47 protein-coding genes are annotated in these 44,679 nt (G+C 51.9%); 36 read left to right on the top strand and 11 right to left on the bottom strand.

The genetic code is table 11. The annotated features are described in order from the left end of the window. The 5 genes from QZF50_RS07065 to QZF50_RS07045 all read left to right on the top strand — a co-directional run. Window positions 1–151 (top strand): hypothetical protein (locus QZF50_RS07065; protein ID WP_290388839.1); only part of this gene is annotated, 151 nt, incomplete at its 5' end. Next, complete coding sequence (locus QZF50_RS07060; RefSeq protein ID WP_000842082.1) at window positions 126–674, top strand: fimbrial protein; 549 nt, start codon at window positions 126–128, stop codon at window positions 672–674. The genes QZF50_RS07065 and QZF50_RS07060, both read left to right, overlap by 26 nt. After that, window positions 671–1,141 (top strand): fimbrial protein, encoded by a 471-nt coding sequence (locus QZF50_RS07055; protein ID WP_000822649.1) that lies wholly within the window; start codon window positions 671–673, stop codon window positions 1,139–1,141. The genes QZF50_RS07060 and QZF50_RS07055 overlap by 4 nt, the downstream gene beginning before the upstream one ends. Beyond that, window positions 1,138–1,662 (top strand): fimbrial protein, encoded by a 525-nt coding sequence (locus tag QZF50_RS07050; RefSeq protein ID WP_000730291.1) that lies wholly within the window; start codon window positions 1,138–1,140, stop codon window positions 1,660–1,662. The genes QZF50_RS07055 and QZF50_RS07050 overlap by 4 nt, the downstream gene beginning before the upstream one ends. Then, entirely contained in the window at window positions 1,649–2,521 is an 873-nt protein-coding gene (locus QZF50_RS07045; RefSeq protein ID WP_001356216.1) for a StfH/YfcO family fimbrial adhesin, read from the top strand. The genes QZF50_RS07050 and QZF50_RS07045 overlap by 14 nt, the downstream gene beginning before the upstream one ends. A gap of 121 nt (window positions 2,522–2,642) precedes the next feature. On the opposite strand, the gene smrB is transcribed toward QZF50_RS07045, so the two are convergent. After that, window positions 2,643–3,194, bottom strand: a complete 552-nt coding sequence (gene smrB, locus QZF50_RS07040) for an endonuclease SmrB (protein ID WP_000730806.1) — start codon at window positions 3,192–3,194, stop codon at window positions 2,643–2,645. Between the two features lie 165 nt (window positions 3,195–3,359). Between smrB and prmB the strand changes: the two genes are divergently transcribed. The 6 genes from prmB to QZF50_RS07010 are packed head-to-tail and all read left to right on the top strand — an operon-like array spanning window position 3,360 to window position 7,909. Then, window positions 3,360–4,292: a 50S ribosomal protein L3 N(5)-glutamine methyltransferase gene (gene prmB, locus QZF50_RS07035; RefSeq protein WP_001306448.1), complete on the top strand. Its 933-nt coding sequence runs from the start codon at window positions 3,360–3,362 to the stop codon at window positions 4,290–4,292. Between the two features lie 34 nt (window positions 4,293–4,326). Further along, complete coding sequence (aroC, locus tag QZF50_RS07030) at window positions 4,327–5,412, top strand: chorismate synthase (protein ID WP_290388838.1); 1,086 nt, start codon at window positions 4,327–4,329, stop codon at window positions 5,410–5,412. A gap of 3 nt (window positions 5,413–5,415) precedes the next feature. After that, window positions 5,416–6,240: a penicillin-insensitive murein endopeptidase gene (mepA, locus tag QZF50_RS07025; protein WP_001043813.1), complete on the top strand. Its 825-nt coding sequence runs from the start codon at window positions 5,416–5,418 to the stop codon at window positions 6,238–6,240. Then, window positions 6,240–7,049 carry a sulfite exporter TauE/SafE family protein gene (locus tag QZF50_RS07020; protein WP_000447361.1) on the top strand — a complete coding sequence of 270 codons (810 nt, stop codon included), beginning with the start codon at window positions 6,240–6,242 and terminating at the stop codon, window positions 7,047–7,049. Before mepA ends, QZF50_RS07020 begins: the two co-directional genes overlap by 1 nt. After that, window positions 7,049–7,597: an elongation factor P hydroxylase gene (gene epmC, locus QZF50_RS07015; RefSeq protein WP_001089232.1), complete on the top strand. Its 549-nt coding sequence runs from the start codon at window positions 7,049–7,051 to the stop codon at window positions 7,595–7,597. The genes QZF50_RS07020 and epmC overlap by 1 nt, the downstream gene beginning before the upstream one ends. A 33-nt stretch (window positions 7,598–7,630) precedes the next feature. Continuing rightward, the gene (locus tag QZF50_RS07010) at window positions 7,631–7,909 is read left to right on the top strand and encodes a YfcL family protein (RefSeq protein WP_061892462.1); all 279 of its coding nucleotides are present in this window, start codon (window positions 7,631–7,633) and stop codon (window positions 7,907–7,909) included. Between the two features lie 120 nt (window positions 7,910–8,029). Here QZF50_RS07010 and mnmC read toward each other — a convergent pair whose 3' ends face one another. Further along, window positions 8,030–10,036 carry a bifunctional tRNA (5-methylaminomethyl-2-thiouridine)(34)-methyltransferase MnmD/FAD-dependent 5-carboxymethylaminomethyl-2-thiouridine(34) oxidoreductase MnmC gene (gene mnmC / locus QZF50_RS07005; protein WP_001471931.1) on the bottom strand — a complete coding sequence of 669 codons (2,007 nt, stop codon included), beginning with the start codon at window positions 10,034–10,036 and terminating at the stop codon, window positions 8,030–8,032. A gap of 158 nt (window positions 10,037–10,194) precedes the next feature. On the opposite strand from mnmC, the gene fabB reads away from it, so the two are divergent. After that, window positions 10,195–11,415, top strand: a complete 1,221-nt coding sequence (gene fabB / locus QZF50_RS07000; protein ID WP_000817178.1) for a beta-ketoacyl-ACP synthase I — start codon at window positions 10,195–10,197, stop codon at window positions 11,413–11,415. A 292-nt stretch (window positions 11,416–11,707) separates the two neighbouring features. Further along, window positions 11,708–12,886, top strand: a complete 1,179-nt coding sequence (locus tag QZF50_RS06995) for an MFS transporter (protein WP_000127749.1) — start codon at window positions 11,708–11,710, stop codon at window positions 12,884–12,886. Here the strand turns inward: QZF50_RS06995 and flk are convergent. Beyond that, window positions 12,883–13,878 (bottom strand): flagella biosynthesis regulator Flk, encoded by a 996-nt coding sequence (gene flk, locus QZF50_RS06990; RefSeq protein WP_000615813.1) that lies wholly within the window; start codon window positions 13,876–13,878, stop codon window positions 12,883–12,885. The genes QZF50_RS06995 and flk overlap by 4 nt on opposite strands. Before the next feature lie 98 nt (window positions 13,879–13,976). On the opposite strand from flk, the gene pdxB reads away from it, so the two are divergent. From pdxB to rpnB, 16 genes are all read left to right on the top strand, one after another. Next, window positions 13,977–15,113: a 4-phosphoerythronate dehydrogenase PdxB gene (pdxB, locus tag QZF50_RS06985; RefSeq protein ID WP_000699121.1), complete on the top strand. Its 1,137-nt coding sequence runs from the start codon at window positions 13,977–13,979 to the stop codon at window positions 15,111–15,113. Window positions 15,114–15,178: 65 nt separating this feature from the next. Beyond that, the gene (locus QZF50_RS06980; RefSeq protein WP_061892461.1) at window positions 15,179–16,192 is read left to right on the top strand and encodes an aspartate-semialdehyde dehydrogenase; all 1,014 of its coding nucleotides are present in this window, start codon (window positions 15,179–15,181) and stop codon (window positions 16,190–16,192) included. Continuing rightward, window positions 16,192–17,004, top strand: coding sequence for a tRNA pseudouridine(38-40) synthase TruA (gene truA, locus QZF50_RS06975; RefSeq protein WP_001283581.1), 813 nt, complete (start codon window positions 16,192–16,194; stop codon window positions 17,002–17,004). The genes QZF50_RS06980 and truA overlap by 1 nt, the downstream gene beginning before the upstream one ends. A gap of 82 nt (window positions 17,005–17,086) precedes the next feature. Continuing rightward, window positions 17,087–17,746 (top strand): DedA family protein, encoded by a 660-nt coding sequence (locus QZF50_RS06970; protein WP_000364335.1) that lies wholly within the window; start codon window positions 17,087–17,089, stop codon window positions 17,744–17,746. Between the two features lie 155 nt (window positions 17,747–17,901). Beyond that, window positions 17,902–18,816, top strand: coding sequence for an acetyl-CoA carboxylase, carboxyltransferase subunit beta (accD, locus tag QZF50_RS06965; protein ID WP_000118404.1), 915 nt, complete (start codon window positions 17,902–17,904; stop codon window positions 18,814–18,816). Between the two features lie 69 nt (window positions 18,817–18,885). Next, window positions 18,886–20,154 carry a bifunctional tetrahydrofolate synthase/dihydrofolate synthase gene (gene folC / locus QZF50_RS06960; protein ID WP_000584575.1) on the top strand — a complete coding sequence of 423 codons (1,269 nt, stop codon included), beginning with the start codon at window positions 18,886–18,888 and terminating at the stop codon, window positions 20,152–20,154. Further along, window positions 20,144–20,806, top strand: a complete 663-nt coding sequence (gene dedD, locus QZF50_RS06955; protein ID WP_000157015.1) for a cell division protein DedD — start codon at window positions 20,144–20,146, stop codon at window positions 20,804–20,806. Before folC ends, dedD begins: the two co-directional genes overlap by 11 nt. Window positions 20,807–21,064: 258 nt before the next feature. Next, window positions 21,065–21,553, top strand: coding sequence for a colicin V production protein (cvpA, locus tag QZF50_RS06950; protein WP_000262113.1), 489 nt, complete (start codon window positions 21,065–21,067; stop codon window positions 21,551–21,553). 36 nt (window positions 21,554–21,589) lie between these two features. Next, on the top strand, window positions 21,590–23,107 hold the full coding sequence (purF, locus tag QZF50_RS06945) for an amidophosphoribosyltransferase (RefSeq protein ID WP_000334220.1): 1,518 nt from the start codon (window positions 21,590–21,592) through the stop codon (window positions 23,105–23,107). 94 nt (window positions 23,108–23,201) lie between these two features. Further along, on the top strand, window positions 23,202–23,771 hold the full coding sequence (ubiX, locus tag QZF50_RS06940) for a flavin prenyltransferase UbiX (protein WP_000825689.1): 570 nt from the start codon (window positions 23,202–23,204) through the stop codon (window positions 23,769–23,771). Window positions 23,772–24,036: 265 nt separating this feature from the next. Next, window positions 24,037–24,819 (top strand): lysine/arginine/ornithine ABC transporter substrate-binding protein ArgT, encoded by a 783-nt coding sequence (gene argT / locus QZF50_RS06935; RefSeq protein ID WP_000748261.1) that lies wholly within the window; start codon window positions 24,037–24,039, stop codon window positions 24,817–24,819. 220 nt (window positions 24,820–25,039) lie between these two features. Continuing rightward, window positions 25,040–25,822: a histidine ABC transporter substrate-binding protein HisJ gene (gene hisJ / locus QZF50_RS06930; RefSeq protein WP_000737621.1), complete on the top strand. Its 783-nt coding sequence runs from the start codon at window positions 25,040–25,042 to the stop codon at window positions 25,820–25,822. Window positions 25,823–25,911: 89 nt separating this feature from the next. Further along, window positions 25,912–26,598: a histidine ABC transporter permease HisQ gene (gene hisQ, locus QZF50_RS06925; protein WP_000965518.1), complete on the top strand. Its 687-nt coding sequence runs from the start codon at window positions 25,912–25,914 to the stop codon at window positions 26,596–26,598. Continuing rightward, entirely contained in the window at window positions 26,595–27,311 is a 717-nt protein-coding gene (locus tag QZF50_RS06920) for an ABC transporter permease (RefSeq protein ID WP_000569958.1), read from the top strand. The genes hisQ and QZF50_RS06920 overlap by 4 nt, the downstream gene beginning before the upstream one ends. Before the next feature lie 7 nt (window positions 27,312–27,318). Continuing rightward, window positions 27,319–28,092: a histidine ABC transporter ATP-binding protein HisP gene (gene hisP / locus QZF50_RS06915; RefSeq protein ID WP_001293612.1), complete on the top strand. Its 774-nt coding sequence runs from the start codon at window positions 27,319–27,321 to the stop codon at window positions 28,090–28,092. A gap of 196 nt (window positions 28,093–28,288) precedes the next feature. Then, entirely contained in the window at window positions 28,289–29,191 is a 903-nt protein-coding gene (rpnB, locus tag QZF50_RS06910) for a recombination-promoting nuclease RpnB (protein WP_000156113.1), read from the top strand. Window positions 29,192–29,238: 47 nt separating this feature from the next. Here the strand turns inward: rpnB and QZF50_RS06905 are convergent, their stop codons facing one another. From QZF50_RS06905 to yfcG, 3 genes are read right to left on the bottom strand one after another with little or no spacing between them, the layout of a single operon-like run. Next, on the bottom strand, window positions 29,239–30,132 hold the full coding sequence (locus tag QZF50_RS06905) for a TIGR01777 family oxidoreductase (protein ID WP_001028339.1): 894 nt from the start codon (window positions 30,130–30,132) through the stop codon (window positions 29,239–29,241). Window positions 30,133–30,152: 20 nt separating this feature from the next. Continuing rightward, window positions 30,153–30,515 carry a dihydroneopterin triphosphate 2'-epimerase gene (folX, locus tag QZF50_RS06900; protein WP_000068457.1) on the bottom strand — a complete coding sequence of 121 codons (363 nt, stop codon included), beginning with the start codon at window positions 30,513–30,515 and terminating at the stop codon, window positions 30,153–30,155. A 56-nt stretch (window positions 30,516–30,571) separates the two neighbouring features. After that, entirely contained in the window at window positions 30,572–31,219 is a 648-nt protein-coding gene (yfcG, locus tag QZF50_RS06895; RefSeq protein WP_000566471.1) for a GSH-dependent disulfide bond oxidoreductase, read from the bottom strand. Window positions 31,220–31,354: 135 nt separating this feature from the next. Between yfcG and yfcF the strand changes: the two genes are divergently transcribed. The 3 genes from yfcF to yfcD are packed head-to-tail and all read left to right on the top strand — an operon-like array spanning window position 31,355 to window position 33,206. Continuing rightward, window positions 31,355–31,999 carry a glutathione transferase gene (yfcF, locus tag QZF50_RS06890; RefSeq protein WP_000042442.1) on the top strand — a complete coding sequence of 215 codons (645 nt, stop codon included), beginning with the start codon at window positions 31,355–31,357 and terminating at the stop codon, window positions 31,997–31,999. A gap of 55 nt (window positions 32,000–32,054) precedes the next feature. Next, on the top strand, window positions 32,055–32,606 hold the full coding sequence (gene yfcE / locus QZF50_RS06885; RefSeq protein WP_000772452.1) for a phosphodiesterase: 552 nt from the start codon (window positions 32,055–32,057) through the stop codon (window positions 32,604–32,606). Between the two features lie 57 nt (window positions 32,607–32,663). Then, entirely contained in the window at window positions 32,664–33,206 is a 543-nt protein-coding gene (gene yfcD, locus QZF50_RS06880; protein WP_000437935.1) for an NUDIX hydrolase YfcD, read from the top strand. A gap of 32 nt (window positions 33,207–33,238) precedes the next feature. On the opposite strand, the gene yfcC is transcribed toward yfcD, so the two are convergent. The 3 genes from yfcC to ackA form a co-directional block, all read right to left on the bottom strand. After that, window positions 33,239–34,759, bottom strand: a complete 1,521-nt coding sequence (yfcC, locus tag QZF50_RS06875) for a putative basic amino acid antiporter YfcC (RefSeq protein ID WP_001274493.1) — start codon at window positions 34,757–34,759, stop codon at window positions 33,239–33,241. A 189-nt stretch (window positions 34,760–34,948) separates the two neighbouring features. Then, complete coding sequence (pta, locus tag QZF50_RS06870) at window positions 34,949–37,093, bottom strand: phosphate acetyltransferase (RefSeq protein ID WP_000086722.1); 2,145 nt, start codon at window positions 37,091–37,093, stop codon at window positions 34,949–34,951. Window positions 37,094–37,167: 74 nt separating this feature from the next. Then, complete coding sequence (gene ackA, locus QZF50_RS06865) at window positions 37,168–38,370, bottom strand: acetate kinase (protein ID WP_000095707.1); 1,203 nt, start codon at window positions 38,368–38,370, stop codon at window positions 37,168–37,170. Between the two features lie 337 nt (window positions 38,371–38,707). Here ackA and yfbV point away from each other — a divergent pair, with 337 nt between their 5' ends. The 4 genes from yfbV (at window position 38,708) to QZF50_RS06845 (ending at window position 42,320) form a co-directional block, all read left to right on the top strand. Continuing rightward, window positions 38,708–39,163 carry a terminus macrodomain insulation protein YfbV gene (yfbV, locus tag QZF50_RS06860; protein ID WP_000106627.1) on the top strand — a complete coding sequence of 152 codons (456 nt, stop codon included), beginning with the start codon at window positions 38,708–38,710 and terminating at the stop codon, window positions 39,161–39,163. Between the two features lie 82 nt (window positions 39,164–39,245). Further along, window positions 39,246–39,740 carry a YfbU family protein gene (locus QZF50_RS06855; protein WP_000426124.1) on the top strand — a complete coding sequence of 165 codons (495 nt, stop codon included), beginning with the start codon at window positions 39,246–39,248 and terminating at the stop codon, window positions 39,738–39,740. 10 nt (window positions 39,741–39,750) lie between these two features. Next, window positions 39,751–40,401, top strand: a complete 651-nt coding sequence (gene hxpA / locus QZF50_RS06850) for a hexitol phosphatase HxpA (RefSeq protein WP_001203389.1) — start codon at window positions 39,751–39,753, stop codon at window positions 40,399–40,401. Between the two features lie 86 nt (window positions 40,402–40,487). Then, on the top strand, window positions 40,488–42,320 hold the full coding sequence (locus QZF50_RS06845; RefSeq protein ID WP_001012899.1) for an SLC13 family permease: 1,833 nt from the start codon (window positions 40,488–40,490) through the stop codon (window positions 42,318–42,320). A gap of 58 nt (window positions 42,321–42,378) precedes the next feature. On the opposite strand, the gene yfbR is transcribed toward QZF50_RS06845, so the two are convergent. Then, a complete protein-coding gene (gene yfbR / locus QZF50_RS06840; protein ID WP_000813860.1) occupies window positions 42,379–42,978 on the bottom strand; it encodes a 5'-deoxynucleotidase in 600 nt (199 codons plus the stop codon). An 83-nt stretch (window positions 42,979–43,061) separates the two neighbouring features. Beyond that, the gene (alaA, locus tag QZF50_RS06835; protein WP_000074527.1) at window positions 43,062–44,279 is read right to left on the bottom strand and encodes an alanine transaminase AlaA; all 1,218 of its coding nucleotides are present in this window, start codon (window positions 44,277–44,279) and stop codon (window positions 43,062–43,064) included. Between the last annotated feature and the right edge of the window lie 400 nt (window positions 44,280–44,679).

Below are 44,679 nucleotides of genomic sequence, written 5' to 3'. Positions count from 1 at the left end.
GTCGCCGAAAACCTCTGCACCGCTGAATGTGAAGATGGGTAGTGTGCCGGTACTGACCTATGTCAACGACTATGGCGCTCGGATGCCGCTCTTTTTCACTTGCAACGGTAACAGTTGCCAGGTCGATGAAGAGCAGAGCCGCAAAGGCTGAGGCCGGGAGAGCCAGTATGAAAGGATCTTGTTCTGTCTGGGCGGTAACTGGGTTACTGATATGTTGTGTTGGTAGCGGCTTTGCAGTTGCAGCGAGTAAGTCAGTAAGTATGAATTTACGGGTGCTTGTCGATGCCCCTCCTCCTTGTACGGTAAATGGTGCGGCAGTTGAGTTTGGTAATGTATTCATTAATAAGATCAATGGGGTTGATTATAAACGTCCCATTGACTACTCGCTTGTTTGTAACAATCTGGCAATGGATGACCTGCGTCTACAGATGCAGGCGACAACGGTCGTGATTAACGGTGAAACAGTTATCAGCACGGGGATTCCTGGGTTTGGTATTCGGGTTCAGAAAAGTAGTGATCACACAATACTCGACTTAACCTCTGGCTCATGGTTGCCATTTAATTTTTCCTCGGGAGTTCCCGTTCTGGAAGCTGTGCCGGTGAAACAGAGTGGTACAACGTTAGCGGCAGCTGAATTTAACGCCAGTGCCACAATTGTGGTGGATTACCAATGAAACGGATCTCGCTTATTTTGCTGTGGGGCTTTTGCTCGATGGCACTCTCAAACGTCTCTTTTCACGGTTATTTAGTGCAGCCACCTAACTGCACGATTAGCAACGCTCAAACCATTGAAATAACTTTTCAGGATGTGCTTATTGATGACATTAATGGCAGCAATTATGAGCAAACCGTGCCGTATTCCATTACCTGCGATACGGCGGTTCGCGACCCATTAATGGAAATGACCTTGAGCTGGAGTGGCACACCAAGCGATTTTGATAATGCTGCAGTAAGCAGCAATATCACTGGTTTAGGCATTCAGCTCAAACAGGCAGGGCAGAGTTTTACGATCAATACGCCACTTGTGGTGAATGAAACCGATTTACCGGTGTTAACGGCTGTGCCAGTAAAAAAGAGTGGTGTCGTTCTGCCAGAGGCGGACTTTGAGGCCTGGGCCACGTTACAGGTAGATTACCAATGAAGAAAAAGCGTACGTTGTTTTTTATTAGTAGCCTGATGTTGCTGGGCAGTGGAACCACAATAGCAGGAGATAATTTGCACTTTACCGGCAATTTAATCAGTAAATCGTGTACGCCAGTGATTAATGGTAGCCAGTTGGCAGAAGTACATTTTCCTGCCATTGCCGCCAGCGATTTAATGAACCTTGGGCAGTCAGAGCGAGTGCCATTGGTGTTTCAATTGAAAGATTGTCATAGTTCTACATTGTTTAATGTCAAAGTAACGTTGACAGGAACAGAAGATAGTGCTCTACCCGGCTTTCTGGCCTTTGACTCCTCGTCATCAGCATCCGGCGCTGGGATTGGTATTGAAACTGCGGCAGGCACATCGGTGCCAATCAACAATACAACAGGCGTCACGCTCCCGCTGAATCAGGGAAATAACAGCCTAAATTTTAATACCTGGTTACAGGCAAAGAGCGGGCGAGATGTAACGTCCGGAGACTTTAGTGCCACAGTGACGGCAACCTTTGAGTATTTCTGAAATGAAAAAATGGACCATAATTTTCGCGAGCCTAATGCTGCTCGTTCTGAGTGTTGTCGGCGCATCTAAGAGTTATGCTGGAGATAAACTTATGAGTGCGAGTTTTGACAGTGTGAGAGTTTATTATGCCATGGACAAGGTAACCGGTGCTGTAGCGAGCAGTGTTTTCAATGTTACGGTGATAACGCCAAAGGAGGTTGCATATGGGAAATATGATTCTTTTGCGTATAAAGGCGATACGTTGCGGGTTATTTCCTGGTCTGGGTCGGGTTCAGCTCCAACTTTGGTACTGACTGACTTTGATACAATTAATAACTCAAATTGCCCTGGCATAGATACGAAAATTTTTCGTTGTGCATATATGACGTTTAAAATTACCGTTGCATCTGATGATTATGGTTGCCCTTGGATCGCATCCTTTTATTCCTATACAGATTTACCCGGATTTGGAAGCTATACGGCCCCTACAGTGCATAACACAATATGCCCAACGATACCGGTCGCTTCATACGATATCTCCTGGAGTGAAAATTATGTCAGCCATAATAAGGCGTTACGAATTCAGTCCACGGGGTCAACAGTGACCACCACGCTTTCGACCTACTTGATGGAAGGCGGCAGACTCTGTGATGGCAGTAATTTTTCTGATAATGATGGCAGAGGAGCATACTGCCGCGCGGTATCAGAATTGTTAACCTTTACCTCTTACGGTTGTGATAAATCAACGGTAACGGTTACGCCAACTCGTCATCCGGTAACGGATAAAGTACTACACGATATTGTGGTGAATGTGAATACCAGTAGTGGGCAACCGATTGATTCGACGTGTCGTTTTCAGTATGTATTGAATGAACTGTAGTTCGTAGTATTGCTCTGATGCGTCTTATCAGGCCTACGAAGTGAATTGCAATTTATTGAATTATCACATATTTGTAGGCCGGATAAGGCGTTTAGGCTGCTCCGGCATTTGCTGCCAGCATTCAGGGCAACTCCGGCGGCAACCACTCTTCCACTTCAATCAACACCAACAAAGCCGCATCACCGCCGTACTCTTTCGGTGCCTGGTGAAATGCCATCACATGCGGATGTTGTGCCAGCCACAGCGGTGTTTGTTGCTTCAAAATATGCTTCCCGTGCCCATGCATCACGCAGGCACAAAACACATGTTCGCGGCGACAGGCGGCAATCAACGCGCCCAGTTCCTGCTTGGCCTGCAGCTGCGTCAGACCGTGTAAATCCAAAAACAATTCCGGTGAATAATCGCCGCGGCGCAGTTTCTTCGCCTCAAAATGGCTGACATCCGGGCGAACATATTTCACCGGACCTTCGGTATTTAATAACGGCTGAAACTCATCGGAGAAATAATGGCTGGCATCAGCCTGCTCCTGGATCAAGCGTTTCACCGGCACTTCGCTGATTTTTTTACGCTGCGGTCGGTGGACAATCGTGTCCTGCTTAATCTTGCGAGTCCCCGCCATCAACTGGCGAAACAGAGCCTGGTCCTCCTCGCTAAGTGTTGTTTTCTTTTTCATTTATCTGTCTCTATTTCTAATTTTCCTACAGTTTACCCGACTCGTAGCACAATCGATCGTTTTAAACGTATTTTTCCTCACTCACCGCGCGTGAATGCTGATTTATCGTCATCTTCATGGCAAACTAGCCGCCGAAATTATTGCGATCATGCCCTGGAGGAATACGTGGATAAAATTTTCGTTGATGAAGCAGTAAATGAGCTGCAAACCATTCAGGACATGTTGCGCTGGTCGGTAAGCCGCTTCAGCGCGGCAAATATCTGGTACGGTCACGGCACCGATAACCCGTGGGATGAAGCCGTACAGCTGGTGTTACCATCGCTCTACCTGCCGCTGGATATCCCGGAAGATATGCGCACCGCGCGTCTGACCTCCAGCGAAAAACACCGTATTGTTGAACGCGTGATCCGCCGCGTCAACGAGCGCATTCCGGTGGCTTACCTGACCAACAAAGCCTGGTTCTGCGGTCATGAATTTTACGTCGATGAACGCGTGCTGGTGCCGCGCTCACCGATTGGTGAACTGATCAACAATAAATTTGCCGGACTCATCAGCAAGCAACCGCAGCATATTTTAGATATGTGTACCGGTAGCGGCTGCATCGCCATTGCCTGTGCTTATGCCTTCCCGGAAGCGGAAGTCGACGCGGTAGATATCTCTCCCGACGCGCTGGCGGTTGCCGAACAGAACATCGAAGAACACGGTCTGATCCACAACGTCATTCCGATTCGTTCCGATCTGTTCCGCGACTTGCCGAAAGTGCAGTACGACCTGATTGTCACTAACCCGCCGTATGTCGATGCGGAAGATATGTCCGACCTGCCAAACGAATACCGTCACGAGCCGGAACTAGGCCTGGCATCTGGCACCGACGGCCTGAAACTGACGCGTCGCATTCTCGGAAACGCGGCAGATTACCTTGCGGATGATGGCGTGTTGATTTGTGAAGTCGGCAACAGCATGGTACATCTTATGGAACAATATCCGGATGTTCCGTTCACCTGGCTGGAGTTTGATAACGGCGGCGATGGTGTGTTTATGCTCACCAAAGAGCAGCTGCTGGCGGCCCGTGAACATTTCGCGATTTATAAAGATTAAGTAAACACGCAAACACAACAATAACGGAGCCGTGATGGCTGGAAACACAATTGGACAACTCTTTCGCGTAACCACCTTCGGCGAATCGCACGGGCTGGCGCTCGGCTGCATCGTCGATGGTGTTCCGCCAGGCATTCCGCTGACGGAAGCGGCCCTGCAACATGACCTCGAGCGTCGTCGCCCTGGGACATCGCGCTATACCACCCAGCGCCGCGAGCCGGATCAGGTCAAAATTCTCTCCGGTGTTTTTGAAGGCGTTACTACTGGCACCAGCATTGGCTTGTTGATCGAAAATACCGACCAGCGTTCTCAGGATTATAGTGCGATTAAGGACGTTTTCCGTCCAGGCCATGCCGATTACACCTACGAACAAAAATACGGACTGCGCGATTATCGCGGCGGTGGACGTTCTTCCGCCCGCGAAACCGCCATGCGCGTAGCGGCAGGGGCGATTGCCAAAAAATATCTCGCTGAGAAATTTGGTATTGAAATCCGCGGCTGCCTGACCCAGATGGGCGACATTCCGCTGGAAATCAAAGACTGGTCGCAGGTTGAACAAAATCCGTTCTTCTGCCCGGACCCGGATAAAATCGACGCGTTAGATGAACTGATGCGCGCGCTGAAAAAAGAGGGCGACTCCATCGGCGCGAAAGTCACCGTTGTTGCCAGTGGTGTCCCCGCCGGACTTGGCGAGCCGGTCTTTGACCGCCTGGATGCCGACATCGCCCATGCGCTGATGAGCATCAACGCGGTGAAAGGCGTGGAAATTGGCGACGGTTTTGACGTAGTGGCGCTGCGCGGCAGCCAGAACCGCGACGAAATCACCAAAGACGGTTTCCAGAGCAACCATGCGGGCGGCATTCTCGGCGGTATCAGCAGCGGGCAGCAAATCATTGCCCATATGGCGCTGAAACCGACCTCCAGCATTACCGTGCCGGGGCGCACTATTAACCGCTTTGGCGAAGAAGTTGAGATGATCACCAAAGGCCGTCACGATCCCTGTGTCGGGATCCGCGCGGTGCCGATCGCTGAAGCGATGCTGGCGATCGTTTTAATGGATCACCTGCTACGGCAGCGGGCGCAAAATGCCGATGTGAAGACTGATATTCCACGCTGGTAAAAAATGAACAAAACCGCGATTGCGCTGCTGGCTCTGCTTGCCAGTAGCGCTAGCCTGGCAGCGACGCCGTGGCAAAAAATAACCCAACCTGTGCCGGGTAGCGCACAATCGATAGGCAGTTTTTCTAATGGCTGTATTGTCGGCGCTGACACGTTGCCGATACAGTCCGAACATTATCAGGTCATGCGTACCGATCAGCGTCGCTATTTCGGTCACCCGGATCTGGTGATGTTTATCCAGCGTCTGAGTAGCCAGGTGAGCAATCTGGGCATGGGTACGGTGCTGATTGGCGATATGGGGATGCCCGCTGGTGGGCGTTTCAACGGCGGTCATGCCAGCCACCAGACCGGACTGGATGTCGATATCTTTCTGCAACTGCCGAAAACTCGCTGGACCTCCGCGCAGCTCTTGCGCCCGCAAGCACTGGACTTAGTTTCCCGCGACGGTAAACACGTTGTTCCGACGCTGTGGAAGCCAGAAATTTTCAGCTTGATCAAACTCGCCGCCCAGGACAAAGACGTCACACGCATTTTTGTTAATCCGGCGATTAAACAACAACTTTGCCTAGATGCGGGCACCGATCGCGACTGGTTGCGCAAAGTGCGACCCTGGTTCCAGCATCGTGCGCATATGCATGTACGATTACGTTGTCCTGCCGATAGTCTGGAGTGTGAAGATCAACCTTTACCGCCACCAGGCGATGGTTGCGGGGCAGAACTGCAAAGCTGGTTTGAACCTCCAAAACCGGGAACAACAAAGCCTGAGAAGAAGACACCGCCTCCGTTGCCGCCTTCCTGCCAGGCGCTACTGGATGAGCACGTGATCTAATGGAAACGTTTAATAGCCTGTTTATGGTTTCCCCGCTGTTGCTGGGAGTTCTCTTTTTTGTCGCCATGCTGGCGGGATTTATCGACTCGATTGCCGGTGGCGGTGGGTTACTCACCATTCCGGCATTGATGGCAGCGGGGATGTCTCCCGCTAACGCGTTGGCAACCAATAAACTGCAAGCCTGCGGCGGCTCTATTTCCGCCACTATCTATTTTATTCGCCGCAAAGTGGTTAGTTTAAGCGATCAGAAACTCAATATTGCCATGACCTTTGTCGGCTCAATGAGCGGCGCACTGTTGGTACAGTACGTTCAGGCTGATGTCTTACGGCAGATTTTGCCCATTCTGGTGATTTGTATCGGCCTCTATTTCTTGCTGATGCCAAAGCTGGGTGAAGAAGATCGCCAGCGCCGGATGTACGGTTTACCCTTCGCGTTAATTGCCGGTGGCTGCGTCGGTTTTTATGACGGATTCTTTGGCCCGGCTGCCGGATCGTTTTACGCGCTGGCCTTCGTTACGCTGTGCGGATTCAACCTCGCCAAAGCCACGGCTCACGCCAAATTACTCAACGCAACGTCAAACATTGGCGGTCTGCTGCTGTTTATTCTCGGCGGCAAAGTGATTTGGGCGACGGGCTTTGTGATGCTGGTGGGGCAGTTCCTCGGCGCGCGCATGGGTTCACGGCTGGTGTTGAGCAAAGGACAAAAGCTGATCCGCCCGATGATTGTTATCGTCTCGGCGGTGATGAGTGCCAAATTACTTTACGATAGCCACGGACAGGAGATCCTCCACTGGTTGGGGATGAACTAATGAACAGTACACACCACTATGAGCAGTTGATTGAAATTTTTAATAGCTGCTTTGCCGATGAATTTAATACCCGTCTGATTAAAGGCGACGACGAACCGATCTATCTTCCTGCTGATGCGGAAGTACCGTATAACCGAATTGTCTTTGCCCACGGCTTTTATGCCAGCGCAATTCATGAGATTTCGCACTGGTGTATTGCCGGAAAAGCGCGCCGTGAGCTGGTTGATTTCGGCTACTGGTATTGCCCGGACGGACGCGATGCCCAAACGCAAAGCCAGTTTGAAGATGTTGAAGTGAAGCCGCAGGCGTTCGACTGGTTGTTCTGTGTGGCGGCGGGATATCCGTTTAACGTCAGTTGCGACAATCTGGAAGGCGACTTCGAACCGGATCGTGTGGTGTTTCAACGGCGGGTACATGCGCAGGTGATGGATTACCTAGCAAACGGCATTCCTGAACGCCCGGCACGCTTCATTAAAGCACTACAAAATTATTATCACACGCCGGAACTTACGGCGGAACAGTTCCCGTGGCCGGAAGCGCTCAACTAAAGCCAGCGCCACGTTTTACAATGAGGAAAGAAGATGATCGCGGAGTTTGAATCCCGCATTCTGGCATTAATCGACGATATGGTTGACCATGTCAGTGATGATGAGTTGTTTGCCAGTGGGTATTTGCGTGGCCACCTGACATTAGCCATCGCAGAACTGGAAAGTGGTGATGACCACTCCGCTCAGGCGGTGCATACGACCGTTAGCCAGAGTCTGGAAAAAGCCATTGGTGCCGGTGAATTGTCGCCGCGTGACCAGGCGCTGGTGACCGATATGTGGGAAAACCTGTTTCAGCAGGCGTCACAGCAGTAAGTTGCGGCGTCTGGAGCACCATGCCTGATGCGACGCTTTGCGCGTCTTATCAGGCCTACACGTCACACGTAGGTCGGATAAGGCGTTCACGCCGCATCCGGCAAACACTGCGAGAGCAGATTACCCCGCCTTAACCGCTTTACCCTTCAACAATTTCCGCACCCATAACCGATTCGGGTTTAACGCCGCCAGCGTACTGGCATCCATCGGAATCGGTTCGTCGCTCATCTGCGCCGCCAGAATCTCGGCACACAGCGGGGCAGAACACAAACCGCGAGAACCTAAAGCCGCAAACATAAAGAGATCGTCAAAAAACGGCGCGCTTACCGCCTCATCTTTCTGCTCCGCCAACGACGCATATTCCACGAGTGTTGCCTCATAATCGGGAACATTGCCTACCATTGGCAGATGATCGCGGGTGGCACAACGCACACCGCAGCGCGCCTCTTTATCACTGACATCAACCTCTTTTGCCCACTGTGCCTGCGGGAAACAATCAATCAACCGCTGGCGATTCTGCTGCTGATCGTCCTCACTGTACGCCGTATCTTCGCTGCCGCGATGATAACTGGCACCAATACAATGATGTTGATTCGCCGGATTTTGTGGCGTGAGATAACCGTCATAGCACAGCACCTGCTTCAGCTTCGCCAGTTCCGGCGTTGTTGGAATATGGCTGACCTGCCCGGCAACCGAATACACCGGGAGAGTCGACGTTTGGCTGAATCGGCTGATTTGATGCCCGTTCGCCAGTACCACTACGCTGTGTGTTGCTTGCTGATCTCCTGCAAAATTCAACAACCAACAGTCATCCTTACGGGATAAATTCTGTAACTGATATTGATAATAAATCTGCAAACCCTGCTGTTGCGCCAGTTCCAGCACATTACGGGTCAGTTCTGCTGGGCACAGCCAACCACCTTGCGGATAAGTAATGCCGCTGCAATTTGTCGCAACGCCCGTAATTTGTTCAACCGCATTTGCCTCAACGGCTACAGCCAGTTCTGCGGGTAAATCCATTGACAACATCTGTGCGATTTTATGCTGGCTTTTCTCATCCCAGCCTAACTGCGTGACGCCGCACCAGTCATGATCAAATTTAACGGGTAATTGGTCGTAAAACCGACGAGCAAAAGTAAACGCATTAGAGAAAAAGCGGTTTAGCGCCTCATCGTGTTTGCTTAATAACGGATACAGCGCCCCCTGGCGATTGCCGGAAGCACCCAGTGCGGGGGCCTCATCCGCGCAATAAAGCGTTACCTGCCAGCCGCGCCGTAATAGCGCCAGCGACAACAACGCGCTGGCAATACCACCGCCGATAATCGCCGCTTCCCGTTTGCTGCTGCCCGTGCGGTTAAACCACGGCGCGGAGCAGGGGAGCGGTAATGTCTGTTCCATCACCCCGCAAAGCATTTCCCGTTTGCGCCCAAAGCCCTTACGTTTTTGCATCGTGAATCCGGCGTCCTGCAAACCGCGGCGGACAAAACCGGCAGACGTAAATGTCGCCAGCGTGCCGCCCGGACGCGCCAACCTTGCCATGGCGTTAAACAGATTTTGCGTCCACATATCCGGGTTTTTCGCTGGCGCAAAGCCGTCCAGAAACCAGGCATCTACTTTTTGATTTAGCGAATCGTCCAGTTGGCTGGTCAGTTCGTTAATATCGCCAAACCATAAATCCAGCGTCACGCGGCCTTCATCGAGCAATAAACGATGGCAACCGGGCAAGGGCATTGGCCACTGCGCCTGAAGTTGTTCTGCCCACGGAGCCAGTTCCGGCCAGTGTTGATGCGCTAAGGCTAAATCCGCACGGGTGAGGGGAAATTTCTCAAAACTAATGAAATGTAAGCGTTGTAATTGCGCTTGCGGATGCGCTTCGCGAAACTGATCAAATGCCTGCCATAGCGTCAGGAAGTTTAATCCGGTGCCGAAGCCGCTCTCTGCTACCACAAACAGAGGATGTGGATGCTCAGGAAAGCGTACCTCTAATTGGTTGCCTCCCAGAAAAACATAACGCGTCTCTTCCAGCCCGTTATCGTTGGAAAAATAGACATCGTCAAAATCTCGGGAAACAGGTGTACCCTCAGCATTAAATTCGAGGTTGGCAGGTTGTATGGAGTAGTGTTTCACGTAAGTTACTCGTCTTACAGGCGGTGGCTCGATCTTAGCGATGTGTGTAAGGCTGCGCAAATTTCTCTATTAAATGGCTGATCGGACTTGTTCGGCGTACAAGTGTACGCTATTGTGCATTCGAAACTTACTCTATGTGCGACTTACAGAGGTATTGAATGAAACGTGCAGTGATTACTGGCCTGGGCATTGTTTCCAGCATCGGTAATAACCAGCAGGAAGTCCTGGCATCTCTGCGTGAAGGACGTTCAGGGATCACTTTCTCTCAGGAGCTGAAGGATTCCGGCATGCGTAGCCACGTCTGGGGCAACGTAAAACTGGATACCACTGGCCTCATTGACCGCAAAGTTGTGCGCTTTATGAGCGACGCATCCATTTATGCATTCCTTTCTATGGAGCAGGCAATCGCAGATGCGGGCCTTTCTCCGGAAGCTTACCAGAATAACCCGCGCGTTGGCCTGATTGCAGGTTCTGGCGGCGGTTCCCCGCGTTTCCAGGTGTTCGGCGCTGACGCAATGCGCGGCCCGCGCGGCCTGAAAGCGGTTGGCCCGTATGTGGTCACCAAAGCGATGGCATCCGGCGTTTCTGCCTGCCTCGCCACGCCGTTTAAAATTCATGGCGTTAACTACTCCATCAGCTCCGCGTGTGCGACTTCCGCACACTGTATCGGTAACGCAGTAGAGCAGATCCAACTGGGCAAACAGGACATCGTGTTTGCTGGCGGCGGCGAAGAGCTGTGCTGGGAAATGGCCTGCGAATTCGACGCGATGGGTGCGCTGTCTACTAAATACAACGACACCCCGGAAAAAGCCTCCCGTACTTACGACGCTCACCGTGACGGTTTCGTTATCGCTGGCGGCGGCGGTATGGTAGTGGTTGAAGAGCTGGAACACGCGCTGGCGCGTGGTGCTCACATCTATGCTGAAATCGTTGGCTACGGCGCAACCTCTGATGGTGCAGACATGGTTGCTCCGTCTGGCGAAGGCGCAGTACGCTGCATGAAGATGGCGATGCATGGCGTTGATACCCCAATCGATTACCTGAACTCCCACGGTACTTCGACTCCGGTTGGCGACGTGAAAGAGCTGGCAGCTATCCGTGAAGTGTTCGGCGATAAGAGCCCGGCGATTTCTGCAACCAAAGCCATGACCGGTCACTCTCTGGGCGCTGCTGGCGTACAGGAAGCTATCTACTCTCTGCTGATGCTGGAACACGGCTTTATCGCCCCGAGCATCAACATTGAAGAGCTGGACGAGCAGGCTGCGGGTCTGAACATCGTGACCGAAACGACCGATCGCGAACTGACCACCGTTATGTCTAACAGCTTCGGCTTCGGCGGCACCAACGCCACGCTGGTAATGCGCAAGCTGAAAGATTAATTCGCAGTAGGTCGGAGTAGTCGGAGTAGTCGGAGTAGGTCGGATAAGACGCGCCAGCGTCGCATCCGACGTTACGCGCCAATGCGGCCTCCGGCACTAACGCAAAAGGGAACCTGATGGTTCCCTTTTTCACATCATTGACAATCGCCGCCAGTTCCAGGCAAACTTCCCGCTTTGTCGATTTCCTTCTGAAAAGACGTACGCGTTAAATCCTGCCAACGCACCGTAACCCTGAAACCAGAGAGATGAGACGGGGATACTCCTCGCCTTGCGCTGCATTCTGGAGTAATGCATGACTGCTGTAAGCCAAACCGAAACACGATCTTCTGCCAATTTTTCGCTCTTCCGCATCGCTTTTGCGGTTTTTCTCACCTACATGACCGTAGGGCTGCCGTTGCCGGTTATCCCGCTGTTTGTTCATCATGATCTGGGCTATGGCAATACCATGGTCGGGATTGCCGTCGGGATTCAGTTTCTGGCTACGGTGCTGACGCGTGGCTATGCCGGGCGACTGGCCGATCAATATGGTGCAAAACGTTCGGCGCTTCAGGGGATGTTAGCTTGTGGTCTGGCTGGCGGCGCGTTGCTGCTGGCGGCGATTTTGCCTGTCTCCGCACCGTTCAAATTTGCCCTGTTGGTCATCGGGCGTTTGATTCTTGGGTTTGGTGAAAGCCAGTTACTGACAGGCGCTCTGACCTGGGGGTTAGGCATCGTAGGGCCAAAACACTCTGGCAAAGTGATGTCATGGAATGGAATGGCGATTTACGGTGCCCTCGCTGTTGGTGCTCCGCTTGGCCTGTTGATTCATAGCCATTACGGTTTTGCCGCACTGGCGATCACCACAATGGTATTACCCTTACTGGCGTGGGCCTGTAACGGCACAGTGCGCAAAGTACCGGCCCTGGCGGGAGAACGTCCATCGCTGTGGAGCGTTGTCGGGTTTATCTGGAAACCAGGGTTAGGGCTGGCACTACAAGGCGTTGGTTTTGCGGTTATCGGGACTTTCGTTTCGCTCTACTTTGCCAGCAAAGGATGGGCGATGGCGGGCTTTACTCTTACCGCGTTTGGCGGCGCATTTGTCGTGATGCGCGTCATGTTTGGCTGGATGCCGGACCGTTTTGGCGGCGTGAAAGTGGCGATTGTCTCTCTGCTTGTAGAAACGGTGGGCTTGTTGCTGCTCTGGCAAGCCCCAGGTGCGTGGGTCGCATTAGCGGGCGCGGCGTTAACCGGAGCCGGATGTTCGCTTATCTTTCCTGCGCTGGGCGTGGAGGTGGTTAAACGCGTCCCCTCACAAGTTCGCGGCACCGCACTGGGCGGTTACGCCGCGTTTCAGGATATCGCCCTCGGCGTCTCCGGGCCGCTGGCGGGAATGCTGGCGACCACGTTTGGTTACTCTTCGGTATTTCTTGCCGGGGCGATCTCTGCGGTGCTGGGAATTATTGTCACGATACTGTCATTTCGTCGGGGCTAACGAACCAGCCAGACCAGCATCAGGATAATCGCGACTAACAGTATCCACAGCGCGGGACGCGTTGCCATATTTTGCAACGTGTCCATCATCGGTGGAAAAGGATTAAGCAGCGGTTGCATATCACGCGGATCAATCCCTTTAACCCGCCGTTGATAAAGCTGATTAAGAATATCCTCGGCCTGGGCAGAAGAAAGCGATGATTGCGCAGAAAGGCCATATTTTTGCTGGATATATGCCGATAACGCCGCCAGTTCACTGGCATCTAAAGGTTGTTTTAGCGCCATCTGTAGTGATTCCAGCGTCGGCGTATTTTGCTGGCTTAACGTCTGGCGCGCCTGCAACCAGGTCACCAGATGGTTAAACAGTTTCGCTGGAATTAACTCGCCATCTTTCACCCCGGAAAGTTCCAGCATCGATTGCCAGATCTGTTTGCTGGGTTCCCCCGTTGCCGCCGCAAGTTTGGTCACCAGCTGTTTTAGCGCATTGTGCTCCGCCGGTAATAAAGGACGGTCGGTCGCCTCGCGCTGCTGTGGTTGCGGAATAACCATCTTCCCTTCCTGCAACAGGGTGAGAATGGTTTTTAATTGCTCCGGTGAGAGCTGATTCAGCGGCGTCTGACCAAAGTTATGACGGATATAATCCGTGACCGCCTGACGATTATTCCCCAGACGTAAATACTCCCCTAATTGCGCTAAAAGCTGGCGGGCAGAATGGCTTTTTTGCGCGGCCAGCAGACGTTGCGCCAGATTATGCTCAGCGGCAGGGAAGTGACGCGAAAGCAGCGGTGAATCTCCCGACAGACCAATATCGTGCCTGATACCCGCCCACAGTTCTGCTCTTTGCTGTTGCGTCAGTGAGGTCACTTTCGTCATTAAGCTTTCCAGCGAAGTACGTTGCTGACTGGATAAAGGCTGATTGCCCGCGCCAGACGGCAGGTTATCTCCCTGACCTGGTGGTTGCCCAGGAGGAGGGCCGGAAATAGGTTGTATCATTACGTATCCTTATACCTGAAATCTTCGCAAGTATGCCTGGCCGCGAGATTATGGCACACTTGTCCGGTTAACTCTCGTCTCATACAGGTAACACAAACGTGAAAATCCTTGTTGATGAAAATATGCCTTATGCCCGCGACTTATTTAGCCGTTTGGGTGAGGTGACCGCGGTTCCCGGGCGTCCAATCCCCGTCGCTCAACTGGCAGACGCGGATGCGCTGATGGTGCGTTCGGTCACGAAAGTGAATGAATCTTTGCTGGCAGGAAAACCCATTAAATTTGTTGGTACTGCCACAGCGGGGACCGACCATGTCGATGAAGCATGGTTAAAGCAGGCGGGAATTGGTTTTTCCGCGGCACCTGGCTGTAATGCGATTGCGGTGGTGGAATATGTTTTCTCCTCACTACTGATGCTTGCCGAACGCGATGGATTTTCACTGCACGACCGTACGGTGGGGATCGTGGGCGTTGGTAACGTTGGACGTCGATTGCAGGCGCGACTGGAAGCGTTAGGGATTAAAACATTGCTTTGCGATCCGCCTCGCGCTGACCGTGGGGATGAGGGTGATTTCCGCTCGCTGGATGAATTAGTTCAGCATGCGGATATTCTGACTTTCCATACGCCACTCTTCAAAGACGGGCCGTACAAAACGCTGCATCTGGCGGATGAAAAACTGATCCGTAGCCTGAAGCCGGGAGCGATTCTGATTAACGCCTGCCGTGGCGCAGTCGTCGATAATACTGCGTTGCTGACCTGCCTGAATGAAGGCCAGAAGTTAAGCGTAGTGCTGGATGTCTGGGAAGGCGAACCGGAACTTAACGTGGAATTGCTGACAAAAGTGGATATCGGCACGCCGCATATCGCAGGCTATACCCTGGAAGGTAAAGCACGCGGTACTACGCAAGTGTTTGAAGCCTATAGCAAGTTTATTGGGCATGAACAGCACGTTGCGCTGGATACATTACTGCCCGCGCCAGAGTTTGGTCGCATTACGCTGCATGGCCCGCTCGATCAACCGACGCTGAAAAGGCTGGTGCATTTGGTGTATGATGTGCGCCGCGATGACGCACCGCTGCGTAAAGTCGCCGGGATACCGGGTGAGTTCGATAAACTGCGCAAAAACTATCTTGAGCGCCGTGAATGGTCATCTCTGTATGTAATTTGTGATGACGCCAGTGCGGCATCATTGCTGTGTAAACTGGGTTTTAACGCCGTTCATCATCCGGCACGTTAATCTCTTCTTCATGCTCTCTGCTGTAACATTGGCAGGGAGCTTTGCTATTTCTGGAGTAAACCACCATGTCTGAAGGCTGGAACATTGCCGTCCTGGGCGCAACTGGCGCTGTGGGCGAAGCCCTGCTTGAAACGCTGGCTGAACGTCAGTTCCCGGTTGGGGAAATTTATGCACTGGCACGTAACGAAAGCGCAGGCGAACAACTGCGCTTTGGTGGTAAGACAATCACCGTGCAGGATGCCGCTGAATTCGACTGGACGCAGGCGCAGCTGGCATTTTTTGTCGCAGGCAAAGAAGCTACCGCTGCCTGGGTTGAAGAAGCGACCAACTCAGGTTGCCTGGTGATCGACAGCAGCGGACTGTTTGCTCTCGAACCCGACGTACCGCTGGTGGTGCCGGAAGTAAACCCGTTTGTACTGACCGATTACCGCAACCGGAATGTCATCGCCGTACCAGACAGTCTGACCAGCCAGCTGCTGGCGGCACTGAAACCGTTAATCGATCAGGGCGGTTTGTCGCGTATCAGTGTTACCAGCCTGATTTCAGCCTCCGCCCAGGGCAAAAAAGCGGTCGATGCGTTAGCGGGGCAGAGTGCGAAATTGCTCAACGGCATTCCGATTGACGAAGAAGATTTCTTCGGTCGTCAACTGGCGTTCAATATGCTGCCGTTGTTGCCGGATAGCGAAGGTAGCGTGCGTGAAGAACGTCGTATCGTTGACGAAGTACGCAAAATCCTGCAGGACGAAGGGCTGATGATTTCGGCAAGCGTCGTCCAGGCACCGGTATTCTACGGTCATGCCCAGATGGTCAACTTTGAAGCACTGCGTCCGCTGGCGGCAGAAGAAGCGCGTGATGCGTTTGCTCAGGGCGAAGATATTGTGCTCTCTGAAGAGAACGAATTCCCGACTCAGGTAGGGGATGCTTCGGGTACGCCGCATCTTTCTGTTGGCTGCGTGCGTAATGACTACGGTATGCCGGAGCAAGTCCAGTTCTGGCCGGTGGCCGATAACGTTCGCTTTGGCGGCGCGCTGATGGCAGTAAAAATCGCCGAGAAACTGGTGCAGGAGTATCTGTACTAATGTCCGACCAGCAACAACTGCCAGTTTATAAAATTGCGCTGGGCATTGAGTACGACGGCAGTAAGTATTACGGCTGGCAACGGCAGAATGAAGTCCGCAGTGTGCAGGAGAAGCTGGAAAAGGCGCTCTCCCAGGTGGCGAACGAACCCATCACCGTCTTCTGCGCCGGGCGTACTGACGCAGGGGTACACGGTACCGGGCAAGTGGTGCATTTCGAAACAACCGCGCAGCGCAAAGACGCGGCGTGGACCTTGGGCGTAAATGCGAATTTACCTGGTGACATCGCCGTGCGTTGGGTTAAAGCTGTACCTGATGATTTTCATGCCCGATTTAGCGCCACGGCTCGCCGTTATCGCTACATCATCTACAATCATCGGCTGCGCCCGGCGGTACTGAGTAAAGGGGTAACCCATTTTTACGAACCGCTGGACGCTGAACGGATGCATCGGGCTGCGCAATGCTTGCTGGGCGAGAATGATTTCACCTCGTTCCGTGCGGTGCAGTGCCAGTCCCGAACCCCGTGGCGCAACGTTATGCATATTAATGTCACGCGTCACGGTCCTTATGTGGTGGTAGATATTAAAGCGAATGCTTTTGTACATCATATGGTCAGGAATATTGTCGGCAGCCTGATGGAAGTCGGTGCCCACAACCAGCCGGAGAGCTGGATAGCAGAGTTGCTGGCGGCAAAGGACAGAACGCTGGCGGCAGCAACGGCAAAAGCGGAAGGGCTGTATCTGGTCGCGGTGGATTACCCTGACCGGTATGATCTTCCAAAACCGCCAATGGGCCCGCTATTTCTGGCGGACTAACGAGAATAATGCTCGGAACATTTCAGGCTGTAGCCAACGTAGTTACAGCCTGAAAGATGACGAGTACAAGGCATAGGCAAATATGGACCTGATTTATTTCCTCATCGATTTTATCCTGCACATTGACGTGCATCTGGCAGAGCTGGTCGCGGAGTACGGCGTCTGGGTTTATGCCATTTTGTTCTTAATTTTGTTCTGTGAAACCGGTCTGGTGGTAACGCCGTTTTTACCGGGTGATTCATTGCTGTTTGTTGCCGGAGCGTTGGCATCACTGGAAACCAACGATCTCAACGTCCATATGATGGTGGTGCTGATGCTGATCGCCGCGATTGTGGGTGACGCGGTCAATTACACTATCGGGCGGTTGTTCGGTGAAAAGTTGTTCAGTAATCCCAATTCGAAAATTTTCCGTCGCAGTTATCTCGACAAAACCCATCAGTTTTATGAGAAACATGGCGGCAAAACGATTATTCTCGCCCGTTTTGTGCCGATCGTCAGAACGTTCGCCCCGTTTGTTGCGGGAATGGGCCACATGTCGTACCGTCATTTCGCCGCTTATAACGTGATCGGCGCACTGTTGTGGGTACTGCTTTTTACCTACGCAGGCTATTTCTTCGGTACAATCCCGATGGTTCAGGATAACCTTAAGCTGCTGATCGTCGGGATTATTGTGGTTTCTATTTTGCCGGGCGTCATCGAAATAATCCGTCACAAACGCGCTGCGGCACGCGCCGCAAAATAAAAAGTAACTCCGCGGTTCGACCACTTTTTTATCCAAAGTTTCGGGCTGTTATGTTTTAATGTGCAACATTCATGGTCTGTTGGGGGCAAAAATGGCATTATGCGTCCCCAAAGATAAAACTGGCATCGAACCAGGTTCAGACAGAAAGGTCCCTAATGAGCTGGATTGAACGAATTAAAAGCAACATTACTCCCACCCGCAAGGCGAGCATTCCTGAAGGGGTGTGGACTAAGTGTGATAGCTGCGGTCAGGTTTTATACCGCGCTGAGCTGGAACGTAATCTTGAGGTCTGTCCGAAGTGTGACCATCACATGCGTATGACAGCGCGTAATCGCCTGCATAGCCTGTTAGATGAAGGAAGCCTTGTGGAGCTGGGTAGCGAGCTTGAGCCGAAAGATGTGCTGAAGTTTCGTGACTCCAAGAAGTATAAAGACCGTCTGGCATCTGCGCAGAAAGAAACTGGCGAAAAAGATGCGCTGGTGGTGATGAAAGGCACTCTGTATGGAATGCCGGTTGTCGCTGCGGCATTCGAGTTCGCCTTTATGGGCGGTTCAATGGGGTCTGTTGTGGGTGCACGTTTCGTGCGTGCCGTTGAGCAGGCGCTGGAAGATAACTGCCCGCTGATCTGCTTCTCCGCCTCTGGTGGCGCACGTATGCAGGAAGCACTGATGTCGCTGATGCAGATGGCGAAAACCTCTGCGGCACTGGCAAAAATGCAGGAGCGCGGCTTGCCGTACATCTCCGTGCTGACCGACCCGACGATGGGCGGTGTTTCTGCAAGTTTCGCCATGCTGGGCGATCTCAACATCGCTGAACCGAAAGCGTTAATTGGCTTTGCCGGTCCGCGTGTTATCGAACAGACCGTTCGCGAAAAACTGCCGCCAGGATTCCAGCGCAGTGAATTCCTGATCGAGAAAGGCGCCATCGACATGATCGTCCGTCGTCCGGAAATGCGCCTGAAACTGGCGAGCATTCTGGCGAAGTTGATGAATCTGCCAGCGCCGAATCCTGAAGCGCCGCGTGAAGGCGTAGTGGTACCCCCGGTACCGGATCAGGAACCTGAGGCCTGATAACTGATAAGGGCAGGGCCACTGGCTCTGCCCTTTTGCTATTCTCACCGTAACGAATCAGCGGATACCATGATTATCAAACGCACTCCTCAAGCCGCGTCGCCTCTGGCTTCGTGGCTTTCTTATCTGGAAAACCTGCACAGTAAAACTATCGATCTCGGCCTTGAGCGCGTGAGCCAGGTCGCGGCGCGTCTTGGCGTTCTGAAACCAGCGCCATTTGTGTTTACCGTTGCGGGTACGAATGGCAAAGGCACCACCTGCCGTACGCTGGAGTCGATTCTGATGGCGGCAGGGTACAAAGTGGGCGTCTACAGTTCACCGCATCTGGTGCGTTATACCGAGCGCGTACGTGTGCAGGGCCAGGAATTGCCGGAATCGGCCCACACCGCCTCTTTTGCGGAGATTGAATCGGCACGCGGTGATATTTCCCTGACCTATTTCGAGTACGGTACGCTGTCGGCGTTGTGGCTGTTCAAGCAGGCACAACTTGACGTGGTGATTCTGGAAGTAGGGCTGGGCGGTCGTCTGGACGCAACCAATATTGTCGATGCCGATGTCGCGGTAGTAACCAGTATTGCGCTGGATCATACCGACTGGCTGGGTCCAGATCGCGAAAGTATTGGTCGCGAGAAAGCAGGCATCTTCCGCAGCGAAAAACCGGCAATTGTCGGTGAGCCGGAAATGCCTTCTACCATTGCTGATGTGGCACAGGAAAAAGGTGCACTGTTACAACGTCGGGGCGTTGAGTGGAACTATTCCGTCACCGATCATGACTGGGCGTTTAGCGATGCTCACGGCACGCTGGAAAATCTGCCGTTGCCGCTTGTCCCGCAACCGAATGCCGCAACGGCGCTGGCGGCACTGCGTGCCAGCGGGCTGGAAGTCAGTGAAAATGCCATTCGCGACGGGATTGCCAGCGCAATTTTGCCGGGACGTTTCCAGATTGTGAGCGAGTCGCCACGCGTTATTTTTGATGTCGCGCATAATCCACATGCGGCGGAATATCTCACCGGGCGTATGAAAGCGCTACCGAAAAACGGGCGCGTGCTGGCGGTTATCGGTATGCTACATGATAAAGATATTGCCGGAACTCTGGCCTGGTTGAAAAGCGTGGTTGATGACTGGTATTGTGCGCCACTGGAAGGGCCGCGCGGTGCCACGGCAGAACAACTGCTTGAGCATTTGGGTAACGGCAAATCATTTGATAGCGTTGCGCAGGCATGGGATGCCGCAATGGCGGACGCTAAAGCGGAAGACACCGTGCTGGTGTGTGGTTCTTTCCACACTGTCGCACATGTCATGGAAGTGATTGACGCGAGGAGAAGCGGTGGCAAGTAAGTTTCAGAATCGGTTAGTGGGCACGATCGTGCTGGTGGCGCTGGGGGTGATTGTACTTCCAGGGCTGCTGGACGGGCAGAAAAAACATTATCAGGATGAGTTCGCGGCTATCCCGCTGGTGCCGAAAGCGGGCGATCGCGATGAGCCTGATATGATGCCAGCCGCCACCCAGGCGTTGCCGACGCAGCCGCCGGAAGGCGCAGCGGAAGAGGTGCGGGCAGGTGATGCCGCAGCACCGTCGCTCGATCCGACCACTATTGCAGCCAATAACACCGAGTTTGAACCGGAACCTGCACCGGTCGCCCCACCGAAGCCGAAACCGGTGGAGCCGCCTAAACCGAAGGTTGAAGCACCACCTGCGCCGAAGCCAGAACCGAAGCCGGTCGTGGAAGAAAAAGCAGCGCCAACGGGTAAAGCCTATGTTGTGCAACTGGGTGCGCTGAAAAATGCCGATAAAGTGAATGAGATTGTCGGTAAGCTGCGCGGTGCCGGTTATCGGGTTTATACGTCGCCATCCACGCCAGTGCAGGGTAAAATTACCCGTATTCTGGTTGGGCCGGATGCCTCGAAAGATAAGCTGAAAGGTTCGCTGGGTGAGTTGAAGCAACTTTCTGGCTTAAGTGGCGTGGTAATGGGCTATACGCCGAATTAATACAGTCTTGCCTGATGCGACGCTGGCGCGTCTTATCAGGCCTGGGCAGTGTTAGAACCGTAGGTCGGATAAGGCGTTTACGCCGCATCCGACACGCATTGCACGATGCCGCAAAGGCATAAAAAGTCGATGGCGTTGAATATTTTTTCAGCGCCATTTTTATTGATGCGCGGGAAGGAAATCCCTACGCAAACGTTTTCTTTTTCTGTTAGAATGCGCCCCGAACAGGATGACAGGGCGTAAAATCGTGGGACACATATGGTCTGGATTGATTACGCCATAATCGCGGTGATTGCTTTTTCCTCTCTGGTTAGCCTGATCCGCGGCTTTGTTCGTGAAGCGTTATCGCTGGTGACATGGGGTTGTGCTTTCTTTGTTGCCAGTCATTACTACACTTACCTGTCAGTCTGGTTTACGGGCTTTGAAGACGAACTGGTTCGAAATGGAATTGCCATCGCGGTACTGTTTATCGCTACCCTGATCGTTGGTGCTATCGTGAACTTCGTGATAGGCCAGCTGGTGGAGAAAACGGGGTTGTCAGGCACCGATCGGGTGCTGGGCGTCTGTTTCGGTGCGTTGCGCGGTGTGTTGATTGTTGCCGCCATTCTCTTCTTTCTCGACTCCTTTACCGGGGTGTCGAAAAGCGAAGACTGGAGCAAATCACAGCTGATCCCGCAGTTCAGTTTTATCATCAGATGGTTTTTTGATTATCTGCAAAGCTCGTCAAGTTTCTTGCCCAGAGCGTAAGTGCTCTGAGATGTGGCTTAACGAGGAAAAAGACGTATGTGCGGTATTGTCGGTATCGCCGGTGTTATGCCGGTTAACCAGTCGATTTATGATGCCTTAACGGTGCTTCAGCATCGCGGTCAGGATGCCGCCGGCATCATCACCATAGATGCCAATAACTGCTTCCGTTTGCGTAAAGCGAACGGGCTGGTGAGCGATGTATTTGAAGCTCGCCATATGCAGCGTTTGCAGGGCAATATGGGCATTGGTCATGTGCGTTACCCTACGGCTGGCAGCTCCAGCGCCTCTGAAGCGCAGCCGTTTTACGTTAACTCCCCGTATGGCATTACGCTTGCCCACAACGGCAATCTGACCAACGCTCACGAGTTGCGTAAAAAACTGTTTGAAGAAAAACGCCGCCACATCAACACCACTTCCGACTCGGAAATTCTGCTTAATATCTTCGCCAGCGAGCTGGACAATTTCCGCCACTACCCGCTGGAAGCCGACAATATTTTCGCTGCCATTGCTGCCACAAACCGCTTAATCCGCGGCGCATATGCCTGTGTGGCGATGATTATCGGCCACGGTATGGTTGCTTTCCGCGATCCAAACGGGATTCGTCCGCTGGTACTGGGAAAACGTGATATTGACGAGAACCGTACAGAATATATGGTCGCTTCCGAAAGCGTAGCGCTCGATACGCTGGGCTTTGATTTCCTGCGTGACGTCGCGCCTGGCGAAGCGATTTACATTACTGAAGAAGGGCAGTTGTTTACCCGTCAATGTGCTGACAATCCGGTCAGCAATCCGTGCCTGTTTGAGTATGTATACTTTGCTCGCCCGGACTCGTTCATCGACAAAATTTCCGTTTACAGCGCGCGTGTGAATATGGGCACGAAACTGGGCGAGAAAATTGCCCGCGAATGGGAAGATCTGGATATCGACGTGGTGATCCCGATCCCAGAAACCTCGTGTGATATCGCGCTGGAAATTGCTCGTATTCTGGGCAAACCGTACCGCCAGGGCTTCGTTAAAAACCGCTATGTTGGCCGCACCTTTATCATGCCGGGCCAGCAGCTGCGTCGTAAGTCCGTGCGCCGTAAACTGAATGCCAACCGCGCCGAGTTCCGCGATAAAAACGTCCTGCTGGTCGACGACTCCATCGTCCGTGGCACCACTTCTGAGCAGATTATCGAGATGGCACGCGAAGCCGGAGCGAAGAAAGTGTACCTCGCTTCTGCGGCACCGGAAATTCGCTTCCCGAACGTTTATGGTATTGATATGCCGAGCGCCACGGAGCTTATCGCTCACGGTCGCGAAGTTGATGAAATTCGCCAGATCATCGGTGCTGACGGGTTGATTTTCCAGGATCTGAACGATCTGATCGACGCCGTTCGCGCTGAAAATCCGGATATCCAGCAGTTTGAATGCTCGGTGTTCAACGGCGTCTACGTCACCAAAGATGTTGATCAGGGCTACCTCGATTTCCTCGATACGTTACGTAATGATGACGCCAAAGCAGTGCAACGTCAGAACGAAGTGGAAAATCTCGAAATGCATAACGAAGGATGATGCCTTCGCTGAGGGTGCCGGTCTGGCACCCTGACTTGCAACTCCCGCCGAAATCCTGCAAAGTCTGCCTGCAAGTCTGACAGGGCAACTATTTATGAAACGACTCATTGTAGGCATCAGCGGTGCCAGCGGCGCGATTTATGGCGTGCGCTTATTACAGGTTCTGCGCGATGTCGCAGATATCGAAACGCATCTGGTGATGAGCCAGGCGGCGCGCCAGACCTTATCCCTCGAAACGGGTTTTTCCCTGCGCGAAGTGCAGGCATTAGCTGATGTCACGCACGATGCGCGCGATATTGCCGCCAGCATCTCTTCCGGTTCTTTCCAGACGCTGGGGATGGTTATTTTACCCTGTTCAATCAAAACCCTTTCCGGCATTGTCCATAGCTACACCGATGGTTTACTGACCCGTGCGGCAGATGTGGTGCTGAAAGAGCGTCGCCCGTTGGTGCTCTGCGTGCGTGAAACACCATTGCACTTAGGCCATCTGCGTTTAATGACTCAGGCAGCAGAAATCGGTGCGGTGATTATGCCTCCCGTTCCGGCGTTTTATCATCGCCCGCAATCCCTTGATGATGTGATAAATCAGACGGTTAATCGTGTTCTTGACCAGTTTGCGATAACCCTTCCTGAAGATCTCTTTGCCCGCTGGCAGGGCGCATAACTCCGCTGTTGCCCTGTTTCAGGGCAATTTTGCAACCGCGATCAAATCCTCGACATTTTGTTTCTGCCATTCAATCGAAACGCTGCGATTCAACCGCTATACCTGCTATCTTCAACTTCAGGACAATAATGCAACGTCTTATTAACATATTTAACGTTGAATGTTACTGTTGTCGTCAAGATGGCATAAGACCTGCATGAAAGAGCCTGCAAACACACAACACAATACACAACATAAAAAAGCCATTTTCACTTGAGGGTTATGTATGAAGAAGTCGATTCTCGCTCTGTCTTTGTTAGTCGGTCTCTCCGCAGCGGCTTCCAGCTATGCGGCGCTACCGGAGACGGTACGTATCGGAACCGATACCACCTATGCGCCGTTCTCGTCGAAAGATGCTAAAGGTGATTTTGTTGGCTTTGATATCGATCTCGGTAACGAGATGTGCAAACGGATGCAGGTGAAATGTACCTGGGTTGCCAGTGACTTTGACGCGCTGATCCCCTCACTGAAAGCGAAAAAAATCGACGCCATTATTTCGTCGCTTTCCATTACCGATAAACGTCAGCAGGAGATTGCCTTCTCCGACAAGCTGTACGCCGCAGATTCTCGTTTGATTGCTGCCAAAGGTTCACCGATTCAGCCAACGCTGGATTCACTGAAAGGTAAACATGTTGGTGTGCTGCAGGGATCAACCCAGGAAGCTTACGCTAACGAGACCTGGCGTAGCAAAGGCGTGGATGTGGTGGCCTATGCCAACCAGGATTTGGTCTATTCCGATCTGGCTGCAGGACGTCTGGATGCTGCGTTACAAGATGAAGTTGCTGCCAGCGAAGGATTCCTCAAGCAACCTGCTGGTAAAGATTTCGCCTTTGCTGGCTCATCAGTAAAAGACAAAAAATACTTCGGTGATGGCACCGGTGTAGGGCTACGTAAAGATGATGCTGAACTGACGGCTGCCTTCAATAAGGCGCTTGGCGAGCTGCGTCAGGACGGCACCTACGACAAGATGGCGAAAAAGTATTTCGACTTTAATGTCTACGGTGACTGATACGTCGCTGGGAAGCTGTACCTGATGGAATGATCATCATGGTGCACGCCAGGTTTGTTGCACTATCGTGGTGCATTGAAATGCATACTTAAGCATTTTTAATGAAAAATAATACGTCTAACGGGGCGGGATATTTTGCCTTGATGGTCAATTTTATGGCACGATAAGTGTAACAAACCTGTAAATATTCCCTATAAAAAGACTGTCAGTTGAGGACATTATGAAAAAACTGGTGCTATCGCTCTCTCTGGTTCTGGCCTTCTCCAGCGCAACTGCGGCGTTTGCTGCGATTCCGCAAAACATCCGCATCGGTACCGACCCGACCTATGCGCCATTTGAATCAAAAAATTCACAAGGCGAACTGGTTGGCTTCGATATCGATCTGGCAAAGGAATTATGCAAACGCATCAATACGCAATGTACGTTTGTCGAAAATCCGCTGGATGCGTTAATCCCGTCCTTAAAAGCGAAGAAGATTGACGCCATCATGTCATCGCTTTCCATTACGGAAAAACGTCAGCAAGAAATTGCCTTCACCGACAAACTGTACGCTGCCGATTCTCGTCTGGTGGTGGCGAAAAATTCCGACATTCAGCCGACAGTCGAGTCGCTGAAAGGCAAGCGGGTAGGCGTATTGCAGGGCACCACCCAGGAGACGTTCGGTAACGAACATTGGGCACCAAAAGGCATTGAAATCGTCTCGTATCAGGGGCAGGACAACATTTATTCTGACCTGACTGCCGGACGTATTGATGCCGCGTTCCAGGATGAGGTCGCTGCCAGCGAAGGTTTCCTCAAACAACCTGTCGGTAAAGATTACAAATTCGGTGGCCCGTCTGTTAAAGATGAAAAACTGTTTGGCGTAGGGACCGGCATGGGCCTGCGTAAAGAAGATAACGAACTGCGCGAGGCACTGAACAAAGCCTTTGCCGAAATGCGCGCTGACGGTACTTACGAGAAATTAGCGAAAAAGTACTTCGATTTTGATGTTTATGGTGGCTAATCGCCATCGGTGAAAGAAAGCCCGCTCCCTTCGGGTAACCGGAGGGAGACAAGAGGCGGTAATTCACCACACACGACAGGACAGGCAGCATGTTGTATGGGTTTTCAGGTGTTATTTTACAGGGTGCGCTCGTCACGCTGGAGCTGGCTATCAGTTCTGTAGTGCTCGCTGTAATCATCGGTTTAATTGGCGCTGGCGGTAAGCTCTCGCAAAATCGGCTTTCGGGGCTGATTTTCGAAGGGTACACCACGCTGATTCGAGGCGTGCCGGACTTGGTGTTGATGCTGCTGATTTTCTACGGTTTGCAGATTGCACTAAACACGGTGACGGAGGCGATGGGCGTCGGGCAGATTGATATCGATCCGATGGTCGCTGGTATTATTACTCTCGGTTTTATCTACGGTGCTTATTTTACCGAAACGTTCCGTGGCGCGTTTATGGCAGTGCCGAAAGGGCATATAGAGGCGGCGACGGCGTTCGGTTTTACTCGTGGGCAAGTGTTTCGGCGGATCATGTTTCCGGCGATGATGCGTTACGCCCTGCCAGGCATTGGCAACAACTGGCAGGTGATCCTCAAATCTACCGCACTGGTTTCGTTACTCGGCCTGGAAGATGTGGTCAAAGCCACCCAACTGGCAGGCAAAAGTACCTGGGAACCGTTCTATTTCGCCATCGTCTGTGGCGTGATTTACCTGGTTTTCACCACTGTTTCCAATGGTGTGCTGCTGTTCCTTGAGCGCCGCTACTCCGTGGGTGTGAAGAGGGCTGACCTGTGATCGAAATCTTACATGAATACTGGAAACCGCTGCTGTGGACCGACGGTTATCGCTTTACTGGTGTGGCGATCACTCTGTGGCTGCTTATTTTGTCGGTAGTGATAGGCGGAGTCCTGGCGCTGTTTCTGGCGATTGGTCGTGTCTCCAGTAATAAATACATCCAGTTTCCAATCTGGTTATTTACCTATATTTTTCGCGGTACGCCGCTGTATGTTCAGTTGCTGGTGTTCTATTCCGGCATGTACACGCTTGAGATTGTTAAGGGAACCGAATTCCTTAACGCTTTCTTCCGCAGTGGCCTGAACTGTACCGTGCTGGCGCTGACGCTTAACACCTGCGCTTACACTACCGAGATTTTTGCTGGGGCAATCCGTTCGGTTCCGCATGGGGAAATTGAAGCCGCCAGAGCCTATGGCTTCTCGACTTTTAAAATGTATCGTTGCATTATTTTGCCTTCTGCGCTGCGTATTGCGTTACCGGCATACAGCAACGAAGTGATCCTGATGCTGCACTCTACTGCGCTGGCGTTTACGGCCACTGTGCCGGATCTGCTGAAAATAGCCCGCGATATTAACGCCGCCACGTATCAACCTTTTACCGCCTTCGGCATTGCCGCGGTGCTCTATTTAATCATCTCTTATGTCCTGATCAGCCTCTTTCGCAGAGCGGAAAAACGCTGGTTGCAGCATGTGAAACCTTCTTCAACGCACTGAGAATACGATGTCCGAGAATAAATTAAACGTTATCGATTTGCACAAACGCTACGGCGAACATGAAGTGCTGAAAGGGGTCTCACTGCAAGCGAATGCCGGAGATGTAATAAGCATCATCGGATCGTCGGGATCGGGGAAAAGTACCTTTCTGCGCTGCATTAACTTCCTCGAAAAACCGAGTGAAGGGTCGATCGTGGTCAATGGCCAGACGATCAATCTGGTGCGCGACAAAGACGGTCAACTCAAAGTCGCCGATAAAAATCAACTGCGCTTACTGCGCACACGCCTGACGATGGTATTCCAGCACTTCAATCTCTGGAGCCATATGACGGTGCTGGAAAACGTCATGGAAGCGCCGATTCAGGTGTTGGGCCTGAGCAAGCAGGAAGCGCGCGAGCGGGCGGTGAAGTATCTGGCAAAAGTCGGGATAGACGAACGTGCGCAGGGGAAATATCCGGTGCATCTTTCCGGCGGTCAGCAACAGCGTGTTTCTATCGCGCGGGCGCTGGCGATGGAACCGGAAGTTTTACTGTTTGATGAACCTACCTCGGCGCTCGATCCTGAACTGGTAGGCGAAGTGTTACGTATTATGCAGCAACTGGCAGAAGAGGGGAAAACCATGGTGGTAGTGACTCACGAAATGGGCTTTGCTCGCCATGTTTCTACTCACGTCATTTTCCTCCATCAGGGGAAAATAGAAGAAGAGGGCGCGCCGGAGCAGTTATTTGGCAACCCGCAAAGCCCTCGTCTGCAACAGTTCCTTAAGGGATCGCTGAAATAATTTCCTCTCCGGTGGCTAACGCTGCCGGAGTATTTTCATGGGGAATTTGCGAGTCAGCTTCCGCTGAAATGTAAAAGTTGCAGTCCGCTAAAAATACTTCTGAATTCGCTGTCCAAAGATAAAAACTGCCTGCTGCATTGGGTGTTAATCGTGGTTATTGTCGCGTCATCTTAAATTTGAGGGGTGACGGAACGCCATGACAATATCGACAACTTCCACGCCGCATGATGCGGTATTTAAATCTTTTTTACGCCATCCAGACACCGCGCGGGATTTTATTGATATTCATCTTCCCGCGCCGCTGCGCAAACTGTGTGATTTAACGACGCTTAAACTGGAACCAAACAGTTTTATTGATGACGACCTGCGGCAATATTATTCCGACCTCTTGTGGTCTGTGAAAACGCAGGAGGGAGTGGGTTATATTTATGTAGTGATAGAGCACCAAAGTAAGCCGGAAGAATTAATGGCTTTTCGTATGATGCGCTATTCCATCGCGGCGATGCAAAACCATCTGGATGCAGGCTATAAAGAGCTTCCATTGGTGATCCCAATGCTGTTTTATCATGGTTGCAGAAGTCCTTATCCTTATTCACTCTGCTGGCTTGATGAATTTGCCGAGCCTGCGATTGCCCGTAAAATATATTCATCGGCTTTTCCGTTGGTGGATATTACCGTGGTGCCGGATGACGAGATTATGCAACATCGCAAAATGGCGCTGTTGGAGTTAATTCAGAAACATATTCGTCAGCGCGATCTGTTGGGATTAGTCGACCAAATTGTTTCGCTGCTAGTTACAGGGAACACTAATGACAGACAGCTAAAAGCCCTGTTTAATTATGTATTACAAACGGGAGATGCCCAGCGTTTCCGTGCATTTATTGGTGAGATAGCAGAACGCGCACCACAGGAAAAGGAGAAACTGATGACCATTGCTGACAGATTACGTGAAGAAGGGCGGAATGATGGATTAATTCTTGGCAAACGCGAAGAAGCCCTGCGTATTGCTCAGGAGATGCTGGATAGAGGTTTAGACCGAGAGTTAGTTATGATGGTGACCCGACTTTCACCAGACGATCTTATCGCGCAAAGCCACTAACCCTGTAACACCGGGAGTTAACTGGCGGATGTTTGCAGTAAACCACATCAGCGAACGACATCCGCCAGCGCCTCTTCTAAATCGTACCAACGAAACGCAAAACCCGCTTCTTCCAGCCGTTTAGGCAGCGCGCGTTGTCCACCTAATACCAGTACTGAAGATTCGCCCATTAACAGCCGAATGGCGGTTGCGGGGACGCGCAAAATAGCCGGGCGATGCAGCGCATGACCGAGCGCATGGGCAAATTGTTCATTGCGTATCGGGTAGGGCGAAACCATATTAAATGGCCCGCGCAGCTCGTTATCCAGCAGCCAGAGAATGCCGTTGACCATATCATCGATATGAATCCAGGCCAGATACTGCCGACCGGAACCAATCGGCCCGCCCAGGCCAAGACGAAACGGCGGCAGCATTTTACCGAGAATACCGCCATCCGGTGCCAGCACTACGCCGGTACGCAGCAGGCACACTCGCGTTTTGTCACTTTGCGCCCGGCAGGCAATCTCTTCCCAGCGGGCGCAGAGTTTATGAGTAAATTCGTTATGCGGCGGTTCCTCTTCGGTAACCACCACTTCACCTAAGTCGCCATAATAGCCCGTTGCCGAGCCGGAAATGAGTACCGACGGCGGCGTGTCGCTGGCATTAATCAAATCGACCAGTTTTTGCGTGATATTCCAGCGGCTTTGGCAGAGACGCTCTTTTTGCTCGTGAGTCCAGCGTTTATCAGCAATCGGTTCTCCGGCCAGGTTGATTACCGCATCAACGCCGTTGAGGTTGCTTTGATCGGCTAGCCCTTGCCATAGCGTCACCCGAGGGCCGAGAACGGAACTGGCTTTCTGTGGGTTACGCGTCACTACCGTGATTTGATGGCCCAGCTCCAGCAAACGCGGAATCAAATGGCGACCAATTAATCCCGTCCCTCCGGTGATCACTATGTTCATGCAGCCTCCCGATATGGCGGTTAACGCTGCCAGCTTAAGGTCATGGATACCGAATCGGCGTAGCGCAGCGCGTGCAGTTTATCGATCTCCACTTCAGCATACGTCACCCAGTGATGTTCACGTGCGATATCGAGCACATCCTGAGTTAATTTTTCCAGCAAAGAGAAACGGTTATTCTCTACATGCTGAATAATGTTTTTCGTTACGGTGCGATAATTCAGCGCATCGTTGATATCTTCGCTAGTGCGCGCTTTATCGGCGGGGTAGTGGATCGTCACATTGATAACAATATCCTGACGGTTGTTAATTTCTTCTTCCTTAATTCCGATAAACGTACGCAAACGAAGGTTCTTTATACGAATAATAGCGGCAGGTTGTGCCATTGCAGGTTCTCCGTTGTTTTACTTAGGATGAAATAATACACGAGAACCTGTTTCTGTTAACTATCCGAACGCTCATCACCGAGTTGTGCTTTTAGCAGTGCCTGCCCGGTGGCAGGGCGCGAACGGATCCGCTCATGCCAGTTCTTGACTGCCGGATACATTGCGAGGTCAATTCGCTGGCGAGTCCAGGCATTAACCCACGGCCAGCAGGCAATATCCGCAATGCTGTAGTTCTCGCCTCCCAGCCAGGGCGAGTTTTCCAGCCGCTTGTTCAGTACATGGTAAAGACGCTGAGTTTCAACCTGATAACGTTCAATAGCGTAAGGAATGGTTTGGGGGGCTGCGTGATTAAAATGATGATTTTGCCCAAGCATCGGCCCCAGTCCGCCTACCTGCCAGAATAACCACTGTAATGTGGCGGCGCGCTCACGCGTTTCATGACTCAAAAAGAGTCCTGTTTTCTCAGCCAGATACAACAAAATGGCACCAGACTCAAAGAGGCTTAACGGTTCGCCGCCATCGGCAGGAGAATGATCAACAATTGCCGGAATTTTGTTGTTGGGCGAAATGCGCAAAAATTCCGGACGAAACTGACCGCCTTTCCCCAGGTCTACCTTAATCAAGCGATAATCAAGCTCTGCTTCTTCGAGAAACAGCGTAATTTTGTGACCATTGGGTGTCGGGGCGAAATAGAGATCGATCATTGCAGCTCCGGTTGTTTAATCATCTGAACACCACAAGTATAGAAAGCGCGGCGACTTACGTGAGTATTCGTCACGTGACAGTGACAAAAAGGCTCTATAGTTTGATAGCCAGCCCCCTTTATTGCCGAGGACATAATGAGTAAACCCGCTATCACGCTTTGGTCAGATGCCCACTTTTTCTCCCCTTATGTGTTATCCGCCTGGGTGGCGTTGCAGGAAAAAGGCCTGTCGTTTCATATCAAGACCATCGACCTCGACAGCGGTGAACATTTGCAGCCGACGTGGCAAGGTTACGGTCAGACACGCCGTGTGCCGTTATTACAAATCGATGATTTTGAGTTGAGTGAATCTTCTGCCATTGCGGAGTATCTGGAAGATCGATTTGCGCCACCGACCTGGGAACGTATTTATCCGCTTGATTTAGAAAATCGTGCGCGTGCACGACAGATTCAGGCCTGGCTGCGCAGCGATCTGATGCCCATCCGCGAAGAGCGTCCGACGGATGTTGTCTTTGCGGGGGCGAAAAAAGCGCCACTAACGGCCGAGGGAAAAGCCAGTGCAGAGAAACTGTTTGCGATGGCAGAACATTTGTTAGTACTGGGTCAGCCGAATTTATTTGGTGAATGGTGCATTGCTGATACTGATCTGGCGCTAATGATTAACCGCCTGGTACTACATGGCGATGAGGTGCCAGAACGCCTGGTGGATTATGCGACATTCCAGTGGCAGCGAGCGTCTGTCCAGCGTTTTATTGCACTTTCGGCGAAGCAATCTGGCTGATAGCAACGACAGAATCCAGTATCATAGCTTACGTTTTTTCGACGAGGAGTGAGTGATGAAACTGATGTTTGCATCGGACATTCATGGGTCGTTACCGGCGACGGAACGTGTTCTGGAGTTGTTTGCCCAAAGCGGTGCCCAGTGGCTGGTGATCCTTGGCGACGTGTTGAATCACGGCCCGCGTAATGCTTTACCGGAGGGTTACGCGCCAGCCAAAGTCGCTGAACGGCTTAATGAAGTGGCACATAAGGTTATCGCTGTGCGCGGCAACTGCGACAGCGAAGTGGATCAAATGCTGCTGCATTTCCCGATAACCGCGCCGTGGCAACAGGTATTACTGGAAAAACAACGTCTGTTTTTGACGCATGGTCATCTTTTTGGCCCGGAAAATCTGCCTGCTTTAAACCAGAACGATGTGCTGGTGTACGGCCATACCCATCTGCCAGTGGCAGAACAGCGGGGGGAGATTTTCCACTTCAACCCCGGCTCGGTGAGTATTCCGAAAGGCGGTAATCCGGCGAGTTATGGCATGCTGGATAATGACGTACTTAGTGTAATCGCACTCAATGATCAAAGTATCATTGCGCAGGTCGCGATTAATCCGTAATTTACCCACAACTCAAAATGCGCCGTAAGAGCGCCAGAAAAAGAAGGTTTCCTGATAATGGAACAGCGTCGTTTGGCAAGTACTGAATGGGTGGATATTGTCAATGAAGAGAACGAAGTCATTGCACAAGCCAGCCGGGAACAAATGCGGGCACAGTGTCTGCGTCATCGTGCAACTTACATCGTCGTGCATGATGGCATGGGCAAAATTCTGGTCCAGCGTCGTACCGAGACAAAAGACTTTTTACCCGGCATGTTAGATGCGACCGCAGGCGGTGTGGTCCAGGCCGATGAGCAACTGCTGGAATCCGCGCGTCGCGAAGCGGAAGAAGAGTTGGGCATTGCCGGTGTCCCCTTTGCTGAGCACGGGCAGTTCTATTTCGAAGATAAAAATTGCCGTGTCTGGGGCGCATTGTTCAGCTGCGTCTCTCACGGTCCCTTCGCCCTACAGGAAGATGAAGTCAGTGAAGTTTGCTGGCTGACGCCGGAAGAAATCACCGCACGCTGCGATGAGTTCACTCCAGACTCGCTGAAAGCGCTGGCGTTGTGGATGAAGCGCAATGCCAAAAATGAAGCCGTAGAGACTGAAACGGCAGAATGAAAAAAGAGCCGCAATTGCGGCTCTTAACATTTTTAGTGGTAGCCCATCAACTGAGCGCCGATCACCACGACGCTGGACATAATAAACAGCAGTCCAAGCAGTGTCGCGCCCACCTTCAGCCAGTTACGGAAGTCCACCCGGCAAACACCGAGCGTCGCCATTAACGAAGCTGAGGTTGGGTAAATGATGTGGCTGAAGCCATCACCAAACTGGAATGCCAGCACGGTAACCTGACGGTTAACACCGACCAGATCGCCAAGCGGTGCCAGTAACGGCATGGTTAACGCCGCCTGACCAGAACCGGATGTCACAAAGAAATTAAATACCGCCTGGAAGAGCAACATAAACCAGGCCGCGACAGCGTTGTCCAGACCGCTAATGGCATTGGCAATGCTGTTGAGGATGGTATTTAACACGCTGGCATCACCTGCTTCACCATTACCGACCAGCAGCAAAATCCCTTTGGCGAAACCCACCAGCAGGGCAGGGGCGATCATCATTCGCGCCCCTTCGGTAAAGGATGAAGCCATGGTATTAACCGTCATGCCGTTAAGGCGGAAAACAACGCCGATGATGCCAATCACCAGACCCATGGTGAAGAACTGGCTGGCAATTTCTGGAATAAACCAGGCATTAACGATCACGCCCCAAATCACCCAGACCATTACGGCGGTCAGGACAATCAATACCAGCCAGTCACCAAAGGTAAACGGACGTTGTTCAACATCAGCCTGCTTTTCACGAAAGAAGCGGTCGGACTCATGCACGCGTGACAGAAGAGGATTCTTTTTCACTCGTGAGGCGTACACCATGGTAAAGATCAGGCCAATCAGAGTGGCGATAACCCACACCACGATGCGCAACCCGGAGCCAGAAAGCACCGGAACGCCGGCAATCCCCTGAGCAACGACCACACAAAACGGGTTCATCCACGAACTGGCAAAACCGATTTGCGTGGCAATATAGGTCACCAGGACGGTGGTAATACTGTCATAGCCCAGCCGGACCATTAGCGGTGCGATGATAATGGCAAAGGCGACGGCCTCTTCTCCCATACCAAATACCGCGCCGCCAAGTGAAAACAGAATAAACAGCGCAGGAATAAAGAGAATTTCATTCCCGCGGGTATGGCGAATAAGCGCCAGGATACCGTTATCAATGGTTCCTGTACGCATCACAATGCCAAACGCGCCGCCAATCACCAGCATAAACATGATGATGCCAACAGCTGTCCCGTATTTCGATCCTGAGGTTAATCCTTCAAACGGGAAGTTCATCAGGCCCGGGCGTTCATCGCCCGTCGTGAACAGCTGTACGCGGTGATACTCAGGTTCGCCTGCTTCGTTAGTCAGAATGCGAAATGAGTGTGGATCTACGACTTTGCGTGTTTTTGTTTGACCATCAACCTGATACTGCACTTCCTGACTGTCAAACATCCCCACCGGAACTACCCAGGTGGCAAGGCTGGTTAAAATAGCAACAAAAAAGATAATCACCAACGTATCGGGCATTGCCCATCTTCTTGTTGGTTTGGATTCAGTGATTGCGGACATAGCGCAAATATTCCCTTGCACAAAACAAAGTGGTAAGTATGCAAAGTGAAATGGCGCAATTCATTGATGCAGCGCAGTTAAGCAAGATAATCAGAAAGGATTAATGCAGATTAAGAGAATAAAAAACCGGAAATAGTGATTATTTCCGGTTCAGATATCCGCAGCGCAAAGCTGCGGATGATGACGAGATTACTGCTGCTGTGCAGACTGAATCGCAGTCAGCGCGATGGTGTAGACGATATCGTCAACCAGTGCGCCACGGGACAGGTCGTTAACCGGCTTGCGCATACCCTGCAGCATCGGCCCGATGGAGATCAGGTCGGCAGAACGCTGTACCGCTTTGTAGGTGGTGTTACCGGTGTTCAGATCCGGGAAGATGAACACGGTAGCGCGACCTGCAACCGGAGAGTTCGGCGCTTTGGATTTCGCAACGTCAGCCATTACCGCAGCGTCGTACTGCAGCGGACCGTCGATCATCAGGTCAGGACGTTTTTCCTGCGCCAGACGAGTTGCTTCGCGAACTTTTTCTACGTCGCTACCTGCACCAGAAGTACCGGTGGAGTAGGAGAGCATAGCAACGCGCGGTTCGATACCGAAGGCCGCAGCGGAATCAGCGGACTGAATCGCGATTTCTGCCAGCTGTTCAGCGGTCGGATCCGGGTTGATCGCACAGTCACCGTAAACGTAAACCTGTTCCGGCAGCAGCATGAAGAACACGGAAGATACCAGGGAGCTGCCCGGTGCAGTTTTGATCAGCTGCAGCGGCGGACGGATGGTGTTTGCGGTAGTGTGAACAGCACCGGAAACCAGACCATCAACTTCATCCTGTTCCAGCATCAGCGTACCGAGCACCACGTTGTCTTCCAGCTGTTCGCGGGCAACGGTTTCGGTCATGCCTTTGTTCTTACGCAGTTCGACCAGACGACCAACATAGCTTTCGCGAACCACTTCTGGATCAACGATTTCAATCCCTGCACCCAGTTCTACACCCTGAGACGCTGCAACACGGTTGATCTCTGCCGGATTACCCAGCAGTACGCAAGTTGCGATACCACGTTCAGCACAGATAGCGGCTGCTTTAACGGTACGCGGTTCGTCACCTTCCGGCAGTACGATACGTTTGCCCGCTTTGCGCGCAAGTTCAGTCAGCTGATAACGGAACGCAGGCGGAGACAGACGACGGCTGCGCTCAGAAGTGGCAGTCAGAGATTCGATCCAGTCAGCGTTGATGTAGTTAGCAACGTATTCCTGAACTTTCTCGATACGTTCGTGATCGTCAACCGGAACTTCCAGGTTGAAGCTCTGCAGGCTCAGAGAGGTCTGCCAGGTGTTGGTGTTCACCATAAATACCGGCAGGCCGGTAGCGAAAGCACGTTCGCACAGTTTAGAAATGCGCGCGTCCATTTCGTAGCCGCCAGTCAGCAGCAGGGCACCGATTTCTACGCCGTTCATGGCTGCCAGGCAAGCGGCCACCAGCACGTCAGGACGGTCTGCGGAAGTCACCAGCAGAGAACCGGCACGGAAGTGCTCCAGCATGTGCGGAATGCTGCGTGCGCAGAAAGTGACGGATTTAACGCGGCGAGTATTGATGTCGCCTTCGTTGATGATGGTCGCATTCAGGTGGCGAGCCATATCGATCGCACGAGTTGCGATCAGGTCAAAGCTCCACGGCACAGCGCCGAGAACCGGCAGCGGGCTGGATTCTTGCAGCTTCGCCGGATCAACATTGTTTACTTTAGCTTTGGAAGAGTCGTCGAAAATCTCGGACAGATCCGGGCGAGTACGACCCTGTTCATCAACCGGTGCGTTCAGTTTGTTAACGATAACGCCGGTGATGTTGGTGTTTTTGGCACCGCCGAAGCTGTTGCGGGTCAGTTCGATACGCTCTTTCAGCTGTTCCGGGGTGTCAGTGCCCTGAGACATAACGAAGACGATTTCCGCATTCAGCGTTTTAGCGATTTCGTAGTTCAGAGACTGGGCAAACTGGTGCTTACGTGTCGGGACCAGACCTTCAACCAGAACGACTTCAGCGTCTTTGGTGTTAGCGTGGTAGTTTGCGACGATCTCTTCCATCAGCACATCTTTCTGATTGCTGGAAAGCAGACCTTCAACGTAGCTCATTTTCAGCGGTTCAGCGGCCGTCGTGGTGGAAGAGTTCGCACGCACGATAGTCGTAGTCTGATCGGGCGCATCGCCACCGGTACGCGGCTGAGCGATAGGTTTGAAAACGCTCAGACGAACGCCTTTGCGTTCCATTGCACGGATCACGCCAAGGCTGACGCTGGTCAGACCGACGCTGGTTCCGGTAGGGATCAGCATAATAATACGGGACACGGTTTATCCTCTTTCGTTACCGCCGATTTGGCGGGTTACAAAACAGCACCGCCAGCTGAGCTGGCGGTGTGAAATCAGGCAGTCAGGCGGCTCGCGTCTTGCGCGATAACCAGTTCTTCGTTGGTTGGGATAACCACCGCAGGACGGGTACCTTCTTTGTTGATGAAACCAGATTTGCCGAAACGTGCAGCCAGGTTGCGTTCATGATCAACTTCAAAGCCCAGCACGCCCAGTTTGCCCAGAGACAGTTCACGAACCATCGCGGCATTTTCACCGATACCACCAGTGAATACAACAGCGTCCAGACGACCATCCATCAGCGCAGTGTAGGCACCGATGTATTTCGCCAGGCGGTGGCAGTAAACGTCCATTGCGCGCTTCGCGTCTTCTTTCGTCGCGTAGTTGTCTTCAACATAGCGGCAGTCGCTGGTCACTTCGGTCAGACCCAGCAGGCCAGACTCTTTGGTCAGCAGTTTGTTGATTGCGTCAACGCTCATGCCCAGGGTGTCGTGCAGGTGGAAGATGATCGCCGGATCGATATCACCAGAACGGGTACCCATGACCAGACCTTCCAGCGGGGTCAGGCCCATAGAGGTGTCAACGCATTTACCGTTGCGGATAGCAGAAACGGAACCACCGTTGCCCAGGTGGCAGGTGATGATGTTCAGTTCTTCTACCGGTTTGTTCAGCATTTTTGCCGCTTCCTGGGTTACATAGAAGTGGCTGGTGCCGTGCGCGCCGTAACGACGGATGCCGTGCTCTTTGTACAGGTTGTAAGGCAGGGCGTAGAGGTAAGACTCTTCCGGCATAGTCTGGTGGAACGCGGTGTCAAATACAGCAACGTTTTTGTCTTTCAGCTGTGGGAAAGATTTCAGAGCTTCTTCGATACCGATCAGGTGAGCCGGGTTGTGCAGCGGTGCAAAAGAAGCTGCATCTTTGATACCCTGAATAACAGACTCATCGATCACTACGGAGCTGGTATACTTTTCGCCGCCGTGTACGATACGGTGACCGATAGCAGTCAGCTGCGCAGACAGTTCTGGTTTTTGTGCCAGAATAGTATTAACGATAAAGTTGAGCGCTTCGCTGTGAGCGGCGCCTGCACCTAAAGCCGCTTCCTGTTTATTGCCGTCCATTTTCCATTTGATACGTGCTTCGGGCAGGTGGAAACATTCGGCTAAACCAGAAAGGTACTCTTCACCATTTACTGCATCGATGATGGCAAATTTCAGTGAAGAACTACCGCAGTTCAGAACCAGTACTAACTTACTCGACATGGAAGTACCTATAATTGATACGTGGCTAAAAAAACGTCAGGGAGCCATAGAGCGTAGCGCATGATGACACCGACATTTATGATTAACATCATGCACTGCAAATTTTTTTTGCATGATGGAAGAAATATCTTGAGTCTATGCCATTTTGCGTAATTTTCAGCCAATGGCATAATGTATATGAATTTGACGACTCAATGAATATGTACTACTTAGGCCTTCAGGCTGCTAAAGGATACCTGATAGTGGGTATGGAAGACAAAATGTTTTGAACGTTGTCCCGCTGAGTTGTGAATTTGCACAAATTTTTGAATCTTTATATGTGAAGTTGAGGTGAAGCATGTCAACGCCGGATAATCGTTCTGTTAATTTTTTTAGCTTGTTTCGCCGGGGACAGCATTACTCAAAGACGTGGCCGCTGGAAAAACGCCTTGCCCCGGTCTTTGTCGAAAATCGCGTTATCAAGATGACGCGTTATGCGATCCGTTTTATGCCGCCGATCGCCGTATTTACTCTCTGCTGGCAGATTGCCCTGGGCGGTCAGCTTGGGCCGGCAGTTGCCACTGCGCTGTTCGCCTTAAGTTTACCCATGCAGGGATTGTGGTGGCTGGGCAAGCGTTCTGTAACGCCATTACCCCCTGCAATCCTTAACTGGTTTTATGAAGTTCGCGGTAAATTGCAGGAGTCTGGACAGGTGTTGGCACCCGTTGAAGGCAAGCCTGATTACCAGGCATTAGCTGACACGCTTAAGCGCGCCTTCAAACAACTGGATAAAACTTTCCTTGATGATTTGTAATTGACCCCTGATTACGCATATAAAAGAAGGCATACTCAGCCTTCTTTTTTTTCACCGTAGTATAGTGATACAGGAGTCAACAATGGAAATGACCAACGCGCAACGTCTTATTTTGTCTAATCAGTACAAGATGATGACTATGCTCGATCCGGCAAATGCTGAACGTTACCGTCGCCTGCAAACAATTATTGAGCGTGGTTACGGATTACAGATGCGTGAATTGGATCGCGAGTTTGGCGAGCTGAAAGAAGAAACCTGCCGCACTATCATCGACATTATGGAGATGTATCATGCGTTGCATGTTTCCTGGTCTAATTTGCAGGACCAGCAATCCATCGATGAACGTCGTGTCACCTTCCTCGGCTTTGACGCCGCCACTGAAGCACGTTACCTCGGTTATGTCCGCTTTATGGTTAATGTGGAAGGGCGCTATACCCATTTTGACGCCGGAACTCACGGTTTTAACGCCCAGACGCCAATGTGGGAAAAATATCAGCGCATGCTTAATGTGTGGCATGCCTGCCCGCGTCAGTACCATTTGAGCGCCAACGAAATTAATCAAATTATCAACGCCTGAGGAGGCCCGCGTGCGGTGCAAAGGTTTTCTGTTTGATCTTGATGGAACGCTGGTGGATTCCCTGCCTGCGGTAGAACGGGCGTGGAGCAACTGGGCCAGACGTCATGGGTTAGCGCCGGAAGAGGTGCTGGCTTTCATTCACGGTAAACAGGCGATCACCTCTTTGCGCCATTTTATGGCGGGCAAATCCGAGGCTGATATTGCCGCCGAGTTTACGCGTCTGGAGCACATCGAGGCCACGGAAACCGAAGGTATTACCGCGCTTCCGGGGGCAATCGCCTTACTCAATCATTTGAATAAAGCAGGTATTCCGTGGGCCATTGTGACTTCTGGCTCCATGCCGGTAGCGCGAGCGCGCCATAAAATAGCTGGGCTTCCCGCACCAGAGGTGTTTGTAACCGCTGAGCGAGTGAAGCGCGGAAAACCAGAACCTGATGCGTATCTGTTAGGTGCGCAGCTGCTGGGGCTTGCGCCGCAGGAGTGTGTGGTGGTGGAAGATGCTCCCGCTGGCGTGCTTTCTGGCCTGGCGGCGGGTTGCCATGTCATTGCGGTTAACGCTCCGGCAGATACCCCGCGCCTGAATGAGGTCGATTTGGTCCTCCACAGTCTGGAGCAAATTACTGTGACCAAACAGCCAAATGGCGATGTTATTATTCAGTGAAACACCTGATCATGATTTAGCCCCGTCTCGTCGGGGCTTTTTTATGGCAGAATCAAGTCATCCCCCTCAATTAACAAGGATAAGTTGTGAACGGTGAATTGATTTGGGTTCTTTCATTACTGGCCGTTGCCATCGTCTTGTTTGCGACGGGCAGAGTGCGTATGGATGCGGTCGCTTTGTTTGTTATTGTCGCGTTTGCATTAAGCGGAACGCTGACGGTCCCCGAAGTATTTTCCGGCTTTTCTGATCCTAACGTTGTCCTGATTGCCGCCTTGTTTATTATTGGCGATGGTTTGGTCCGTACCGGTGTTGCCACCGTAATGGGAACATGGCTGGTCAAAGTGGCGGGCAACAGTGAAATCAAAATGTTGGTTTTGTTGATGCTGACCGTCGCGGGGCTTGGCGCGTTTATGAGTTCAACCGGCGTTGTCGCTATCTTTATTCCCGTGGTGTTAAGCGTTGCCATGCGTATGCAAACTTCGCCGTCACGTCTGATGATGCCGTTAAGTTTTGCCGGGCTGATTAGCGGCATGATGACGCTGGTGGCGACGCCGCCGAACCTGGTAGTCAACAGTGAATTGCTGCGTGAAGGCTATCACGGCTTCAGTTTCTTTAGCGTAACACCTATTGGCCTGGTCGTGCTGGTGCTGGGTATTTTGTATATGTTAGTGATGCGTTTCATGCTGAAAGGGGATACCCAGACCCCGCAGCGCGAAGGCTGGACGCGTCGAACCTTTCGCGATCTTATCCGTGAATATCGACTGACCGGGCGTGCGCGACGTCTGGCTATTCGCCCCGGATCGCCAATGATAGGTCAACGGCTGGATGATCTCAAATTACGTGAGCGTTATGGCGCTAACGTCATCGGTGTTGAACGCTGGCGGCGTTTTCGTCGCGTTATCGTGAACGTTAATGGGGTTTCTGAATTTCGCGCGCGTGACGTTTTGCTTATTGATATGTCTGCGGCTGATGTCGATCTCCGGCAATTTTGTAGTGAGCAATTGCTGGAGCCGATGGTACTGCGCGGCGAGTATTTTTCTGACCAGGCCCTTGATGTGGGCATGGCAGAGATTTCATTAATTCCTGAGTCAGAACTGATTGGTAAATCGGTGCGCGAAATTGGTTTTCGTACCCGCTACGGACTGAATGTGGTGGGGCTAAAGCGCAATGGCGTGGCGCTGGAAGGTTCGCTGGCGGATGAGCCTCTGCTGCTGGGCGATATCATCCTGGTTGTGGGTAACTGGAAACTGATCGGTATGCTGGCCAAACAGGGCCGCGACTTCGTAGCGCTGAACTTACCGGAAGAGGTGAGTGAAGCATCGCCCGCGCACAGCCAGGCACCCCATGCCATTTTCTGTCTGGTGCTAATGGTGGCGTTAATGCTGACAGATGAAATTCCTAATCCTGTTGCCGCTATCATCGCCTGCCTGCTGATGGGGAAATTCCGCTGTATAGATGCTGAAAGCGCCTATAAATCCATTCACTGGCCGAGCATTATTTTGATCGTTGGGATGATGCCGTTTGCTGTGGCATTACAGAAAACGGGAGGTGTCGCGCTGGCGGTGAAAGGGCTGATGGACATTGGCGGTGGTTACGGGCCACATATGATGCTGGGTTGTTTGTTTGTCTTGTCGGCGGTTATTGGGCTATTTATCTCTAATACCGCGACGGCGGTGTTGATGGCTCCGATTGCGCTGGCTGCTGCCAAAACGATGGGGGTGTCGCCTTATCCATTCGCGATGGTCGTGGCGATGGCAGCATCCGCCGCCTTTATGACACCGGTTTCTTCACCTGTTAACACACTGGTTTTAGGTCCGGGAAATTACAGCTTCAGTGACTTTGTGAAGTTGGGGGTACCGTTCACCATTATCGTGATGGCGGTTTGTGTGGTGATGATCCCGATGCTGTTTCCGTTTTGACAAGAGCCTGATGTCGCATCCGGCGCTTATTGCCTGATGCGACGCAGACTCCGGCTGCTTACAGCGGTGAATCCTGGCTAATCTCATCGAGCGAAAGATGGAAGCTGGGAACAAATACTTCCATGAAGTAGTCCATCTCCTGGCTGCGACGCGCTTCAAGCGTCGCTTCCAGTCGCGTTTTTGCCAGCAAGAATTCATTATTTCCGGCCGCGAGTTCTTCCAGACATTTCAGATATGCACACAGTGCATCTGCCTGTTTCACCAGCGATTTTTCTTCATCGCTATATGCATGCTCGTCAATTAACGGCGCAAAGATATCCCGCAGCTCTTCCGGAACCATATCGACCAGTTTTTGCTGAGCGATTTTTTCAATAGCCTTGTACTCCTGAGCGATTTGCGAATTGAAGTATTTCACCGGAGTAGGGAGATCGCCGGTGAGCACTTCTGAGGCATCGTGGTACATCGCCAGTAAAGCGATACGTTCGGCGTTGACATTACCGCCAAATTTCCGATTTTTGATAGCTGCCAGCGCATGGGCGACCATCGCTACCTGCAAACTGTGTTCGGACACATTTTCCGTCCGCACGTTGCGCATGAGCGGCCAGCGGTTAATGAGTTTCAGGCGGGAGAGATGGGCAAAAAAATGGCTCTGTTTCATAGTGACCTTACGTATGATGACATCATCAGGTCATTGTGGCGGGATAACGCTGCCGGATGCAATCTCCGGCAGTGAAATTAAGATTACAGCTGATGATAACCAGAAAGGAAACGCGCGAACTTGCTCAAAGACAGCTCGATATCATCGACACGCGGTAGCGTGACAATGCGGAAGTGATCCGGCCACGGCCAGTTGAATGCCGTCCCTTGCACCAACAGAACTTTTTCCTGCAACAGGAAATCCAGCACCATTTTCTGATCGTCGTGAATGTTAAAGCGTTTGGCGTCGATTTTCGGGAACATATACAGCGCACCACGAGGTTTCACGCAGGAAACGCCCGGAATATCGTTGATCAGTTCCCACGCGCGGTTACGCTGCTCATAAAGACGACCGCCAGGGGTAATAAATTCACTGATGCTCTGATAACCACCCAGCGCGGTCTGAATGGCGTGTTGCGCAGGAACGTTAGCACACAGGCGCATTGAAGCCAGCATTTCCAGACCTTCGATGTAGCCTTTGGCGTGTTTTTTCGGCCCGTTCAACACCATCCACCCCTGACGGAAGCCTGCAACGCGGTACGTTTTCGACAGTCCGTTAAAGGTAATGGTCAGCAGGTCAGGTGCCAGCGGCGCAATTGAGTGATGCTCAGCGTCGTCGTAAAGAATTTTGTCATAAATTTCATCGGCGAAGATAATGAGATTATGCTGACGTGCAATCTCCACAATCTCCATTAAAAGCTCTTTGGAATATACCGCGCCGGTTGGGTTATTTGGGTTGATTATAACGATCCCACGCGTACGAGGCGTAATTTTAGCGCGAATATCATCGAGGTCCGGGAACCAGTCAGAGGATTCATCGCAAAGATAATGCACCGCTTTACCGCTGGAAAGCGAAACCGCCGCGGTCCATAGTGGGTAATCTGGTGCAGGAACCAACATTTCGTCCCCGCTGTTCAGCAATGCCTGCATTGCCTGAACGATAAGCTCCGATACACCATTGCCGATGTAAATATCTTCCACGGTAACATCACGCATGCCACGAGCCTGGTAGTGCTGCATGATGGCTTTACGCGCGGAGTAAAGACCTTTGGAATCGCAATACCCTTGAGCGGTAGGCAGGTTGCGTATCACGTCAACGAGGATTTCATCTGGCGCGTCAAAACCGAACGGGGCTGGGTTGCCGATGTTCAGTTTCAGTACCTTGTTACCTTCTTCTTCCAGGCGTTTTGCTTCTTTCAGCACCGGACCACGGATGTCATAACAGACATTCTCTAATTTGCTGGATTTTTCAATGGGGGACATGAATCTTGACCTTTTTTGCTGTTATCGCCACTCCCTGCCGTGGAAGTCAGCTTAGAACAATGTACTCCCCCAGGACGGTGTTTTGAAGGTCTGCAGAATAAGATTTTGCCAGAGGGGAAGGCTCGATTGTGCTGTTAATAACTTAATAATGACAAAATAATGAGGTGTATATGCTTTACATGCAATGTTATATAGTGAATTGTTCTGATTCTTAATTGTAAGTCTGGTTTTTTTATCTGTAAGATAATTGTGTGAAAATGCCTCATTTAAGAATTCACTAATGAAACGCGATGATGATATTTCCGCATTACGGAGAGTTTAACAGCGTGATGATTTCCGAGGTGTCGTAATGGGGGCAAGGTGTGAAACTATTGTTAAGCGGAATTAATGAATGAGGATG

Origin of the sequence: uncultured Escherichia sp. (genome assembly GCF_948475835.1) — a bacterium.
GTDB lineage: Bacteria > Pseudomonadota > Gammaproteobacteria > Enterobacterales > Enterobacteriaceae > ECMA0423.
This window is presented reverse-complemented; position numbering and strand designations above follow the sequence as displayed.

Excerpts from the sequence above, each read along its gene's own strand:
- hisP (WP_001293612.1), top strand. The coding sequence starts at position 27,319 with ATGTCCGAGAATAAATTAAACGTTATCGATTTGCACAAACGCTACGGC.
- epmC (WP_001089232.1), top strand. The coding sequence starts at position 7,049 with ATGAACAGTACACACCACTATGAGCAGTTGATTGAAATTTTTAATAGC.
- yfbV (WP_000106627.1), top strand. The coding sequence starts at position 38,708 with ATGTCAACGCCGGATAATCGTTCTGTTAATTTTTTTAGCTTGTTTCGC.
- aroC (WP_290388838.1), top strand. The coding sequence starts at position 4,327 with ATGGCTGGAAACACAATTGGACAACTCTTTCGCGTAACCACCTTCGGC.
- ubiX (WP_000825689.1), top strand. The coding sequence starts at position 23,202 with ATGAAACGACTCATTGTAGGCATCAGCGGTGCCAGCGGCGCGATTTAT.
- rpnB (WP_000156113.1), top strand. The coding sequence starts at position 28,289 with ATGACAATATCGACAACTTCCACGCCGCATGATGCGGTATTTAAATCT.
- hisQ (WP_000965518.1), top strand. The coding sequence starts at position 25,912 with ATGTTGTATGGGTTTTCAGGTGTTATTTTACAGGGTGCGCTCGTCACG.
- QZF50_RS06980 (WP_061892461.1), top strand. The coding sequence starts at position 15,179 with ATGTCTGAAGGCTGGAACATTGCCGTCCTGGGCGCAACTGGCGCTGTG.
- yfcE (WP_000772452.1), top strand. The coding sequence starts at position 32,055 with ATGAAACTGATGTTTGCATCGGACATTCATGGGTCGTTACCGGCGACG.
- QZF50_RS07020 (WP_000447361.1), top strand. The coding sequence starts at position 6,240 with ATGGAAACGTTTAATAGCCTGTTTATGGTTTCCCCGCTGTTGCTGGGA.
- QZF50_RS06855 (WP_000426124.1), top strand. The coding sequence starts at position 39,246 with ATGGAAATGACCAACGCGCAACGTCTTATTTTGTCTAATCAGTACAAG.
- yfbR (WP_000813860.1), bottom strand. The coding sequence starts at position 42,978 with ATGAAACAGAGCCATTTTTTTGCCCATCTCTCCCGCCTGAAACTCATT.
- QZF50_RS07060 (WP_000842082.1), top strand. The coding sequence starts at position 126 with ATGAAGAGCAGAGCCGCAAAGGCTGAGGCCGGGAGAGCCAGTATGAAA.
- QZF50_RS07055 (WP_000822649.1), top strand. The coding sequence starts at position 671 with ATGAAACGGATCTCGCTTATTTTGCTGTGGGGCTTTTGCTCGATGGCA.
- fabB (WP_000817178.1), top strand. The coding sequence starts at position 10,195 with ATGAAACGTGCAGTGATTACTGGCCTGGGCATTGTTTCCAGCATCGGT.
- yfcC (WP_001274493.1), bottom strand. The coding sequence starts at position 34,759 with ATGTCCGCAATCACTGAATCCAAACCAACAAGAAGATGGGCAATGCCC.
- yfcD (WP_000437935.1), top strand. The coding sequence starts at position 32,664 with ATGGAACAGCGTCGTTTGGCAAGTACTGAATGGGTGGATATTGTCAAT.
- QZF50_RS07010 (WP_061892462.1), top strand. The coding sequence starts at position 7,631 with ATGATCGCGGAGTTTGAATCCCGCATTCTGGCATTAATCGACGATATG.
- yfcF (WP_000042442.1), top strand. The coding sequence starts at position 31,355 with ATGAGTAAACCCGCTATCACGCTTTGGTCAGATGCCCACTTTTTCTCC.
- QZF50_RS06905 (WP_001028339.1), bottom strand. The coding sequence starts at position 30,132 with ATGAACATAGTGATCACCGGAGGGACGGGATTAATTGGTCGCCATTTG.
- purF (WP_000334220.1), top strand. The coding sequence starts at position 21,590 with ATGTGCGGTATTGTCGGTATCGCCGGTGTTATGCCGGTTAACCAGTCG.
- accD (WP_000118404.1), top strand. The coding sequence starts at position 17,902 with ATGAGCTGGATTGAACGAATTAAAAGCAACATTACTCCCACCCGCAAG.
- folC (WP_000584575.1), top strand. The coding sequence starts at position 18,886 with ATGATTATCAAACGCACTCCTCAAGCCGCGTCGCCTCTGGCTTCGTGG.
- folX (WP_000068457.1), bottom strand. The coding sequence starts at position 30,515 with ATGGCACAACCTGCCGCTATTATTCGTATAAAGAACCTTCGTTTGCGT.
- hisJ (WP_000737621.1), top strand. The coding sequence starts at position 25,040 with ATGAAAAAACTGGTGCTATCGCTCTCTCTGGTTCTGGCCTTCTCCAGC.
- truA (WP_001283581.1), top strand. The coding sequence starts at position 16,192 with ATGTCCGACCAGCAACAACTGCCAGTTTATAAAATTGCGCTGGGCATT.
- ackA (WP_000095707.1), bottom strand. The coding sequence starts at position 38,370 with ATGTCGAGTAAGTTAGTACTGGTTCTGAACTGCGGTAGTTCTTCACTG.
- alaA (WP_000074527.1), bottom strand. The coding sequence starts at position 44,279 with ATGTCCCCCATTGAAAAATCCAGCAAATTAGAGAATGTCTGTTATGAC.
- QZF50_RS06970 (WP_000364335.1), top strand. The coding sequence starts at position 17,087 with ATGGACCTGATTTATTTCCTCATCGATTTTATCCTGCACATTGACGTG.
- flk (WP_000615813.1), bottom strand. The coding sequence starts at position 13,878 with ATGATACAACCTATTTCCGGCCCTCCTCCTGGGCAACCACCAGGTCAG.
- smrB (WP_000730806.1), bottom strand. The coding sequence starts at position 3,194 with ATGAAAAAGAAAACAACACTTAGCGAGGAGGACCAGGCTCTGTTTCGC.
- yfcG (WP_000566471.1), bottom strand. The coding sequence starts at position 31,219 with ATGATCGATCTCTATTTCGCCCCGACACCCAATGGTCACAAAATTACG.
- argT (WP_000748261.1), top strand. The coding sequence starts at position 24,037 with ATGAAGAAGTCGATTCTCGCTCTGTCTTTGTTAGTCGGTCTCTCCGCA.
- cvpA (WP_000262113.1), top strand. The coding sequence starts at position 21,065 with ATGGTCTGGATTGATTACGCCATAATCGCGGTGATTGCTTTTTCCTCT.
- QZF50_RS07050 (WP_000730291.1), top strand. The coding sequence starts at position 1,138 with ATGAAGAAAAAGCGTACGTTGTTTTTTATTAGTAGCCTGATGTTGCTG.
- mepA (WP_001043813.1), top strand. The coding sequence starts at position 5,416 with ATGAACAAAACCGCGATTGCGCTGCTGGCTCTGCTTGCCAGTAGCGCT.
- QZF50_RS06995 (WP_000127749.1), top strand. The coding sequence starts at position 11,708 with ATGACTGCTGTAAGCCAAACCGAAACACGATCTTCTGCCAATTTTTCG.